Source organism: Thiomicrorhabdus cannonii (genome assembly GCF_013391695.1).
Classification (GTDB): domain Bacteria; phylum Pseudomonadota; class Gammaproteobacteria; order Thiomicrospirales; family Thiomicrospiraceae; genus Thiomicrorhabdus; species Thiomicrorhabdus cannonii.
On record NZ_JACBGH010000004.1, the window covers coordinates 1 to 56,822 of the forward strand.

Annotated in this window: 59 protein-coding genes and 1 tRNA gene (1 of these 60 running past the window's edge); 39 read left to right on the forward strand and 21 right to left on the reverse strand. The window is 53.9% G+C overall.

Features of this window, described 5'->3' with window-relative positions; genetic code table 11:
* Positions 1-94: IS3 family transposase (locus HZ297_RS05750; RefSeq protein ID WP_178862052.1), on the forward strand; the 94-nt coding region annotated here is incomplete at its 5' end.
* Between the two features lie 63 nt (positions 95-157).
* Here HZ297_RS05750 and HZ297_RS05755 read toward each other — a convergent pair.
* Positions 158-736: a hypothetical protein gene (locus HZ297_RS05755; protein ID WP_178862053.1), complete on the reverse strand. Its 579-nt coding sequence runs from the start codon at positions 734-736 to the stop codon at positions 158-160.
* Positions 737-961: 225 nt separating this feature from the next.
* Between HZ297_RS05755 and HZ297_RS05760 the strand changes: the two genes are divergently transcribed.
* The 4 genes from HZ297_RS05760 (at position 962) to HZ297_RS05775 (ending at position 6,695) form a co-directional block, all read left to right on the forward strand.
* On the forward strand, positions 962-2,008 hold the full coding sequence (locus tag HZ297_RS05760) for a GGDEF domain-containing protein (protein WP_178862054.1): 1,047 nt from the start codon (positions 962-964) through the stop codon (positions 2,006-2,008).
* A complete protein-coding gene (locus HZ297_RS05765; RefSeq protein ID WP_178862055.1) occupies positions 2,008-3,054 on the forward strand; it encodes a CobW family GTP-binding protein in 1,047 nt (348 codons plus the stop codon). The genes HZ297_RS05760 and HZ297_RS05765 overlap by 1 nt, the downstream gene beginning before the upstream one ends.
* A gap of 449 nt (positions 3,055-3,503) precedes the next feature.
* Positions 3,504-5,771: a class 1a ribonucleoside-diphosphate reductase subunit alpha gene (nrdA, locus tag HZ297_RS05770; RefSeq protein ID WP_178862056.1), complete on the forward strand. Its 2,268-nt coding sequence runs from the start codon at positions 3,504-3,506 to the stop codon at positions 5,769-5,771.
* Between the two features lie 87 nt (positions 5,772-5,858).
* Positions 5,859-6,695, forward strand: coding sequence for an HDOD domain-containing protein (locus HZ297_RS05775; protein ID WP_178862057.1), 837 nt, complete (start codon positions 5,859-5,861; stop codon positions 6,693-6,695).
* Between the two features lie 21 nt (positions 6,696-6,716).
* Here HZ297_RS05775 and cysQ read toward each other — a convergent pair whose 3' ends face one another.
* Complete coding sequence (gene cysQ / locus HZ297_RS05780; protein WP_246261683.1) at positions 6,717-7,577, reverse strand: 3'(2'),5'-bisphosphate nucleotidase CysQ; 861 nt, start codon at positions 7,575-7,577, stop codon at positions 6,717-6,719.
* Complete coding sequence (nudE, locus tag HZ297_RS05785; RefSeq protein ID WP_178862058.1) at positions 7,577-8,158, reverse strand: ADP compounds hydrolase NudE; 582 nt, start codon at positions 8,156-8,158, stop codon at positions 7,577-7,579. Before nudE ends, cysQ begins: the two co-directional genes overlap by 1 nt.
* A 35-nt stretch (positions 8,159-8,193) precedes the next feature.
* On the opposite strand from nudE, the gene yrfG reads away from it, so the two are divergent.
* Positions 8,194-8,856, forward strand: coding sequence for a GMP/IMP nucleotidase (yrfG, locus tag HZ297_RS05790; protein WP_178862059.1), 663 nt, complete (start codon positions 8,194-8,196; stop codon positions 8,854-8,856).
* Positions 8,857-8,877: 21 nt separating this feature from the next.
* Here the strand turns inward: yrfG and HZ297_RS05795 are convergent, their stop codons facing one another.
* Complete coding sequence (locus tag HZ297_RS05795; protein ID WP_178862060.1) at positions 8,878-9,510, reverse strand: thiopurine S-methyltransferase; 633 nt, start codon at positions 9,508-9,510, stop codon at positions 8,878-8,880.
* Positions 9,511-9,602: 92 nt separating this feature from the next.
* Here HZ297_RS05795 and HZ297_RS05800 point away from each other — a divergent pair, with 92 nt between their 5' ends.
* From HZ297_RS05800 to HZ297_RS05835, 8 genes are all read left to right on the forward strand, one after another.
* The gene (locus tag HZ297_RS05800; RefSeq protein WP_178862061.1) at positions 9,603-10,151 is read left to right on the forward strand and encodes a protein disulfide oxidoreductase; all 549 of its coding nucleotides are present in this window, start codon (positions 9,603-9,605) and stop codon (positions 10,149-10,151) included.
* A gap of 4 nt (positions 10,152-10,155) precedes the next feature.
* On the forward strand, positions 10,156-10,860 hold the full coding sequence (locus tag HZ297_RS05805; protein ID WP_178862062.1) for a fused MFS/spermidine synthase: 705 nt from the start codon (positions 10,156-10,158) through the stop codon (positions 10,858-10,860).
* A 51-nt stretch (positions 10,861-10,911) separates the two neighbouring features.
* A complete protein-coding gene (gene uup, locus HZ297_RS05810; RefSeq protein ID WP_178862063.1) occupies positions 10,912-12,840 on the forward strand; it encodes an ATP-binding cassette ATPase Uup in 1,929 nt (642 codons plus the stop codon).
* A 133-nt stretch (positions 12,841-12,973) separates the two neighbouring features.
* The gene (nrdB, locus tag HZ297_RS05815; protein ID WP_178862064.1) at positions 12,974-14,107 is read left to right on the forward strand and encodes a class Ia ribonucleoside-diphosphate reductase subunit beta; all 1,134 of its coding nucleotides are present in this window, start codon (positions 12,974-12,976) and stop codon (positions 14,105-14,107) included.
* A gap of 222 nt (positions 14,108-14,329) precedes the next feature.
* Positions 14,330-14,611: an amphi-Trp domain-containing protein gene (locus HZ297_RS05820; RefSeq protein WP_178862065.1), complete on the forward strand. Its 282-nt coding sequence runs from the start codon at positions 14,330-14,332 to the stop codon at positions 14,609-14,611.
* A 17-nt stretch (positions 14,612-14,628) separates the two neighbouring features.
* Complete coding sequence (locus HZ297_RS05825) at positions 14,629-16,281, forward strand: aminoglycoside phosphotransferase family protein (RefSeq protein WP_178862066.1); 1,653 nt, start codon at positions 14,629-14,631, stop codon at positions 16,279-16,281.
* Complete coding sequence (locus HZ297_RS05830; RefSeq protein WP_178862067.1) at positions 16,274-17,170, forward strand: GAK system ATP-grasp enzyme; 897 nt, start codon at positions 16,274-16,276, stop codon at positions 17,168-17,170. The genes HZ297_RS05825 and HZ297_RS05830 overlap by 8 nt, the downstream gene beginning before the upstream one ends.
* A 2-nt stretch (positions 17,171-17,172) precedes the next feature.
* The gene (locus HZ297_RS05835) at positions 17,173-18,321 is read left to right on the forward strand and encodes an HprK-related kinase B (RefSeq protein ID WP_178862068.1); all 1,149 of its coding nucleotides are present in this window, start codon (positions 17,173-17,175) and stop codon (positions 18,319-18,321) included.
* Here HZ297_RS05835 and HZ297_RS05840 read toward each other — a convergent pair.
* Positions 18,318-19,244 carry a histone deacetylase family protein gene (locus HZ297_RS05840; protein ID WP_178862069.1) on the reverse strand — a complete coding sequence of 309 codons (927 nt, stop codon included), beginning with the start codon at positions 19,242-19,244 and terminating at the stop codon, positions 18,318-18,320. The two genes, HZ297_RS05835 and HZ297_RS05840, sit on opposite strands and share 4 nt — an antisense overlap.
* A 47-nt stretch (positions 19,245-19,291) precedes the next feature.
* On the opposite strand from HZ297_RS05840, the gene HZ297_RS05845 reads away from it, so the two are divergent.
* Positions 19,292-21,994 (forward strand): bifunctional acetate--CoA ligase family protein/GNAT family N-acetyltransferase, encoded by a 2,703-nt coding sequence (locus HZ297_RS05845; RefSeq protein WP_178862070.1) that lies wholly within the window; start codon positions 19,292-19,294, stop codon positions 21,992-21,994.
* 50 nt (positions 21,995-22,044) lie between these two features.
* Here the strand turns inward: HZ297_RS05845 and HZ297_RS05850 are convergent, their stop codons facing one another.
* The 5 genes from HZ297_RS05850 to HZ297_RS05870 all read right to left on the reverse strand — a co-directional run bounded on the left by HZ297_RS05850 (position 22,045) and on the right by HZ297_RS05870 (position 26,985).
* On the reverse strand, positions 22,045-22,866 hold the full coding sequence (locus tag HZ297_RS05850; RefSeq protein ID WP_178862071.1) for an ATP-binding cassette domain-containing protein: 822 nt from the start codon (positions 22,864-22,866) through the stop codon (positions 22,045-22,047).
* A gap of 2 nt (positions 22,867-22,868) precedes the next feature.
* Positions 22,869-23,840 (reverse strand): FecCD family ABC transporter permease, encoded by a 972-nt coding sequence (locus HZ297_RS05855; protein WP_343034769.1) that lies wholly within the window; start codon positions 23,838-23,840, stop codon positions 22,869-22,871.
* A gap of 14 nt (positions 23,841-23,854) precedes the next feature.
* A complete protein-coding gene (locus HZ297_RS05860) occupies positions 23,855-24,736 on the reverse strand; it encodes a YihY family inner membrane protein (RefSeq protein ID WP_178862072.1) in 882 nt (293 codons plus the stop codon).
* A 293-nt stretch (positions 24,737-25,029) separates the two neighbouring features.
* Positions 25,030-25,584: a DJ-1 family glyoxalase III gene (locus tag HZ297_RS05865; RefSeq protein ID WP_178862073.1), complete on the reverse strand. Its 555-nt coding sequence runs from the start codon at positions 25,582-25,584 to the stop codon at positions 25,030-25,032.
* 63 nt (positions 25,585-25,647) lie between these two features.
* Entirely contained in the window at positions 25,648-26,985 is a 1,338-nt protein-coding gene (locus HZ297_RS05870) for a S41 family peptidase (RefSeq protein ID WP_178862254.1), read from the reverse strand.
* Positions 26,986-27,198: 213 nt separating this feature from the next.
* Between HZ297_RS05870 and HZ297_RS05875 the strand changes: the two genes are divergently transcribed.
* Positions 27,199-27,510, forward strand: a complete 312-nt coding sequence (locus HZ297_RS05875) for an ArsR/SmtB family transcription factor (protein ID WP_178862074.1) — start codon at positions 27,199-27,201, stop codon at positions 27,508-27,510.
* A 67-nt stretch (positions 27,511-27,577) separates the two neighbouring features.
* On the opposite strand, the gene HZ297_RS05880 is transcribed toward HZ297_RS05875, so the two are convergent.
* A complete protein-coding gene (locus HZ297_RS05880) occupies positions 27,578-28,354 on the reverse strand; it encodes a putative metalloprotease CJM1_0395 family protein (protein ID WP_178862075.1) in 777 nt (258 codons plus the stop codon).
* Between the two features lie 217 nt (positions 28,355-28,571).
* On the opposite strand from HZ297_RS05880, the gene HZ297_RS05885 reads away from it, so the two are divergent.
* The 15 genes from HZ297_RS05885 to HZ297_RS05955 all read left to right on the forward strand — a co-directional run bounded on the left by HZ297_RS05885 (position 28,572) and on the right by HZ297_RS05955 (position 39,741).
* Positions 28,572-29,432 carry an HDOD domain-containing protein gene (locus tag HZ297_RS05885; protein WP_178862076.1) on the forward strand — a complete coding sequence of 287 codons (861 nt, stop codon included), beginning with the start codon at positions 28,572-28,574 and terminating at the stop codon, positions 29,430-29,432.
* Positions 29,433-29,435: 3 nt separating this feature from the next.
* Positions 29,436-30,149, forward strand: a complete 714-nt coding sequence (locus HZ297_RS05890) for a hypothetical protein (RefSeq protein WP_178862077.1) — start codon at positions 29,436-29,438, stop codon at positions 30,147-30,149.
* 289 nt (positions 30,150-30,438) lie between these two features.
* Complete coding sequence (locus HZ297_RS05895) at positions 30,439-31,755, forward strand: tyrosine-type recombinase/integrase (protein ID WP_178862078.1); 1,317 nt, start codon at positions 30,439-30,441, stop codon at positions 31,753-31,755.
* A 120-nt stretch (positions 31,756-31,875) separates the two neighbouring features.
* Positions 31,876-32,169, forward strand: coding sequence for a hypothetical protein (locus HZ297_RS05900; RefSeq protein ID WP_178862079.1), 294 nt, complete (start codon positions 31,876-31,878; stop codon positions 32,167-32,169).
* Positions 32,170-32,276: 107 nt separating this feature from the next.
* On the forward strand, positions 32,277-33,224 hold the full coding sequence (locus HZ297_RS05905) for a hypothetical protein (protein ID WP_178862080.1): 948 nt from the start codon (positions 32,277-32,279) through the stop codon (positions 33,222-33,224).
* A 126-nt stretch (positions 33,225-33,350) separates the two neighbouring features.
* Entirely contained in the window at positions 33,351-33,560 is a 210-nt protein-coding gene (locus HZ297_RS05910) for a helix-turn-helix domain-containing protein (protein WP_218644557.1), read from the forward strand.
* A complete protein-coding gene (locus HZ297_RS05915) occupies positions 33,557-34,480 on the forward strand; it encodes a toprim domain-containing protein (protein WP_178862082.1) in 924 nt (307 codons plus the stop codon). The genes HZ297_RS05910 and HZ297_RS05915 overlap by 4 nt, the downstream gene beginning before the upstream one ends.
* The gene (locus tag HZ297_RS05920; RefSeq protein WP_178862083.1) at positions 34,464-35,789 is read left to right on the forward strand and encodes a DUF3631 domain-containing protein; all 1,326 of its coding nucleotides are present in this window, start codon (positions 34,464-34,466) and stop codon (positions 35,787-35,789) included. The genes HZ297_RS05915 and HZ297_RS05920 overlap by 17 nt, the downstream gene beginning before the upstream one ends.
* 182 nt (positions 35,790-35,971) lie before the next feature.
* Positions 35,972-36,502: a single stranded DNA-binding domain-containing protein gene (locus HZ297_RS05925; protein ID WP_178862084.1), complete on the forward strand. Its 531-nt coding sequence runs from the start codon at positions 35,972-35,974 to the stop codon at positions 36,500-36,502.
* A gap of 11 nt (positions 36,503-36,513) precedes the next feature.
* Complete coding sequence (locus tag HZ297_RS05930; protein WP_178862085.1) at positions 36,514-36,702, forward strand: hypothetical protein; 189 nt, start codon at positions 36,514-36,516, stop codon at positions 36,700-36,702.
* Complete coding sequence (locus HZ297_RS05935; protein ID WP_178862086.1) at positions 36,677-36,928, forward strand: hypothetical protein; 252 nt, start codon at positions 36,677-36,679, stop codon at positions 36,926-36,928. Before HZ297_RS05930 ends, HZ297_RS05935 begins: the two co-directional genes overlap by 26 nt.
* Positions 36,925-37,626: a hypothetical protein gene (locus HZ297_RS05940; protein ID WP_178862087.1), complete on the forward strand. Its 702-nt coding sequence runs from the start codon at positions 36,925-36,927 to the stop codon at positions 37,624-37,626. Before HZ297_RS05935 ends, HZ297_RS05940 begins: the two co-directional genes overlap by 4 nt.
* Positions 37,623-38,144 (forward strand): siphovirus Gp157 family protein, encoded by a 522-nt coding sequence (locus tag HZ297_RS05945; RefSeq protein ID WP_178862088.1) that lies wholly within the window; start codon positions 37,623-37,625, stop codon positions 38,142-38,144. The genes HZ297_RS05940 and HZ297_RS05945 overlap by 4 nt, the downstream gene beginning before the upstream one ends.
* Positions 38,144-38,509: a RusA family crossover junction endodeoxyribonuclease gene (locus HZ297_RS05950; RefSeq protein ID WP_178862089.1), complete on the forward strand. Its 366-nt coding sequence runs from the start codon at positions 38,144-38,146 to the stop codon at positions 38,507-38,509. The genes HZ297_RS05945 and HZ297_RS05950 overlap by 1 nt, the downstream gene beginning before the upstream one ends.
* A 731-nt stretch (positions 38,510-39,240) precedes the next feature.
* A complete protein-coding gene (locus HZ297_RS05955) occupies positions 39,241-39,741 on the forward strand; it encodes a hypothetical protein (protein WP_178862090.1) in 501 nt (166 codons plus the stop codon).
* A gap of 159 nt (positions 39,742-39,900) precedes the next feature.
* Here HZ297_RS05955 and HZ297_RS05960 read toward each other — a convergent pair.
* From HZ297_RS05960 to rpsU, 5 genes are all read right to left on the reverse strand, one after another.
* Positions 39,901-39,977, reverse strand: a tRNA-Ile gene (locus HZ297_RS05960).
* Between the two features lie 164 nt (positions 39,978-40,141).
* A complete protein-coding gene (gene rpoD / locus HZ297_RS05965) occupies positions 40,142-41,926 on the reverse strand; it encodes an RNA polymerase sigma factor RpoD (protein ID WP_178862091.1) in 1,785 nt (594 codons plus the stop codon).
* Positions 41,927-42,101: 175 nt separating this feature from the next.
* Entirely contained in the window at positions 42,102-43,886 is a 1,785-nt protein-coding gene (gene dnaG / locus HZ297_RS05970; protein ID WP_178862092.1) for a DNA primase, read from the reverse strand.
* Between the two features lie 112 nt (positions 43,887-43,998).
* Positions 43,999-44,448: a GatB/YqeY domain-containing protein gene (locus tag HZ297_RS05975; protein ID WP_178862093.1), complete on the reverse strand. Its 450-nt coding sequence runs from the start codon at positions 44,446-44,448 to the stop codon at positions 43,999-44,001.
* Between the two features lie 14 nt (positions 44,449-44,462).
* Positions 44,463-44,678, reverse strand: coding sequence for a 30S ribosomal protein S21 (gene rpsU, locus HZ297_RS05980; protein ID WP_178862094.1), 216 nt, complete (start codon positions 44,676-44,678; stop codon positions 44,463-44,465).
* A 192-nt stretch (positions 44,679-44,870) separates the two neighbouring features.
* Between rpsU and tsaD the strand changes: the two genes are divergently transcribed.
* Entirely contained in the window at positions 44,871-45,935 is a 1,065-nt protein-coding gene (gene tsaD / locus HZ297_RS05985; protein WP_178862095.1) for a tRNA (adenosine(37)-N6)-threonylcarbamoyltransferase complex transferase subunit TsaD, read from the forward strand.
* Positions 45,936-46,028: 93 nt separating this feature from the next.
* Here the strand turns inward: tsaD and HZ297_RS05990 are convergent, their stop codons facing one another.
* The gene (locus HZ297_RS05990; RefSeq protein WP_178862096.1) at positions 46,029-46,253 is read right to left on the reverse strand and encodes a hypothetical protein; all 225 of its coding nucleotides are present in this window, start codon (positions 46,251-46,253) and stop codon (positions 46,029-46,031) included.
* 118 nt (positions 46,254-46,371) lie between these two features.
* On the opposite strand from HZ297_RS05990, the gene HZ297_RS05995 reads away from it, so the two are divergent.
* From HZ297_RS05995 to HZ297_RS06005, 3 genes are read left to right on the forward strand one after another with little or no spacing between them, the layout of a single operon-like run.
* Positions 46,372-47,322 carry a phosphate/phosphite/phosphonate ABC transporter substrate-binding protein gene (locus tag HZ297_RS05995; RefSeq protein WP_178862097.1) on the forward strand — a complete coding sequence of 317 codons (951 nt, stop codon included), beginning with the start codon at positions 46,372-46,374 and terminating at the stop codon, positions 47,320-47,322.
* Complete coding sequence (locus HZ297_RS06000) at positions 47,319-49,640, forward strand: ATP-binding protein (protein ID WP_178862098.1); 2,322 nt, start codon at positions 47,319-47,321, stop codon at positions 49,638-49,640. The genes HZ297_RS05995 and HZ297_RS06000 overlap by 4 nt, the downstream gene beginning before the upstream one ends.
* Positions 49,637-50,692: a response regulator gene (locus tag HZ297_RS06005; RefSeq protein WP_218644558.1), complete on the forward strand. Its 1,056-nt coding sequence runs from the start codon at positions 49,637-49,639 to the stop codon at positions 50,690-50,692. Before HZ297_RS06000 ends, HZ297_RS06005 begins: the two co-directional genes overlap by 4 nt.
* 92 nt (positions 50,693-50,784) lie before the next feature.
* On the opposite strand, the gene plsY is transcribed toward HZ297_RS06005, so the two are convergent.
* The gene (gene plsY, locus HZ297_RS06010) at positions 50,785-51,378 is read right to left on the reverse strand and encodes a glycerol-3-phosphate 1-O-acyltransferase PlsY (RefSeq protein ID WP_218644564.1); all 594 of its coding nucleotides are present in this window, start codon (positions 51,376-51,378) and stop codon (positions 50,785-50,787) included.
* A gap of 120 nt (positions 51,379-51,498) precedes the next feature.
* On the opposite strand from plsY, the gene folB reads away from it, so the two are divergent.
* On the forward strand, positions 51,499-51,870 hold the full coding sequence (gene folB, locus HZ297_RS06015; RefSeq protein WP_178862100.1) for a dihydroneopterin aldolase: 372 nt from the start codon (positions 51,499-51,501) through the stop codon (positions 51,868-51,870).
* Between the two features lie 14 nt (positions 51,871-51,884).
* Here folB and HZ297_RS06020 read toward each other — a convergent pair whose 3' ends face one another.
* Both HZ297_RS06020 and HZ297_RS06025 read right to left on the reverse strand, forming a co-directional pair.
* Positions 51,885-52,358, reverse strand: a complete 474-nt coding sequence (locus HZ297_RS06020) for a FliG C-terminal domain-containing protein (protein WP_178862101.1) — start codon at positions 52,356-52,358, stop codon at positions 51,885-51,887.
* A gap of 20 nt (positions 52,359-52,378) precedes the next feature.
* A complete protein-coding gene (locus HZ297_RS06025) occupies positions 52,379-52,843 on the reverse strand; it encodes a FliG C-terminal domain-containing protein (RefSeq protein ID WP_178862102.1) in 465 nt (154 codons plus the stop codon).
* A 261-nt stretch (positions 52,844-53,104) separates the two neighbouring features.
* On the opposite strand from HZ297_RS06025, the gene HZ297_RS06030 reads away from it, so the two are divergent.
* The 3 genes from HZ297_RS06030 to HZ297_RS06040 are packed head-to-tail and all read left to right on the forward strand — an operon-like array spanning position 53,105 to position 56,587.
* The gene (locus tag HZ297_RS06030; RefSeq protein WP_178862103.1) at positions 53,105-54,295 is read left to right on the forward strand and encodes a class I SAM-dependent methyltransferase; all 1,191 of its coding nucleotides are present in this window, start codon (positions 53,105-53,107) and stop codon (positions 54,293-54,295) included.
* Between the two features lie 31 nt (positions 54,296-54,326).
* Complete coding sequence (locus HZ297_RS06035; protein WP_178862104.1) at positions 54,327-55,094, forward strand: undecaprenyl-diphosphate phosphatase; 768 nt, start codon at positions 54,327-54,329, stop codon at positions 55,092-55,094.
* Positions 55,095-55,117: 23 nt separating this feature from the next.
* Positions 55,118-56,587 carry an NAD(P)H-hydrate dehydratase gene (locus HZ297_RS06040; protein ID WP_178862105.1) on the forward strand — a complete coding sequence of 490 codons (1,470 nt, stop codon included), beginning with the start codon at positions 55,118-55,120 and terminating at the stop codon, positions 56,585-56,587.
* Positions 56,588-56,661: 74 nt separating this feature from the next.
* Here the strand turns inward: HZ297_RS06040 and HZ297_RS06045 are convergent, their stop codons facing one another.
* Positions 56,662-56,822 carry the 3' portion of a 5-(carboxyamino)imidazole ribonucleotide synthase gene (locus HZ297_RS06045; RefSeq protein WP_178862106.1) on the reverse strand. 952 nt of this gene lie beyond the right edge of the window, so the window shows 161 of its 1,113 coding nt (coding positions 953-1,113); the start codon falls outside the window, past its right edge; its stop codon occupies positions 56,662-56,664.

Here is a 56,822-nt window from a genome sequence, read left to right on the forward strand (position 1 = left end):
CTATATTGAGTACTATAATCACAAACGCATCAAGCAGAAACTCAAAGGCCTGAGTCCGATAGAGTATCGAAATCAGGCCTTGGGTACCGCTTAACTAAAATGTCCAAGTTTTTGGGGTCACTTCACATTGCCCGGTTTTTTATACAGATCGCAGCGATTACTTCATCGCGTGAACAGCCTTGAATTTGGCGATCAACGCTTCAGGACGTTTTTTCTTCGTCTCTTTCGTCAACGCATAAACAACCGTCTCGCCCTTAGGACCCGCACCAATATCCGTCAAACGATAAGGCACCTCGCCGTGCTGCATAAAATCCTTAAACAACGCCCAGTCGTCAAACACGTTGATACGGCCATCCGCCACAATCTCGCCATAGAAATTTTCAGCCGGCGCCAAACGCCCTTCCATCATATCGATTGACGGGATGCCGCTGGCCTTCTTCTTATCATCCTTGGTCAGACCGTAAACCAGGGTTTCACCTTTGGGACCTGCGCCAATGAACGTTTTACGGAATGCGGTTTCACCCACCGCCATGAATTCCATATACAGCGTCGCATCATAGAAAACATTCAAGCGCCCGTCGTGATAAACAACGTATAGATCATCATTATTCAATTCCTGCTTCACTTCTGCCGTCTGCGCCGGTACCGTCACAGGTGCCGCCTCTTTGGCTTCCATCCCCGAACAACCGGCCAGCGTACCCGCCGCCAACAACATCGCCACAAAACGTTTTTTCATATGCATTTCCTACTCTATTAAAACGGATTAAAGTTAACCGCCCATAGACTAGAAAAACCATGTAACAATGACGTGACCGTTTTATGACAAAAACATAACAATCTCAAAAAAGCCGCCACTTAAAAAAACCGGCGAGTTTCTTTGCGAAATAATCCAATGCAAACTAAAATGTTTTTTATAAAAATAAAAACACCCACACCCAATTAGTCAGCGAGACGCAATTTTATGGGCAGCCAATCGACTTCGGTTTTACATCGTTACCAAGCCAACCCTGATCAATCCAAGCAACTAAAAGATCAATGCATCCGCAAGATCGAAGAATTCAATCTAAGCTGCAACCCAATCCACTTCACGCTGGTGTATGAATGGCTCAGTGAAGTCGACCCCTATCTCAGCGAAGAGCTGGATCGCGTTTTCAAGCTGGCGCAATACGATGATGAAACGGCCGAAAACCTCTTTATCAAACTCATCGCACAGCTGCTCTACAAATCGCTGCCCGCCGAGAAAACCGGCGCCATCCTCAATCAACTGCTTTTCAGTCTTGACCGCTGGATGACCAATACCCAACAAAAACAGCAGTTGATCCAAAACGAAATCGAACTGATGCAGTCCAATCCAATGGACGACAACAGCTTTGCGCGACCTTTCGACCGCATTAGCTGCACCCTGCAGGAACTGGTTGAAAACACCCAATCGCTGCACCAGCAGGTCAACGACTCAACGCAGGAGATCCGCCTGCTCAAAGAAGAGTTGGAACGCACCACCACCATCGCCAAAACCGATGAACTCACCAATATCCCCAACCGCCGCGGCTTCAATGAAATCATTGAACTGCTCAGCCGGCAGGCTCTGGATAAAGGCTCTACCTTCGCGATTGTATTGCTGGATATCGACCACTTCAAAAGCATCAACGATACGTTTGGACACCTGATCGGTGACAGCGTGCTGCGCTATCTGGCCAAACTGCTGCATCGGGAAACCAAAGGACAGGACAGCATTGCGCGATTCGGCGGCGAAGAATTCGCCATCCTGCTGCCCGACACCGGGTACTCAGACGCCATCAACGTCGCCAACAATATCCGCAAAAAAATCGCCGCCCGCCCGCTGCAAGTGCGCTCCAGCAACCAACCCCTGCAAATCACCGTCTCTGCCGGCGTTGCCATGTATCAATTGGGCGAAGAGATCGAAACCCTGCTGACCCGCGTGGACGAATGCCTCTACAAAGCCAAAGGCAAAGGGCGCAACCGCATCGTCGGTGAAAGCGATTATTGATGCCCGGCCCCGTTCAGGTCAATCTGATTTGCGGCCCGCTGGGATCAGGCAAAACCAGTCTGATCCGCCATTTGCTCACACAAAAACCCGCCAACGAAAACTGGACCCTGCTGGTGAATGAATTTGGCGCCGCCGGCATCGACGGCGCCATTTTCGACTGCCACCCTTCCACCCAGGTTTTTGAACTGCCGGGCGGCTGCATCTGCTGTAGCGCGCAAGGCGAATTGAAGAACACCCTCCACTACATACTGACCCAAACCAACACACAGCGCCTGCTGATCGAACCCACCGGATTGGGCGAACCCGACAGCATCGTCGACCTGCTGCGCAGTCTTGACCAGCAGCAACAACTTCAACTGCAGACGCTCTTTAGCGTGTTCGACGCCGCTTTTCTGAAACTCGACGAAGTCGCACGCTATACCGTTCTGCAAAATCTGATGAACATGGCCGATGTGATCGTCCTCAACAAACAAGACCTGGCGAACGCAACACAATTAGAAGCGCTAAGCGACTATTGCCGCACGCTTTACCCTCCCAAAAAGGCGGTCGTCATTACCCGACAAGGCGAAATTGACGCCAGCGCCCTGCTTGATCATGTCCACCATCATCACGCGGACCACACAAACTCATCCCACAGACACCATCACGCTCATGCACTCAGCCGGCACCACGACCCCTCTCTGCCCCATCTCCTACCTTTCAAAGGAATCGATTTCGGCACACAGGTCACACGCAAATACAAATTCGAACTGGGTGTTCACGCGCTCGGCTACATCTTCGCGCCGGAATACGTTTTTGACTGGAAAAAAGTCCTGACGCTTTTTCAGGATTTTACAAACTCAACAGGCCGGGTAGGCATTAAACGCGCCAAAGGCGTTTTCAGAGTCGGCAACCCGTGGATGCTGTTTCAATGGAGCAATGGCCAAGTCAGTCGCGAGTACATCGCCTACCGACGCGATTCGCGCATTGAACTACTCATTGAAAAAGACCAACCTTTCGATTTCACCGGTTTTGAAACCGCTCTGCAGACTTGCCTAAAACCATAACGCACCCCAAATCCGGCGTTTATCAAATTTCGTTCCAATTCACCCCAAAGCCTCCGCAAAATTGCGATAGTAATTTTTAACCCCGGATAGAAAATTTTATTATTCTTTTTTCACATTTTTCACAAAGTTATCCACAGCACCTTAAAGACTGATTTTTAAAGCCTTAGCCCAACTTGTCCACAGGTTTTGAAATGCATTTTTGCACGTTCAGCACCTCAAACAGCCCTCTTAGGAGTCTTGCCTCATGCCTAGAAATCCACTATATTTTGCATTAAAACTCGTTTCACCAACTATATATAGTAGAAAATACTCGGAAAGGCACAACTCGTTAGCATCGTCAATTCGAGTAGGCTTTTGCCTTTCTTTTCTAAGTTTCTGAATTTGCTTGAAAAACCAAATTTCACTAAAAAACGCATTGCCACTTTTTTATACACAGGTGTAAATCGCTCATGACAAACCAGAACATCCAGGTTACTAAACGCAACGGCAGCAAAGAAGCTATCGACTTGGAGAAAATCCATCGCGTCATCACTTGGGCCGCCGAAGGCCTGGAAAACGTCTCCGTTTCAGAAGTAGAACTGCGTTCGCACATCCAGTTCTACGACGGCATCACGACGTCTGACATTCATGAAACCATTATCAAATCCGCCGCCGACCTGATTTCCGAAAAAGCGCCGGATTACCAGCATCTCTCCGCACGCCTGGCTATTTTCCACCTGCGTAAAAAAGCCTTTGACCGTTTCACGCCGCCGACGCTGTTTGAACACATCAACAAAATGGTGCGCATCGGCATGTACGACAAAGCCATTCTGGAAGACTACAGCAAACAGGAAATCGACGAGCTCGACAGCTACATCCAGCATGACCGCGACCTGAACTTCAGTTACGCAGCCGTCAAGCAGCTCGAAGGTAAATACCTGGTGCAGAACCGCGTGACCGGTAAAATCTACGAAAGCCCGCAGTTCATCTATATGCTGATTCCGATGTGCCTGTTCTCGCACTATCCTGCGGACACGCGTTTGCAATACGTCAAAGACTTTTACGATGCGGCCTCCCTGTTCAAACTGTCGCTGCCTACCCCGATCATGTCGGGCGTGCGTACACCAACGCGCCAGTTCAGCTCGTGCGTACTGATTGAATGCGGCGACTCGCTGGATTCCATCAACGCCACCTCGTCGTCCATCGTCAAATACGTGTCACAACGCGCCGGCATCGGTGTCAATGTCGGCCGCATCCGCGCTTTGGGCAGTGAAATCCGCGGCGGCGAAGCCTACCACACCGGCATGATCCCGTTTATCAAACACTTCCAGACGGCGGTTAAATCCTGCTCGCAGGGCGGTGTGCGCGGCGGTGCGGCGACCCTGTTCTACCCTATCTGGCACTTGGAAGTCGAATCGCTCATCGTACTTAAGAACAACCGCGGCGTGGAAGAGAACCGTGCCCGCCACCTCGACTACGGCGTGCAGATCAACAAACTGATGTACCAGCGCATGATCGAAGGCGGCGAAATCACCCTGTTCAGCCCGTCGGACGTACCGGGGCTGTACGACGCTTTCTTTGCCGACCAGGCCGAGTTTGAACGCCTCTACAAAATCTACGAGGCCGACGACAGCATCCGCAAGAAGAAACTGAAAGCGCTGGACCTGTTCACGCAGATCGCGCAGGAACGCGCGCAGACAGGCCGTATCTATATCCAGAACGTTGACCACTGCAACACCCACAGCCCGTTTGATCCGCAAAAGGCGCCTATTCACCAGTCCAACCTCTGTCTGGAAATCGCCCTGCCGACCAAACCGCTGAACTCGGTGGAAGACCCTAACGGTGAAATCGCGCTGTGTACCCTGTCGGCTTTCAACCTGGGCGCGCTGGATAACCTGGAAGAACTGGAATCCCTTTCCGAACTGATTGTGCGTGCGCTCGACAGCCTGTTGGACTATCAGGACTATCCGGTGGAAGCGGCGCGTCACGCCAGCATGGGACGCCGTACCCTCGGCATTGGGGTGACCAACCTGGCCTACTATCTGGCCAAAAACTACACCAAATATTCGGACGGTTCGGCCAACGGCCTGATTCACCGTACGTTTGAAGCGATTCAGTACTACCTGCTCAAGGCGTCCAATAAACTGGCCAAAGAACAGGGCAAGTGCGACTATTTCGCCGACACCACCTATGCGCAAGGCGTGCTGCCGATCGACACCTACAAGCGTGATTTGGATGAAGTCTGCAACGAGCCGTTGCATCTGGACTGGGAAAGCCTGCGTGAAGCCATTAAAACCCACGGCCTGCGCAACTCGACTCTGACGGCTTTGATGCCTTGCGAAACCTCTTCGCAAATCACCAACTCCACCAACGGTATCGAACCGCCGCGTGGTTATGTCTCGGTCAAAGCCTCTAAAGACGGCATTCTCAAGCAAGTGGTGCCGGGCTTCAAAGAGTTCCGCAACCAGTACGAACTGCTGTGGCACATCCCCAACAACCGCGGTTACATCCAGTTGGTGGGCATTATGCAGAAATTTGTGGACCAGGCGATTTCGGCCAACACCAACTACGATCCGTCAAAGTTCGACGAAGACAAGGTGCCGGTCAAAGTCATTCTGCAAGACCTGCTCTACGCTTATAAGATGGGGCTTAAAACCCTCTACTATCACAACACCCGTGACGGTGCGGATGATGCGCATGAAGATGACGGCTGCGCAGGTGGCGCTTGCAAACTCTAATCAACCGGCCTTAATATACTGGCCTGTTGAATTTTCAAAACCCTCGAAAGAGGGTTTTTTTACAGTCCCTAAAGCAGAATCCATAAGATGCGTCTAACCGACCAGATTGATGTGGCCAACCAATTGCTGGCCAAAATAGACATCCCCATGCTGCCCAAAGAAGCGATGCAGCTGCAAAAACTCTTCAACGACAAAGAGATACCCAATCCGCAGGAGGTCAAACGCCTGGTGGCGCTCAACCCGGTTCTGGCGGGCGAGTTGATCAGTCTGGCCAACATCCTCTCCACCGCGCATCAAAACGCCGCCCCCATCACCGATCTCGACACCGCCATCTATCGGCTCGGCTACAACCAGCTCAAACACTTCCTGTTTTCGATGTGCATCAAAAAACAACTCGATAACAGTCAGATTCAAGGCTTGAGCGTACATAGCCAAAACATTGCAATCATCGCCTCGGAAATCGCTCGTCTCACCCCCTTTGCCACGGTGGGCGAAGCCTTCCTGCTGGGGCTGATTCACGACATCGGCGCCTTTGCGCTGATGCGCATCGATTCCAATTTTGCCCAAACCTTTATCGGCAAACAGGTTGACTACTACTCCTCTCCGCGTCAGGAATATGCGCATTACGGCACCACGCACAGCGCTTTCGGCTATGCCATCGCCACCAAATGGGAGTTGCCGGTGCGTTTCTGTCGGGCGATTCTGCTGCAGCACGAAGCCAGTCCGGAACGCATCAAAGAAGAGAAATTGCGCAGTTGGGTGGCGCTGATCGGCATGGCGCACGCCCTGCTGTTTGAACTGCGCCACAAACCCTATCTCAAGGAAGAGTACGAACGCCTGCTCAAAAACAGCCAGGCGGTATTGAAGATTGACGACGAGAAACTCAAAGCGGTGCGCGTTCGCGTCAGCGACATGCTTCACTGAGCACGCCCACAAAACCGTTTTCTAGGATTTCGCGCTTGGAAAGGCCGGCCAGTCAAACTCCCTATCACCGGCCACCATAAAGTGCGGATTCAGCAAGGATTCGGACTGTTCATAACGTAACGCTTTGCCATGACGATCCACCAACTTGCCGCCGGCCTCCTCGACCACGCATTGCGCTGCCGCCGTATCCCATAAAGAAGTCGGGCCAAAGCGCGGATAGACATCCGCCGCGCCTTCCGCCACCAGACAGGATTTGATGGCCGAGCCCATTTTGACCGTTTGCGTGGCCCCTAGAGCGGCCATAAACGCCTTGGTGGAACTGCCATGCCGACGGCTCACCGCCACCCTGACAGGGACACCCGGTTGAAGCGGATGCACCTGAATACGTTGCTTTTCATCCAAGCAAGCCTGCCATTCACGCCCTGAAACGTTATGCGGAATGACCTGCTTATAGGCACCCTCGCCGCTGACCGCACAATACAGCATCCGCGTTACCGGCACATACACCACGCCCAACACGGTTTTACCTTGTTCAACCAAGGCAATATTCACGCTGAACTCACCGGTGCGCTCAATGAATTCCTTGGTACCGTCCAACGGATCAACCAACCAGAAAGTCTGCCAATCCTTGCGCGTGGCAAACGGCACCTCCGCCACGCTCTCCTCCGTCACCAGCGGAATAGCCGGCGTCAGACGGCTCAAGGCCTCGCAGATGAGGGCATCGGCGCGTTTGTCCGCCAGCGTTACCGGGGTGCCATCGCCCTTGTGTTCAATCTGGGCATCGTCATAATGATCGTAGACCTCCACAATCACATCGCCCGCCGCTACCGCAATACGGCACACTTCCGGCAGCAGTTCAACCAAATTCATGAGCACAGCCATCAAATCCGCCCCGTCTCTTTCAATACCAGCATCAAGGCCGCATAGGCGCGCCCCTCGCTAAAATCGGGCTGCGCCAACAGTTCGCGCCACGCATCCAGCTTCCACGGCACCACTTCCAGCGGCTCAGGCTCATCCCCCGGTTCCGGCTCGGGCGTCAAGCCGGTCGCCAACACGATATGGGTATGGTGCGTCATATAACCCGCCGCCATGCTCACCGAATCGAGCAGTTTGACGTTGGCGGGCTTATACCCCACCTCTTCCTGACTTTCGCGGATGCAGGCCTGCTCCCAGGTTTCGCCCGGATCGACCTTGCCTTTGGGAAAGCCCAGTTCGTAGCGCCCCACGCCGATGCAAAATTCACGAATCAGTAACATCGTATTCTCGTCCAGCATCGGTATAATCAACACAGCGCCTTGGGCCGAGCCCAACAGACGCTCATACACCACCTGATTGCCATTGGAAAACTCCAGCGCCTGCGCCTGCACCGTAAACAGACGCGACTGCGCCACAATCTCTTCGGAAAGCACAAGAGGAGTGGTTTTTTTTGAAAGGGAATGGGATTGCTGAGTGACTTTTTTCATAATTCACATAATACGATAAGGGAAACGGATTGCCAATGAATGCCAAGCTAGACTGGTCAAAAATCGATACGGTATTGCTCGATATGGACGGCACCCTGCTCGACCTCCATTTTGACTGGCACTTCTGGATGGAATATCTGCCCGAAGTTTACGCCGCGCGCAACAACCTGACGCCGGCGGAAGCCAACGCGCTGATTCACGCCAAAATCCACAGCCAGCAAGGCACGCTTAACTGGTACTGCCTGGACTACTGGAGCGAAACGCTGAACCTGCCAATCGCCGAACTCAAGCGCGAGCTCAAGCACCTGATTCAGGCGCATCCCGACGTCATAGAGTTTCTCGCCAAACTCAAGCAGATGGGCAAACACGTTATTATGGTCACCAACGCGCACCGCGACAGCCTGGCGATCAAACTGGAAATGACTGAAATCGGCGACCACTTCGACCATCTGATTTCCGCCCACGACTTCGGCATCCCCAAAGAGGACATCCGCATCTGGTCCGAAATCCAGACCGTACACCCTTACGACCCGGCGCATACCCTGTTGGTGGACGACAACCTGCACGCCCTAAGAACCGCCAGACAATACGGCATTCAGCACCTGCTGTGTGCAACCCATGTCAGCCCCAAACTCGACAAGATCGACCCGCAGGAGTTCGACCATTTCGAGAACTTTAACGAGATCATGCCGCTTTAAAGGCCATTATAAGAGCGGCGGTTAAAATTCGATCAGAAACACCTTTTCCTGCGCCGCCACCCCCTTGCGTTGCAGGCTCTGTTGCGCCACGACGTCGATGCGGGCGCAATCGGCAAACAGCGTGCAGATTTCGCTTTCCGGCACCGAAAACGGCGGCCCGTTCAACAGGCTCTGGTCATATTCCAGATTCACCAGCAACAGCTTGGTGCCGGCCGGCAAAATCGCCTGCAAATGCGCCGCGTACTGCTTGCGCATTTCCGGCGGCAACGCCACAATCGCCGCACGGTCGTACACAGCCCCGACCTCCTCGCAATCGGCGGCGCTCAAATGGAAAAAGTCGCCGCATAACAAGGTCATCGCACTCAACCGATAGCCGCAGAAATGGGCATGCACCAGCGGCGCGACAGAACGCAATTTGTTTTCATCCAAAAACTCGTCCAGCGCCTTCTGGCTCAACTCCACGCCCAGCACCTTATGCCCCTGTTCGCCCAGCCACAGCATATCCAGCGACTTGCCGCACAGCGGCACCAGCACGGTTTCGTCGCCCTGCAAACCCAAGCGCTGCCAATGCTGCTGCAAATAACCGTTGATCTCGGTCTGTTGAAAACCCACCACGCCGCTTTCCCACATCGCATGCCAAAAATCCGCCTGCATGGTCATTACTCCAAATACTCTCTATAATGGGCGCCATCTTAACAAGCACAGCCTGGCGCGCCAAGCGCCAAACCAAACAAGAGTCGCCAATCATGACAACGCCGAAAAATCCGCCCGAAAAAACTCAACAGGCCGGGTCTGCCCCGCTCTGGCAACGCAACTGGTTCAAAAACACCTTGACCGTACTGGTATTCGTCATCGCCTACCTGAGCCTGCGCCCGTTTATGCAGGGCGAAGTGATTCACGGCCAGGTGCCCGCCCTCACTCTGCAAACATTGGAAGGCCAAACGCTTGATTTGAGCCAGATTCAGGAACCGACGCTGATTCACCTCTGGGCGACCTGGTGCCCCATCTGCAAAATGACGCGCGGCAGCGTCGAGTCGGTCGCTCAAGATTACCCGGTTATCAATATCGCCAGCCAGTCGGGCGATGATGAACAGCTGCGCGACTACGCCGCCCAAAACGGCATGAATCCGGCGATTATCGTCAACGATCTCGACGGCCAGCTCATGCAGACCTTCGGCGCCAAAGCGGTGCCCGCCGATTTCATTATCGCGCCCGGCGGCGAGATCGCTTTTGTGGAGGTTGGCTTCACCACCGAAATCGGCCTGCGCCTGCGCCTCTGGTGGGCGGGACTATAATCTCATGAGCCATTACGCCGGTTTTTGTATCCACCGCAGCGAAGACGAATTCGGCGTCATTGAAGTCGTCGACCACCGCTCGCTTCGCAAACTGCACTTCGGCAGCCCGGTGGAGCAGAGCAGCTTCTACCTCAACGCGCCTTTGCGACTGGTGTTCGAGTATCAGCAGAAAATCATCGACCTCGTCGAAGCCTTTGCCAACGGCCAACCCCATCTGCGCATTCTCATGCTCGGCCTCGGCGGCGGACGCATGGCCACCCACCTCAATATGCTCTATCCCGACTGGCAGATCACCGCCGTGGAACTGCGTCAGGCGGTCATCGACATCGCCTACCGCTACTTTCAGCTGCCCGAGGTGGCGGAAATTGAAACCCTGCAGGAAGACGCGCTGACCTTTGTGGCCGAAAACGCCTATCCGTTCGATATCGTCATTGTCGACCTGTTCGACAGCGAAGGCATTCCCGACGCCTTCAGTTCGGCCGATTTTCTGCAACAACTGCAAGACCAGCTCAAACCCGCCGGATTATTGGTTTTCAACCTGTGGAACCGCCCGCAAAGCGACCCGCAGCAAAAGCCCCAGCCTTGCCCCGCCAGCGGCCAGATTCTCAACCACTGGCAAAATGTCGTCGCCCGTTCAGCGAAAATGCGTCTGAACCGCTATAATATCGCCTCCAGCGAAAACCTGATTTTGGCGATCGAACAAAACTGAACAGGCCGGGTATCCCGGCCAATAACTCCAAATAATCAAAGACCTGAATTTATGGCCCTGCTTTTCTTACGCGATCTTACCCTCAGCTTCGGCGCCGCGCCCTTGCTTGACCACGCCAACCTGCAAATCGAGCCTAACGAACGGCTCTGTATCGTCGGCCGTAACGGTGAGGGCAAGTCCACGCTGCTCAAAGTCATCGAAGGCGAAATCCTGCCCGACAGCGGTTCGCGTATCGTGCAGGACGGCGTCAAGATCGCCAAGCTGCAACAGGAAGTGCCGCACGACACCACCGGCAGCGTCTTTCGCGTGATTTCCGACGGCCTCGGCGAGGCCGGCACCCTGCTGGAACAGTTCCATCACATCAGCCACAAAATGCAGACGGATACCTCCGACGAGACATTGGCCGAGTTCAGCCGTTTGCAGCAGCTGGTCGATACCCACAACGCCTGGGATCTGAACCAGCAGGTCGAAACCATTATCTCCAAACTCGGCCTGCCGGGCGAGGCCGAGTTCTCCAAGCTGTCCGGCGGGATGAAACGCCGCGTACTGCTTGCCAGAGCGCTGGTGCAACAACCCGATATCCTGCTGCTCGACGAACCGACCAACCATTTGGACATCCCGTCGATTCAGTGGCTCGAAGGCTTTTTGAAAAGCATCCGCTGCGCGCTGGTGTTTATCACCCACGACCGCGCCTTTTTGCAGGCGCTGGCCACGCGCATTGTCGAACTCGACCGCGGCCGCCTCTCCAACTGGGAGTGCGACTACCACACCTATCTGCAACGCAAGGCGGAATGGCTGGAGGCCGAAGCCAAACAGAATGCCGAATTCGACAAGAAACTCGCACAGGAAGAGACCTGGATTCGCCAGGGCATCAAGGCGCGCCGCACCCGTAACGAAGGCCGCGTGCGCGCTTTGGAAAAACTGCGTCTGGAACATCAGGCGCGCCGCAGCCAGCAGGGCAAGGCCAATCTGCAGTTGAACACCACGGCCTTGTCGGGCAAGCAGGTCATTGAAATCGAACACCTCAGCTTCAGCTTCGACAACCGCATTATCGTCACCGATTTCTCCGGCGTCATCATGCGCGGCGACAAGGTCGGCATTATCGGTGAGAACGGCTGCGGTAAATCGACCTTTCTGAACCTGATTCTCGGCAAACTGCAGCCGACCTCCGGCAAGGTCAAACTCGGCACCAATCTGGATATCGCCTATTTCGACCAGCACCGTGCGCAGCTCGACGAAAACCGCACCGTCGCCGAAAGCGTCATCGAAGAGAGCGATTATGTGGAAATCGGCGGGCAGCGTAAACACATTATCGGCTATCTGGGCGACTTCCTGTTCTCGCCCGACCGTGCCCGCCAGCCGGTCAAGGCGTTGTCGGGCGGCGAACGCAACCGCCTGCTGTTGGCACGCGTGTTCGCCAAACCCTCCAACCTGCTGGTGCTCGACGAACCCACCAACGACCTGGATGTCGAAACCCTCGAGCTGCTCGAAGAACTGCTGCTGGACTACAAAGGCACGGTGCTGATCGTCAGCCACGACCGCGCCTTCCTGAACAACGTGGTCACCAGCTCCATCGTGTTCGACGCGCCCGGTATCGTCAACGAATACGTCGGCGGCTACGATGACTGGCTGCGCCAGCGCCCGGATTTCAGTATTGAAAAACAGCCCAAGAAAGAGAGCAAGCCGGCGGAAAAACCCGCTGAAAACAAGGCGGCGGAAACGCCGGCGAATATCTCGGCTAACAAGGGCAAAAAACTCAGCTACAAAGACCAGCGCGAATACGACGCCCTACCCGGCCTGATCGAAACCCTGGAGCAGCAACTGGAAGCCTTGAGCGCACAGGTCAACGATCCCGCGTTTTACCAGCAGGACGAAGCCCGCGTGCAGGCCGGCCTGAAAGCCCTGTCAGACAAGGAAGCGGAACTCGAAGCGGCGTTTGAGCGTTGGGAAGTGCTCGAAGCGATGGTCATGGGGCTGTAACGCGCTGTTTGCCACCCGGCCTGTTGAGTTTTCACAAGCCGTCGCAAAGCAATTTGAGAATCGCTTTCATTTGTGGCAAATATGTATAAAATAGACTCTCTTATAATTTGTATAAATCAGGATTCGGATAACGATGAGTTGCAAAGACCAACACACCTACTCAACCTTCTGTCGCTCGCAAAACAACGCGTTGAAAGAGCCGATGTTCTTCGGCCAAAACGTCAATGTGGCACGTTACGACCAGCAGAAGTATCCGTTTTTTGAAAAGCTGATCGAAAAGCAGCTGAGCTTTTTCTGGCGTCCGGAAGAGGTCGATCTGTCGTCCGACCGTACCGACTATGCCGATTTGCCCGCCAACGAACAGCATATCTTTATCAGCAACCTCAAATACCAGACCTTGCTGGATTCGGTACAAGGCCGCTCGCCTAACGTCGCGCTGCTGCCGTTGGTTTCCATCCCCGAACTGGAAACCTGGATTGAAACCTGGGCGTTCTCCGAGACCATCCACAGCCGTTCGTACACCCACATTATCCGCAATATCGTCACCAATCCGTCGCTGGTGTTCGACGACATCGTCACCAACGAAGAGATCACCAAACGCGCCATCAGCGTGACCGAATACTACGACGAACTGATTGCGCTGACCAACCACATGTACGCCAACCAGATCGACCTGGCAACCGATCATGCCTTCCGCAAAAAGATCAAAACCTCGCTTTATCTGACGGTGGTGTCGGTGAATGTGCTGGAAGCGATCCGTTTCTACGTCTCGTTTGCGTGCAGCTTCTCGTTTGCGGAACGCTCCTTGATGGAAGGCAACGCCAAGATCATCAAGCTGATCGCCCGCGACGAAGCGCTGCATCTGTCCGGCACCCAGAACATGATTATTCTGATGGCCGAGGGGCAGGACGATCCGGAAATGGCGGAGATCGCCCGCGAGCAGCAGGAAAACGTCTACAACATCTTCCGTCAGGCCGCCGAGCAGGAAAAACAGTGGGCCGACTATCTGTTCAAAGACGGTTCGATGATCGGTCTGAACGCCAGCATTCTGAAAGACTATGTGGACTACATCACCAATGTGCGTCTGAAGGCGCTGAAGCTGGAACCGATCTTCAACAGCAAAGGCAATCCGCTGCCGTGGATGAACAACTGGCTGGTCAGCGACAACGTGCAGGTCGCGCCGCAGGAATCGGAAATCAGCTCCTATCTGGTCGGCCAGGTCGATTCCAAGGTCAATACCGAAGATTTCAGCGACTTTTCGTTGTAAAGCGGTCAGCAAACAACCCATCAAAAGGGAGCTTCGGCTCCTTTTTTTATCCGTTTTTTGGGCGTTTCAAAAACTCAACAGGCCGGGTATTCGCGTGCCTTGCCGATGTGCTTGTCATAAAACAGTCACCAAAACATGCTAAAGTTTCCGCAACGGTTTGACTGCTGAATTTCAACGAAGAAATGCAGCCTCCAAATAACCCAACCGGTGAGTTCCGCAAGCATGGCCAAAAAAACCAATCTGTTTGAACACGAGTCCTTGCAGGATAAGGACGCGATTGTGCAATACCTCAAAGCCCTGACCGAAGGTATCGAAAAGGGGGAAGTTTTGCTTTCCGACGATGACGAGAAGGTGACACTCAATCCCACGCCCTTCGGCCGCTTCAAACTCAAGGCGACCCGCAGCAAAAAAGTTCAGGAGCTGCGTCTTAAAATCAGCTGGATTGGCCATGAAGACGATGGCGAGCGCGCCCAGCCACTGCATATTCAACCGTCATCCGCCTGATGCGCAACCGATAATCCATGAGAATCCTTCCGCCTCTCTATGAAACCCTGCGCTTTCTGCTGTTAGACCTGCAAAAACAGCTGCAGCTGCTGTCTGACGCCCTGGAAAATCAGGAACCGGGATTGCTCGACAAAAGCCTCGGCCGCGTCGATTATATCGACAATGCCCATTTGACCCTGCTGGAACGCGCCGGCCGCCAGTATGGCCGTCGCACCAATGAGCACAGCGATGCCCAGCAACGCATCGTCATTCAAAGCTACGAACATATCGCCCACAGTCTCAAGGCGCTCTCCGGACAGCTGCAACAGATGGCGCACCAGCTCAAGCATATCGGTTCGCTCAAACTGATCCGCAAAAAGAACGTCTTCAGCGCGCTGCAAGACCTCAACAAAGGGCTGTCGCTGATTACCGCGGCGATTGAAAGCGACAGCCTGACATTAGCGGTCGACATCTGCCGCCTGCAACTGCGCATCGACAAAGCCTGCTCGGCACAGCTCGACAAATACAAAAAACGCCTGCGCCAGGGCATCTCCCCCCCCCAGAGCGACGCCCTGCTGCAAGCCTGCTTTATCCTCAAAGACATCGACCTGATGGGCGATGCGCTGCTGCGCGTCGGCGAAGGCATTATGTCGGCCAACCTCGGCCAGTTCATCCAGATCGACCGTTTCCGCGCGCTCGAAGAGAGCCTGAGCGTGCTCGACGGCATCCGCCGGCAGGATCTCAACATCCACTCGATGGGCGAAACCAAATCCGGCTGCACCATTTCCGGCGTCAGCGCCTCCAGCGAAAGCGAAGACCGCATACTGGCTATTTTCAAACAGGGCAAGAAAACCAAACTGCAGGAAGAGAAAGCCCGTATTGAAAAATGGCACCAGAAATATCCGGGCATAGCGCCGGAGGTTTACGCCTACCAGAAACAGGGCGACAAAGCCGCCCTGCTGTATGAATACCTGACCGGCCAGACCTTCAATAAACTGTTGCTGGCAAAACAGAGCAAACCCCTCAAAAAAGGGCTCGATGCCCTGTTCGCCACACTCAACAAAATCTGGGAACAGACTGCCATTGACGAAGTGCATCCGGCACACTTTATGAAGCAGCTGCAAAGACGTCTGCCGCAGGTTTACGAAGTCCACCCCGATTTCCAGCTCAAGGGCCTGAAAATCGGCAATGTCAAACAGGTTTCGCTGGAAACCTTGGTGGAAGAGGCGCAAAAATTTGAAAAGCGCCTGCAGGTGCCCAAGGCCGTCTATATTCACGGCGATTTCAACACCGACAATATCCTCTACGATCCGCTGGAAGAGCAGATCAGCTTTATCGACCTGCACCGTTCCGAATACCTCGATTACGTGCAGGATTTATCGGTGTTGATGGTCTCTTTCTACCGCATCGCCAATTTCGATCCGACGGTACGCAAACGCATCGTCCAGGCCATGCAAGCCAGTTATGCGTTTGCCACCGAATATGCCGCGAAAATCGACGACCGCGACGTTGAACTGCGTCTGGCATTGGGCCTGGCGCGCTCGCTGATCACCTCGACGCGTTTCGTGCTCGATAAAGAACATGCCAAATCGATGCACTTCAAAGGCCGTCTGCTGATCGAACAGTTACTGCAGCTCTCGGACGACGAGCTTCACCACTATAAGATTCCCAAGGAACTCTTCCATGACTAAGCTCAAAATCGGGGTGGTCGGCATTCCCGGCAAATGGTCCACCGAGGTGCTTGCCGACGAGATCGAACAGCGCACCGGTTTCCGTCTGGTCATCGACATCGAACAGGTCGTCGCCGACCTCAGCAAACCCGAAGTGCTCTACCGGGGACAATGCCTGTGCAAGCTGGACGCGATTGTCATCAAGAAAATCTCCCAGACCTATAGCCCGGCGGTATTGGACAGGCTGGAAATATTGCGTTTTGTGGAATGCTGCGGCGTCAGAATCTTCTCCAACCCGGCGGAAATCATGCGCCTGGTGGACCGCATGAGCTGCACCGTGTCGCTCGCCAAAGCAGGCATTCCGATGCCCGCCACCCTGATTACCGAAAACCACCAGGCCGCTTATGAGGCCGTGCAACGTTTTGGCGAAGCCATTCTCAAACCGCTTTTTTCCACCAAGGCGCGCGGCATGCAGGTGCTTTCCAGCACTCTGCCCGAAAAGAAACTCAAGGCGCTGCTGCAGGCCTACCGCCAGCAACACGGTTTCTACTATGTACAGCAACGCCTCAAATTGCCGGGACAGGATATGGGCCTGATTTTCCTGGGCGGAGAATACCAGGGCGCCTATGCGCGCGTCGGCAACGGCGAAAGCTGGAACACCACCACTGAATCGGGCGGCAAATACGCCAAAGTCACCCCAAGTGACGACATCATCGCCCTGGCACACAAAGCGCAAGCCCAATTCAATTTAAGCTATACTACTGTGGATATTGCCGAAACCGAACAGGGCCCCGTCTGCTTTGAAGTCTCCGCATTCGGGGGATTCAAGGGCGCTCATGAAGGCTTGGGAACCAATATGGCGAGCCGCTATGCGGACTATGTGATTCAACAATTACTAGCCGGAAAATAACTATGTCACTGCTCAAACAGATGCTACTGCTGGAAAAAAGCATGGCCCTGCTGCCCTCGGCCATAGAGCTGAACCTGAGCGCCTATCCTTTGCGTATCTATACCAATTCCCCCGCTCTGATCAACTTTCTCAAAGACTATTTCAGAGGGTGGATCACCAAGGTCAACCGTGACGAACCCTGGCCGAAAGAGCAGAGCATCAAAATCTACCATTCCGACAGCCTCAACGATCTGATTGATGAAGCCGCCTGGACCGACTGGCAGCGGGATGGCGGTAAAACGGGCCGCAAAGAGGCAATATTGGACAGCGTCCTGCCGCAACAGGCGGTGCGCCTGCTTTACAAATACAGAACCGGTCTGGTCTTTTTGCAACCCGCGCCGCAAGCCAGACCCGAAAATGCACAATACAGCCCGCTCGCTTTCGGCGAAATCGAGGCGAACTTTAACCAGGTCATCAACTTTATCCTTACCCAGTACGCCAACCGCAATCTGCGCCATGATTGGCAGCTTATGCACGCCTCGGCAGTGCAGGTCCAGAATAAAGGCATTGCCTTTGCCGGCTTCTCCGGCGGCGGCAAATCGACGCTGATGCTGCAGCTGCTCGAACACGGCCAGCACTTTATCAGCAACGATCGGGTTTTTATCAAACCCAATCCGGAAGGCCGTCTGCTGATGCGCGGTTTGCCCAAACAGCCGCGCGTCAATCCCGGCACGCTTGTCAATAACCGCCATTTAATCAATTTGATCGGTGAGGAAGCCCGCCGCCACTACCTGGCGCTGCCGCAGGAAACGCTGCGCATCCTCGAACAAAAATACGACGTGCCGGTCAATGCACTGTTTGGTGCGGATTGCTATGCGCCAGAAAGCCCGTTGCACGCCCTGTTTGTACTGAACTGGCAGCATGGCAACACCCAGCCGATCCGTATCAATCCAGTCGAGCTGTCGGAGCGTCCCGATCTGCTGCAAGCCATCATGAAATCTCCGGGGCCTTTGTATGCCGAACCGGGCATAGGCTTTTTGCCGAACGGTTACCAGCCTCAACCGGAGCCTTATCTGAAGGCGCTGCATCGTTGCAAGGTGTTCGAGATTGTCGGGCGGGTGGATTTTGGCGCGGCAGAACACGCCATTCTCAAGCTGATTCCCGGCCTTTAATCCCCAAGTTCAAATAACGCCTTGATATGCTCGCGGGCGCTGAGGCTCAAGGCGGTCAGATCATAACCGCCCTCCAAAACCGACAGGATTCTGCCCTGTGCATGGCGTTCGGCAATGGCAACCAATTGTCGGGTAATCCAGCCATAATCACTCTCATGCAGGCGCAGATTGGCCAACGGGTCCATGGAATGGCCGTCAAAACCGGCGGAAACCAGAATGATTTGCGGCGCAAAAGCCTCCAAAGCGGGAAAGCCCTGCTCCGACCAGGCCTGTTGAAAAACCTCGCTGTTACTGTATTTTTGCAGCGGAATCTTCACCATATTCGGCAGGTCGGATTCGGGATCGGTATAGGGATAGAATGGGAATTCAAAACTCGAACCGAACCAGACGCGCGGTTCGCGGCGCACATAATCTTCCGTGCCGTTACCGTGATGCACGTCGAAATCGACAATCGCGATGCGCTCGTAACCATAGTGCTGCAACGCATAGGCCGCACCGATGGCAATGTTATTGAACAGACAGAACCCCATCGCCCGCTTGTATTCGGCGTGATGCCCCGGCGGTCGCACATTGCAGAACACCCGTTTGGCACGACCATGATGCAGCGCATCAATACCGTCCAATACCGCGCCGACCGCATGCCGCGCCGCCTCCAGACTGTGCGCACACAGATAAACGTCTTCGTCAAACCCGACAATGCCCTTTTCCGGCAAGGCGGCTTCGATAGACTGCAACAGGTCGGGATGATGCACCAGACAGAGTTCCTCGTCGCTGGCGGCACGCGCCTCGGCGTGCATAAACCAATCGAACAGGCCGGCGCTGATGAGTTGGTCCTGAATGCGTCCCAAACGTTCGGCTCTTTCGGGATGATAAACACCATTGTCATGCAAACGACACGCTGAATGCGTAATATAAAGATTCATTGCGTTTATCTCCGCTTCTCTAACGACCATCACAGGAGTTTCGAACCATGGGGCCGCACTATCTATCCAAACTCTTCAATCCGGCCAGCATCGCCGTGTTCGGCGCCAGCGACCGGCCCGATTCCGTGGGTGCCAACGCGCTGCAGAATTTGCTGAAGGGCGGCTATCAAGGCCAACTCTACCCCATCAATCCTAAACACCGCAAAGTACAAAAGCAAGACTGCTATCCTACTCTGTGCGCTCTGCCCGAAGTGCCCGAACTCGCAATCATCGCCACGCCCGCCGCCACCATTCCAGCGATTATCCAGGCTTGCGGCCAAAGAGGCGTGGCCAACGCGATTATCCTCTCCGCCGGTTTTGAAGACGAAAACGGCAAACGCATCCAACAGCAGATGACCGCCAGCGCCCACGCTTACGGCATGCGCCTGCTCGGCCCCAACTCGCTAGGCATTTTGCGTCCCAAAATCGGACTCAACGCCACCTTCAGCAAAAATCAGGCGCGTCCCGGCCATCTCGCATTGATCTCGCAGTCAGGCGCACTGTGCACCGCCGTACTCGACTGGGCGGAAGCCAACGATGTCGGCTTCTCGCTGGTCGTGTCCAGCGGTGACGCCGCCGATCTCGATTTCGGCGAAATCCTCGATTTTCTCGCCACCGACAACCAGACCCACAGCATTCTGCTCTATATCGAAGGCATTGCCGATGCACGCCGCTTTATGAGCGGGCTGAAAACCGCCGCACGCATGAAGCCGGTCATACTGCTTAAATCCGGGCGTTTGCCTGCGGGCAGCCGCGCCGCGCTATCGCACAGCGGCGCGCTGATCGGTTCCGACGATGTCTTCAACAGCGCCATCGAACGCGCCGGCGCCATCCGCGCCTTCACCATTTTCCAGCTGTTCGCAGCAGCCAAAACGCTTTCCAACGGCATCCATCTCAAAAGCAACCGCCTGGCCATTGTCACCAACGGCGGCGGGCCGGGCGTAATGGCCACCGACCGCGCCGCCGAACTCGGCATCGAACTGCCGCAGCCGACGCCGCAAACTCTTGAGAAACTGAACGCGACCCTGCCCAAACACTGGTCGCACGGCAATCCGGTCGATGTGCTCGGCGATGCCTCTTCCGAGCGCTATCTGAGCGCTGTTGAAGCCTGCCAGAACGACCCGCAGTTCGATGCGATTCTGGTGCTGCTCACGCCGCAGGCCATGACCCATCCGTTAACAGTGGCGCAGGCGCTGGCCGATTTTGTGCAAAACACGCCGCACTGCAAACCTATTTTCACCGCCTGGCTCGGCGAGAGCCTGGTGGCCAAGGCACGCGCCTATTTCAGCGCCCATAAAATACCCACCTTCCATACGCCCGAAGCGGCGGTGGAAGCCTTTGCCTTCCTGTCGGCCTATCATCAAAACCAGCAGCTGTTGATGCAGGTGCCCGCCACCGGCGAGCAACCCTGCATTCAAGCGGATATTGCAGGCGCACGCACGCTGATTCAAAGTGCCATCGGCGAACAGCGTGCGTTTTTAAGCAGCACCGAAACGCGGGCGGTACTGCACGCCTTTGGCATCCCCATCACCCCGTCCATTGAAGCCAGCAACGCCCAGCAGGCCATGGTGGCGGCCGAATCGCTCGGCTTTCCGGTCAGCATCAAAATCAACTCGCCCAACCTCACCCACAAGTCGGACGTCGGCGGCGTGCGCCTTAACCTCAACAGCGTGCAGGAGGTCCGCCAGGCGTTCACCCAGATGGTCGGCCATGTCCAGCAGATACAGCCGGAGGCCAAAATTCTCGGCGTCACCGTCGAACCCATGTACCACGCCCCTTTTGCGCGCGAACTGCTGGTGGGCGTGGCGCGTGACCCGGTCTTCGGCCCGGCGATCACCTTCGGCAGCGGCGGAACCGAGGTAGAGGTGCTGCAAGACCGCAGTATCGCCCTGCCGCCACTGAACGATTTCATTGCACGCCGCATGATCGCCCGCACCAAAGTCGCGAAGATGCTCGGTAATTTCCGCGGCCGCCCGGCGGTGAATGAAGATGCAATTGTCGAAGTGCTGCTGCGCATTTCCGATATGGTGGCGCAACTGCCGGAGATTACCGAGCTTGACATCAACCCGCTGTTTGCCGACGAGCACGGCGTCATGGCGGTCGATGCACGTATCCGCGTGCAGATGCCCGACATTCGCGCCCTGCCCTATCAGCACATGGCCATCCACCCTTACCCGGCGGAATTGCGCAAGCAAGTACAGACCAAAACCGGCTTGGCGATCACCATCCGTCCGATCCGCCCGGAAGACGCCAAGATGGAGATGGATTTCATTGCCAACCTGTCGGAGCGCAGCCGTTATCTGCGTTTTATGAACCATCTGCAAACCCTCACGCCGCAGATGCTGTCGCGCTTCACGCAGATCGACTACGACCGCGAAATGGCGTTTATCGCCACCACCGAGGATGCCAACCAGCAGACCATTGAAATCGCGGTGACGCGCTACACCACCAACCCCGACGGTGTCTCCTGCGAAATGGCGATTGTGGTGCGCGACGACTACCAGCATCAGGGCGTGGCGGCTTTGCTGCTGCAAAGCCTGATCAGCCATGCCAAATCCAAGGGGTTAAGACGCATGGAGGGCGAGGTGCTCAGTGAGAATGTGGAAATGCTGAGTCTGGCGAGAAGCTTCGGCTTCAAGCTGACGCCTTTGGAGGATGATCCGCAGATCACCGCCATCAGCCTGCCGCTCATTCCGAGTCACCCGGGTTAATCTCATTTGGCGGCCTGCAGACCCGGCCTGTTGAGTTTTTTTGGCGGTTTTTAATGGGAATGACGCGCCGGGAAGATCAAGAGAGGTGTACTGCCGCTCGCCGGTAAAATGGCCACCTCAACATCCATTACCGTCAGCAGATTGGCTTGCGTCAACATGGCCTGGGTGTCGCCCTGCGCCATGACTTCACCCTGTTTGAGCAGCAGCACCTCGTCGGCCCACTGCGCCACCTGATTGAGGTCGTGCAAAATCATGACCACGCCGAGGCCTTTGGCGGCCAGCTGTTTGAGCAGACAGCCGATCTGCACCTGATGCTTCAGATCCAGACCGTCCGACCACTCGTCCAGAAACAGCCACTTTCCGGCAAACGCCGCATCATTCTGCCAATCGTCCGGCCAGATCTGCGCCAACACGCGTGCCAGCTGCGCCCGCTTCTGCTCGCCGCCGGACAAGGTCAAAATATTGCGCTGCGCCAGCGCCTGCAAATCGCACAACTCCAGCAGCACCTGCAAACGTGACTGCCGCTGTTCAAAACGGCCGCCGGCCACTTCCAGCCCCAATTCAATCAGCTGGGTCACGCTAAAGGAAAATGCCAGTTCCTGCTGCTGGGAGAGCACCGCGCGGCGTTGCGCCAGTTCGGCAAACGACCAATCCCGCAAAGCACGCTGCTGCAGACTGATCTGCCCCGCTTGCGGCGTCAACTCCTTGCTCAGGCAACGCAACAAGGTGGTTTTGCCCGCACCGTTCTGGCCGACGATTGCATGGATACATCCGCCGCTAAACTCGCCGCATACGCCTTTGAGCAGCGACTGGCCTTGCGCTTCAAAAACGACATGGTCAAAACGCAGTGTACTGGGAACGCGGCTCGTCATCTTCACGCTCCGCGACGCTTCAGCAACAGGCTTAAAAAGAAAGGCCCGCCGATCAGCGCCATCAACAGACCGATCGGCAGTTCGGCCGGTGCCATCCAACTGCGTGCCAGCCAATCGGCCAAGACCAGCAACAGCGCGCCGCCCAAGGCGCTCAACGGAATCAGCTGGCGATGATCCGGCCCGAGCCACAGTCGCACCATATGCGGCACCATCAACCCCACAAAACCGATCACGCCGACCCACGCCACCGCCGAACCGACCAGCAACGCGCTTAAGCCCATGATCTGCCACTTCAACGGCTGCACCGCATAACCCATTTGCAGACAGGCCGCCTCGCCAAGCAACAGGGCGTTCATGGAACGCCGCAGCCACACCAGCCGCGCCATCACCAACAGCGCCGCACCGCCCAGCCACAAGACCGCCGTCCAGGACGCGGCGGAAAACGAGCCCATCATCCAGAACATCACCGAACGCAGCTGCGCATCGGTGGAAATCGTAATCAACAGGCCGGTCAAGGCACCGGCCACCGCATTCAGCGCCACCCCTGCCAACAACATCAGCGCCACATCGGTATGGCCGTTGCGCGTGGCAATCAGGTAGATCAGCAAGGTGGCGATGGCTGCGGCGACAAACGCCGCCAGACTCATCTGCCAACCGCTGACACTGCCCCACAAAAGTCCGCCCAACACAATCACCATGACCGCACCCAGCGCGGCGCTGCTGGAAACGCCTATCAATCCCGGCTCGGCCAAAGGGTTGCGGAACAGCGCCTGCAAGGCCACGCCCGACACCGCCAAACCGGCACCGACCAGCGCCGTCATCAGCAGACGCGGCAGGCGGATTTCCCACAACACCAGACTCTGCTGGGCATTCAAACCCTGCCACCAATCGCTGATGCCAATCGCCAGACTGCCCGACTGCAGGCTCAAAAACATCGCGGTCAGCAACGCCGCTGCCAGTAGCGTAAAGGGCACGCGCAAACGCCGCGTCAAACCGCAGCCCCCTGCTTTTTAGCCAGATAGCGCGGATTCAGCACCGAGACGACCACCCCGTTCCATATCACCACAAACCACAGCACATAAAGCCACAGCAGAAACAGCGGCACTGCCGCAAACGCGCCGTAAATAAGGTTGTAGGACGGGAACCACTGCACGTAGAAACCGAAGCCGCTTTTGAGCAGTTCGAGCTGAATGGTCGCCATCAACCCGCCAATCAGAGCGGCTTTGCTGCTCACCGGATGCGCCGGCACAAATTTATACAGTGCGGCAAAACCGAGTAATGAAAAGGCAAACGGCAAAATGCGCACGCCAAAGGTCAATTGCTCCAGAAACGGAAAGGCCTCGCTCAACAGCGGCAACGCCAGCAGATAGGAACTGGTCAGCAGACTCAGCCCCAGCAGAATCGGCCCGAGCAGACTCACCCCCAGATAGTGCAACAGGCTCACCCACCAGCGACGACGACGTCCTTCAGGCCAAAGATCATTAAGTTTCTGATCCACTTTCCACAGCAACATCACCGTGGTGAACAGCATCACCGCCAGCCCCGGCCCTTGCAAATTGACCGCCTGTTGCGAAAACGTCATCAAATAGGATTCGATAATCGGATGGGACGACGGCATCAGATTGTGCACCACCTGATCCATCACCAGCGCCTCGAAATCGGCAAACCACGGCGAAACCGAAAACAGACTGAGCATCACCGCCAGCATCGGCACAATCCCCAGCAGGGAGGTATAGGCGAGAATGCCGACCGCATCGGTGCCCTGACGCTGCTGGAAACGCACAATCACGCGTTTCCAGAAAGTCCAGTGCCAAACCGGAGAGTCGCTCCATTCGCTCTGTGTGGGGGAAACCTGCGTCTCGTTTGTCATAGTCCTCTCTGCACAAAACCGGGTTGAAACATCGCGCCGCGACAACGGCAATCAAAGGGCAATCAAAGGGTATGAGTCGTGCCCATCGCGCTTTATAATACCCGATTGATGGCGGTTTCGCCCGGCAAGCAAACCGCGAATAGACTAGAATGTGGATTTTTTCCAAGCGGCGTGATGCCGGTTACGGCAAACCCTAAGTTTTCCGCAAAAAAAATCGTTTTCAAAAACTGAACAGGCCGGGTAAGAAGCCTCCTACCCGGCCTGTTGAGTTTTTAAAACCCGGTTTTGAGCAATTACGATCGCTGCAAGCCCTGCTCCACCTGCTGGCGCACGCCGCTTCCCTTGAGTTTTTCAATCAAGGTCAAGGCAAAGTCCATTGCCGTTCCCGGCCCTTTGGAGGTGATAATCCTGTCGTCCACCACCACCGCCTGGTTCAGGTAGGTCATGCCTTCCGCCGGCGCACGGTCGATCACGCCGGGGTAACTGGTCGCCTGGCGGTTATCGAGCAAACCGGCCGTGACCAGCACTTGTGGCGCCGCACAAATCGCGCCCACATAACCACCCGCGGCGGCGGTTGTTTGCAGTAACCGGATAATGCGCTCGTCCTCTTGCAAATAATCCGCCCCCGGCAAACCGCCGGGCAGTACCACCAGATCAAAAGCCTGATTGAGCACCGCATCCAAGGTGGTTTGCGCCACCAACTGCACGCCGCGACTGGCGGTAATGACGCGCTCGCTATCCAAACTGGCAGTCACGACCTCAATGCCGGCACGCACCAGCAGGTCGATAATGGTGACCGCCTCCAGTTCTTCGCAACCCTGCGCCAAAGGAACCAATACTTTTGCCATCTTGCACCTCACAAAATCTAAACAAAAAAGCCACTGTGAAGTGGCTTTGAAAAGGTTTGCAAATTACTTTTGCATCTGCTGGGTCAGCGCCATGGTTTTGAGGACACGGAACGCTTCGTTCAGCTCGTAATCTTTTTCCAGCAGCTTGGCAATGTCTTCATCGGCGGAGGCTTGTTTGGATTCGCCGTTTTTATCCGCCTTGTCTTTACCGTTGCCGTTGCCGTTTTCCAAGTGGCCGGAGAGGTCTTTCTCTTTGACATTCATAAAGTCGGAGGTATCGACCTTTTCAATCTTGGCCAAATCCACCTGAATGTCCGGCTTGATGCCTTCGGCCTGAATGGAGCGTCCTAGCGGCGTGTAATAACGCGCCGTGGTAACCTTAATAGCCGCGCCGTTATTCAGCGGCAACAAGGTCTGCACCGAACCTTTACCGAAACTGGTGCGTCCGACAATAATGGCGCGTTTCTGATCCTGCAAGGCGCCGGAAACGATTTCGGATGCCGAAGCGGAGCCTTCGTTAATCAATACCACCATCGGCTTGCCTTCCAAAACGTCGCCCTTTTCGGCTTCAAAACGCATTTTGGAGTTTTTGATGCGTCCTTCGGTGTAAACAATCAAACCGTCGTTCAAGAAGGCATCCGAAACCTGTACGGCCGCCGTCAAGACCCCGCCGGGGTTATTACGCAAATCCAAAACTAGACCGTTAATCGGGGCTTTGTTAAGCTCGTCCAGTTTCTGGATGGCCTCAAGCAAATCCTGGCCGGTACGCACCTGGAACTGGCTGATACGCACATAGCCGATGCCGTCTTTCAACATCTTCTGTTTGACGCTCTTGACCTTGATGACCGCGCGCGTAATCGTCAGGTTGATGGGGGCATCCGCGCCCTTGCGCACAATCGTCAATTTCAACTTGGTGCCCGGCTTGCCGCGCATAATATCGACCGCTTCGCTCAGGGTTTTGCCTTTGACCGGCTCATCCCCCAGCTTGATAATCAAGTCGCCGGCTTTGACCCCGGCTTTTTCGGCCGGGGTGTCGTCGATCGGGGAGATGACTTTGACAAAACCGTCTTCCATGCCGACTTCCATCCCCAAACCGCCAAACTCGCCTTTGGTATGCTCTTCCATCTCTTCGAAACTTTTAGGCGGCAGGTACGCCGAATGCGGGTCCAGGCTCGACAACATGCCGCTGATGGCGCCTTCCAGCAGCTTCTTGTCGTCGACCTCTTCCACATAATCGCTGGAAACACGCTCGAACACTTCGGCAAAGGCACGCAACTCCTGCAACGGCAAGGAGACTTTTTCCTGCGCAGCCGGCTCAGGAGTCTGTTCCTGAACACCTTTATCGGCCATCACTGTCGAGGCCAGGACCACCAGCGCACCCAAAAATGCGCCGCTTACCATCCATGTTGCTTTGCTATATGCCGTTTTACTCACCTGTGACTCCTGTACGGTTTTTTTCATGTTTCTAACATGAAAGCGGGACAAACGCCAGGTTTATCCCCATAATAATTTAGGCCATTATAAATGAACTTTACGTGACATAGTCTGCGCTTTTCATTAAAATCAACGCATTAACCCTACAGAATATAGTTATAAAATGAAATGGTGAAATTAATGCCGGACGCCAAACCCTATGAGATGAAAGAAGAGAACATCAACAAAGCCTCTAAAGCACTCAAAGCCATGGGACATCCGCTGAGACTGAAAATCTTGTGTGTTATCGGCGAGCAGGAACTGCCGGTGATGGACATCGTTTCCAAAGTCGGTACGACGCAGAGCAATATCTCGCAACATATCGACATTCTGCGCGAAAAAGAGATTATTACCTCGCGTCGTGAGGGCAGTAAAATTCTCTGTAAAGTGCGCGACCCCAATATCTTGAAACTGATGGAGGCCATGCAGGCCACCTTCTGTCCGGTCAACTAAAACGACTCTCCATCGTCTTCAATGAAAACAGCCGGCGTTTGCCGGCTGTTTTATTTTCGTTACTGGGCTAACCCTGCAGATTCAACCTTAAATCAAACTGCGAGCGTGCCGCTTGCAACACACCCAAGGCATTTTCGCTGTCCGCGTTTACCGCGATGCTTCGGGAACGGTCGCTGCCGTCGTCTATGCCATCCAGCGCACCCTGCGTTTGCACCCCGTTCTGTTCTGCTGAATTCTCCGTCGCTGTGGTTTGGCCCGTTTGAGCGCTTTCGCGGTTTTGCTGCGCGATTTCGATGCGCGCCTGCGCTGCCATCTGCATGGCCAACCCGGCCACCTTCAAGTCTTGCGAAGAGGGTTCGGCGGGCGCCAAAGCCGCCCTTTGAATAATCATCGCCTTTTGCAAAGTCGCTTGCGGATCGCCGGGCACGGCGGAAGTGTCGATACCGACCTCGCCGCCAATCGCGTAACGCTTACCGTCGGGGCCGGTTTGGTAGACAAAAGAAGCGCCGCTGGTGGCAAATCCGCCGGCCGCCGCCAAATGCGCCATTTCATGCGCTTTGACTTCGCTATCGCGCGCCTTTAACTGATTGATAACCTGCTGAACCTGGGCATCATCCTGCTGAGCTTGCTGTTTGGACGGCTGGCGATCCTGGGACGCTTCCTGGAACGCTTCCTGAGAGGGCTTTTGTGGCGTTGAAGTGGATGCTACCTCGGCCGGTTTTCCCTGCGCCGGGATTATGACCGGCCGCGCGGCCTGAGTTTCCAAAGAGACAGCGTCGCGCCCGGCCGGTTGCACGGCCGTCGGCAAATGCACAGTGGGAAGGGAGGATGCAATCGACAACATCAATATGCCTCAAACAATCAAAAAAGGACTGATTCAATAATAATTAAATTCTATCACACCTAAAAAAGTCTTCTAATTCATAAAATTAGAACACACATAAGTCATTATTATGCCAACGGCATCGCTCCATCGGCTCAACTTTTTTAGTGGTTTTATCTATTTCATTGCTAAAATCGGATAGGCCCCCATTTTAAAGCACCCAACTGGCAAAAAGGCGATGCAGGCAAAACTCAACCAAGCCGTTAAAATATTCAACGAAACCAAGGTACCCAGCCTGCCCGAAGAAGTGCTCCTTCTTCAGGAAGAGCTTCATAAAAAGTACCCTAACACCGTTACCATCGCCAATTTGATCGCACATAACGCGGAGTTACTTGGGGATTTCCTGACACTGGTCAACACCAACGTGACCAGTGAAAAAAGCGAAATCAAGGACGCCAAGGCCGCCGTCAACGTACTGGGACTTGACGAAATATACAACCTCTTTGTTTCCAGCTGCCTGACCCGCCTACTCTCGCAAAACAGCAGCGAAAAATCCGTTGTGCTGCATGGTGCCCAGGCAGGCTTGGCGGCGGCGGAATTGGCATTCTGGGTGTATGATGTTTCGCGCTCCGAGGCCTATATGGCGGGACTCATGCAGAACGTGGGGGCCATCTATCTGGCGCGTTTCTTCAATCAGGATTACGAAGAGGTATTTGAACGATTCCTTGCCAATCCCATTTCGACACTCGACAAGGAAGAGAAGCGCTTCGGCACCTCGCATGTGTATTTGGGCACTTACATTTCAAAAAAATGGAATTTCAATCCCGATGTTTACAAAGCGATTCTGCTGCACCACGACACCGCTTTCCTGCTCAAAACGGTACAGGACCAGAAGGTACGCCATCTAACGGCGCTGATTATGGTCGCCAATTTTGTGGTCGCCCAGGCAAACGGCGAACAGTATCTGACACAAGAGTTAAAGGAGTATCGCGACCTAGGCCTGAAGGCGCTTGACCTGCCTGAGAATGCCATCAAAGCCGCAACGGCGGCCGTTTCCAAATGGGGAAGTTCATTAGGTGCTGCACCCGGAGGACACTAAGCCATGCGAAAATTCAATCACCTCACCGCGCTGCAGCACCTCCTGAGCCTGGATACGACCATCTTCAAAGAAGAATTGTATTATCCGTGGTATATCCAGACGCATTACATCAAGATTATCACGGCTTCATGGTCTGTATTGGCCACTGCCGTCGGCGCCACCCTGTGGCTGACAACCAAACTGAACGCTCTTTCCATCTGCATGGCTATCGCCGCCATCAGCCTGCTACTGGGCGCCTTGTTTTTTGCCACCGTCAAACAACTGCGGAGTTCGGCGCGCAATCAGGCCGTATCCGCCATGATGAGACTCGAGAAGAAAGAGTTCATGCGCCATTTGGAACCTTTTGTACCGGATGACCGCAAACACATTGCCCAGCGCATTGTCACCGACCTTGACTTCACTCCCAAGGAATATATCTCCGTCACCGTCGCCACGCAAAACCGCATCCTGCATAACACCGACTCTTTTATCAAAGACATCGAACGCATGTTCAAGGAGAAACAGCTGTCGCTGTTTGAGTTTGATGACATGGCCTTCAGCGATACCGTTTTCGCCGTGACCCCCAAGGCGCGCGAGAAATATGCAAAGCTCAAAAACGCCTCCACATTCCATGATGATTTTTCAATTTCCGAACAAACCAAAACCGCGATTATGATGAAAATAAAAGAAGCCGCAAACCGCGCTGCATTGGGGCGTGAAGGCATGAAGCTCAAATAGCGGAAACCGCTCTGTTGGCATAATCAAAGCCAGCCGGAGCAAATGCAACTGCCAAAGAACCGTAGTGTTTTCTTTAATTTGATAATGGTGGGCCCTCACGGACTTGAACCGTGGACCTAACGATTATGAGTTTCTTTTTTAACTAATCCATACACCCCAGAAGCTACGCGTAAAAACATCACTACCCATTGAATTTAAAGCGTTTTCATTACTTTAACGCAGATATACCAATATAGATTGAAATGTATTAAAATGCTTTTAATCTGGTACATAGGCGGTACATAAAAAAATGGAAGGCGAAAACAAGTTCAGTTTCACCATCAAACGATTGGACGAAATCACCAAGAAGGGAACCTATTACGACACCCATAGGGATGCCAACGGCCTTGCATACTTTTTGCAGACCGAAGGAGGTAAAGGCTCTTTTATCGTTCGCAGCCGGATCAACAATAACCGGGTAAACATCACTATTGGAAAATTCCCGAATGTCACGATTGAGCAGGCAAGAAAAGCAGCACGCCAAATTCAGACAGACCTCTCCAATGGAATAAATCCAAACGACAAAAAGCGATTCGAGCGCACCAAGCAATCAACACTTGCCCAAATGTATGAACGCTACCTGACTATTCGCAAGCTGAAGCCAACCACTGTATCCGGTTATCACCAATCATTCAGAAACGTACTCGCACCACTGGCCGACATTGAAATGACAGCCATCACCTACGACAAGGTTTTGCGAACTCACCAGGATTACACCAAGCGCAGCCCGGCAGAAGCCGACCGAGCCATGCGATTGCTCAAAGCTATATTCAACGTGGCCATGGACGAAATACGCGATCTAGACGGCCGCCCCCTGATCTTGGAAAATCCGGTAAAGAAGCTGGGTAAGAACAAACACTTCACCACGCTGGAGCGCAAGACGCGAAAACTGGAATCAGACCAGCTGCGCCCGTTCCTTGAGACCGTCGAAGCCATGACCAAGGATAAGCGCCGCGTGTACCAGACTGGCGCCGATCTGCTCTTGGTTCTGCTCTATCACGGCACACGTTTCACCGAAACCGCGTCAATCAAATGGGACCAGGTAGAAATGAAGTACAAGCGCTTCTACCTGACCGAAACAAAGAACGGCCGCCGGCTGTGGCTCCCCATGACAACGGAAACCGAGAAGGTATTCAAACGCAGAAAGGCATTATCCACCGGGAGCGAGTACGTGTTCCCGAGCGCCACCGACGATAGCAGGCGTATTTCTGACGTTAAGAAGGCGCTCAAATACCTACTCGAAGAAACCGGCATTCTTATCACCCCCCATGACCTGCGCCGTACCTTCAACGCTACTGGTACGGGGCTTGGCATATCCCCCTACATTCTCAAACAGCTGGTAAACCATGCCCAAAGCAAAACGGACGTAACCGAGGGATACAACACACTTAACGCCGACGACCTGCGAGAGCATAGCCAGCGAATCACCGATGCCATTTTGCAGAAGGCCGGAAGAAGCGTATCCAATAGCGACGACGCCCTGCTCCAACTGATCGGCCAGTTAAGCGATGACGAAAAGCGCCGCCTGATCTTCAAGCTAAGCAACCAGTCAGCAAGCAATGGGTAAATCACAACACAACCGCCACCATTGTTTGAAAATTAAAAAATAAACATAGAGCAAAAACCAAAAACGCAGGGATGCTACCCACGTAAACCACCTTAAAGTCCATAAAATGGAGAATGAACCATGAAAGCAGAAATCAAAGAATCAATCGTGTTAAACCGCAATACTCGCGTTTATGAAGTAACAACTGATAAATATTATCCAGATATCCGACTAGGTAACCGCATAGTAGTCAATGAGAGCATTCTCCCAAAAGAATTAGACGTGATTTTATTCAAAAATCATAATGGCGCGTTTGAATTTATCGACTATGAAAACCTTAGCTCAAAAAGCCAAAATAAGGAATTTGTCGGCGTAATTGAAGCCATCTATTTCCCGCACGCTTCGTGCGCACCTACCGCAACCCATACAATTTGATCCAAACAGAACCGGCACCGCCTATCCCGACGGGGAGAAAAGCGGATTATCCACCCGCCTGACGGTGCCGCCCCCATTTAATTGTGGATAAGACGGGAGTCTTATTTATGAACCTTGATACCCCAATACCTCCAGGGGAGGTGTCTTTAGAGTTTCTGGCATACCGCTGGAACATACCAATACATTTGGCCCCAGAATCATTTTGCCAGTACATTCATTACGGGTTAAAGGTAAGCGCGTTTTTTGAGGATTTCGCCATCAATGAAGAAGTTATCAGACATGAAGTTCCATCAGGAGGACGTTATTATTTTGGTGTTAATACTAAAGATCTGGACTGCCTATTTAATTATGAAACCTTAATGTGGGAATCCCAATTACTTGGAGACGATTACTCCGATGATCACAAAAAATTTGCGAACCTGATTTCATTACCCCAGTACTGGAATGATCGTGCTGTACGAATTCTAGACTGCAAACCAGCACAAGACAAAGACGGAAACTATGGACTATCAGTTTCAAGGATAGGAATTTTCATACAGCCGCCACATCAAATTGAAGACTATGGCCCACCAGATCATATCCACGAGTTTGTTATTGTTGAACCCGAAACGACCGATAGATTAATCCCTAGTAGCGAAAACGAAGCCATCTATTACAAGGTCAAGAACACTTTCTATCCGATCAAAAAACTGTTCGTTTCAGAGAGCAAACTACTGGAATTTGAAAAATGGTATTTCAATCTAGATCATTGCCATAATGATGACACTCATGAAACAGCGATCACAATCCATGATCTATACCCTAGCATTCCAACAACACAAACAGATGGCGTCGCCTACATCGTGCCCATACTGGACAAGTTCATTCATGACAACCAAGCAGAGCCAAAGCCTTCACAGCTATGGCGCTACCTGGTAGATCACATCCAAAAAACAGGTGACTTCAAAATAGCAGGAAAAGGAAAAGACGAGTCCATAATGCATTTTGGCAGCGCAAGACAATACACGAAAAAGAATCTTGATGACGCAATTAGAAGATGGAAAAAACCGAAATAATCCCGTAAAAAAGCCGTTTTAAACCGCTTTATTCGTTTTTACCGGCAAATTCAAAACCACCCCCTAAAGTTATTTCCAAGCATTGCAGATGCTTCTATTTAGATGCAATTACTTGGAGATAACACCATGACGCAACAAAACACACTAATCCCCCCTGACGAAACCGCAAAGCAACTGGGCGTAACCATTGGCACCCTTGCCACTTGGCGCAACACCGGCCGCAATAATCTGCCTTTCGTGAAGATCGGCCGCAAGGTGATGTATCGCCAATCCGACATTGAAAGCTGGATTGCCAAGCACACGTTTAATCACACCAACCAGGCTGTAGCGCAATGATGACCCATCAAGAACACATGCAGGCCAATGGCTTCGACCAAGCGCCAGCACTTCGCGGTGGAAAATGGACACGCTTCCCGGCTCCGGGCAAATCTTCCAGCAACCGGTCAGCCTGGGCGATTATGTCAGGCGATGGCGTCGTCAACTATGGCGACTGGACAACAGGAGAGCAATACACCTACTTCCCTGAAAACAGCGCGCCAATGACCGCTGCTGAAAAACGCCAACTGGACGCAAAAATAAAGGAAGAACGCGCCAAGGCCGAACACGAAAAACTCAAACGCGAACAAACCGCCGCCAAGCGTGCGCAAGCGATCTACACAGGTAAGCAGTTAAGACCGGCAACAATTAGCCATCCCTACCTGCAAAGCCGAGCCATTAAATCCCATAACACGCTATGCGGTTCGGTAATGGATTTCGACAACGCACTGGTACTGCCGATCTATGGCTCTACGCATCCATTCATGGGGGTGATTCAGTCGTTACAGTTCATCCAGCCTGACGGCTCCAAGTGGTTTATGTCAGGCGGACGCAAGGCTGGCGGGTATTGCATGATTGAGGCGCGATCTATCGACCACTGGGTTATCTGTGAGGGCTTCGCCACAGGTGCAACCTTGGCAGAGAATTACACACCGGACGCCAGCGTGATCTGCGCCTTTGATGCTGGAAACCTTCTAGCGGTCGCCAAGTTCCTGCGCAACACCTACCCCCATGCCCACATCGTTATAGCCGGTGACAACGATCACCAGACCGAAAAGGAAAAAGGCATTAACGCCGGGCGCGACAAAGCCATTGCGGCTGCTCAAGCCGTGGACGGAGTGGTATCCATTCCCGCGTTTTCAGAGGATGAAGACGGCAGCGATTGGAACGACCGCTATCGGCTTGACCATAACGAGGTAGCACATGGACGAAACACCTAACAATAAACCAAAAGCCGGCAGCGTTGTGGACGCAAAGGCGCAATTTGAGAAGGCCACCAAACGCCCGCCGGAAAACGATGAGCAAATTTTGAAACGCCTGGCCGCACTATCCGATCTGGATTATGAGCGTTGCCGAGACGCCGAGGCCGAAAAGCTTGGCGTGCGCGTATCGATGCTTGACAAGATGGTTAAGGCAGAACGCTACGGCGGCAATGAAGTTACCGTTGTGGAATCACTGGAGCCTTGGCACGAGGCCGTTGATCTAAATATGGTTCTAACGTCGCTGGAAGGTGAAATCACCAGGTACGCCATCCTTCCAACCGGTGCAGCCACGGCGATTGCCTTGTGGATTGCCGGTGCCTATGCCATTAACGAGTTCCGAATTTTTCCGAAGCTGATCGTCCATAGCCCGGAGAAACGCTGCGGCAAATCGACGGTACTCGATCTGGTGGAGTCATTCAGTCCACGCGCCCTGTTTGCTTCAAGCATTTCACAGGCGGCAATCTACCGGACGATAGAAGCCTACCAGCCGACACTGATTATCGATGAAGCCGACACCTTTGTGGCAAACCGAAACGACGAAATGATCGGCATTATCAACAGTGGCCACGCGAAGAACCGCGCCTTTGTGGTGCGTTCGGAAGGCGACAACAACACGCCGACCAAGTTCAGTACATGGGCGCCTATGGTACTTGCATCGATTAAGCAGCTACAAGGAACCATTATGGACCGTGGCGTGTGTGTGGAACTACGTCGCAAGATGAACCACGAAACCACCCAGCGGGTGCCGGCGAATCTAGCGGAACTGCATAAGGCTTACCGGCAGATGCTGGCGCGGTGGAGTGAAGACAACAAGCAAGCGGTAAGGGATAACCAGATGGAACCGCCGCACGCTGGCAATGATCGAGCGGTGGATAACTGGATACCCCTTTTTACGATGGCATACCGAGCCGGTGGAGATTGGCCAAGTAAGGTGCAGACAGCCTACACATTATTAACCAATCAGGAAGAAGAACCAACCCCGCAGATCATGCTGCTATCGGATATTCGGACGATATTCAAAACCCACAAGGGCGAAAAGATACCGTCTAAAGAGCTGGTGGACGAGCTTCTTAAACTGGAAGAGCGGCCTTGGCGCGAATGGAGAAAGGGCAACCCCATGACGCAGAACAGCCTGGCTAAGTTATTGGGTGCCTTCAAGATCAACTCAAAGGACATTCGGTATTTCAGCAACGTATGCAAAGGGTACGAGAAACACGCCTTTGGCGATGCCTTTAATAGATACCTTCCTCCTGATACCGATATTTAAAGCGCTACACCGCTACAACCCGCGCCAACAAAGGGATAGAGCCATTTTAAAGCCGCAACACCAAGGGGCAACAGTTGCGTTTCAAAACTGGCTGAAACCCGCATGAATAAAGGCGTGTAGCGGTGTAGCGGTTCAAAACACACTATCCGCAAACGGATACATATAGATAAGGAAAATGAGCTATGGCATGGATTACCACCAAAGCAACCTTGGCCAAAGCGCCAAATCAGATTCAAACCAAGACCGGCACACCAATGGTCACAGGCTTTTGTTTTGCCAGACTGGGGGGCGACTGCTCGGACCTGCCGCTGGCGATTGTGGCGTTCGGAAGTATCGCCGAGGAACTGCTGCAATATGACAAGGGTCAGACCGTGCAGATCAGCGGCGACTTGAAGATACACACCTACACCAATAACCAGCAGCAACCGGTGGAGCAGATACAGGTCACACTCGACACACTGGCCGGTGGCAAGAACTCAAAGCCGGTACGTCATGGTGAAAGCCAACAACGCCGCCAGCAATCAAGCAACGGCCAAGCAAATAACGGCAGTTCGTCAGCACATCAAGGACAGCACCAGGCTCCAGCAATCAGCAATGCACAAAACCAATATCAAGGCGATATGGGATTCCAGCAGCGCCCTAATCAACCCGCGCCACAAATCGGTCAACCAATGGGCGCTGGCCACTTTACCGACGACGACATTAACTTCTAACGGTGGACGATATGGACTTAAACGACATGGACAACCGCATGGCCAACGATGCGCTCTGGAATGACGAACAAGGCTCAAAGCAAAACGCGCAGGCCAGATATGACGACGAACAGGATTACGGCGATTGGCTCTACCACCAGCGCAAAGAAGACGAACTGACAAAGGAGCATGACGATGACAGCACAGCAGCCGCGAACTGAACCAATGATGCAGCAGGAACGCAACAACCCCATGCAAGGCACCGTCGCCGCGATCAGCCCGTCCATCCGCCTAAAGGTGCGTCAGATGCTCAAGCGCGAACCGTGGATAGCAGCGATTGTCTGCGAGAGACTGGCAATACCATGCAACGACGATACCGAAGACGCAGCACGCTTTACCAGTCTGAAAACCCTGATCGATACCGAACTTGAGGCAACCGCACCATGACAGAGAGAACGCACCAACAAGCACCGACGCCGGACACCATGGCGATCTGGAGCAAAGTACAAAAGACGGACCCGGCACATACCCACCAGGTGAACCAGCGCGGCGGGTACACGGCCATCGACCCAACCTATCAGCTGCGGGAAGCCACCAAACTCTGGGGGCCATACGGCAGCAACTGGGGATTGCGCAATATCGAATACGACTATGGCCTGATTGATAGGCAGCTTGGCTTGGTACTGGTTCACGCCGAGTTCCACTTCCCTGGCGGCAGCTTCCCGATCAGCAATGCCATATCGCCGACGATGGGCAAGAGTGGCGCGGCTGACGCAGACTTTGCCAAGAAGCTGGAAACCAACACCTTGAGCAAGGCGCTGTCAAAGCTTGGCTTTAACGCCGACGTATTCATGGGCCAGTTTGAAGATACCGAGTACCTACAACACCGGCAGCAGGAAGCGGCACTCGACAAGGCCGTTAACCGTACTGAGGAAGAGGCCAAGCAGCAGCAAGCCTATGAAACCGAAATGCAGACCATTTTGAAGCAGATGCGTGAATCCATATCCGAATCGATGCTCAAAGGGCTATTCACTTCGGCGGTGCGCAAAGCCCAGTACCGCAAGGACGACAAGATGATGATTCAGCTAACTAAGATCAAAGACCAACGCAAAGCAGAACTCGAACAGATGGAGAACGCACAATGACCGCACTATATGAAATGACCGGCGACATGCTGGAGCTTCAAAACCTTATGGACGCTATCGAACAAACCGAAGACGGCGGCGGCGACGAAAGCACCATGCTAGCAATCCGCGACACACTCGAAGGCATGGCCCTGCAATTCAATGACAAGGCCGTGGCTATCGTGAAGTTTGCCCAGGCACTCGACGGCGACACGAGTGCAATCGACGCGGAAATCAAGCGTCTGCAAGAGCGCAAACGAATCATCAATAACCGCCGCGACAACCTGCGCGAGTACCTGCGTTACAACATGGAAGCCAGCGGCATTACCAAGATCGACTGCCCGCTCTTCTCGATTACCTTGGCCAAGGGGGTGGACCGCGTGCAGATCGACGACGAAGCTGCACTGCCGGACGAATACGTGAGAGTGAAGACCGATATCGCACCGGACAAAACAGCCATCGCCAAGGCGCTAAAGAACGGTCAAGCGGTGCCCGGTGCGCAGCTGGTCAAAGGCCCTTTAAGTCTGCGGGTGAAATGATGCTGGCCAGTTATCAGATCACACTGCCATGGGCGCCGTCGGCAAACACCTACTACCGACGCGCCGGCCAGCATATCCACCTAAGCCTAAAAGGCCGCCAGTTCAAAGCAGCGGTCGCCCAAGTCTTGCAGGCTCAAGGATTGCACCGGGAGAGGATTAGCCACCGCCTGCGGGTGCGCATTGAGCTCTACCCTCCCAACCGGCGTAAGTTCGACATCGACAACCGGATAAAGCCGCTACTCGATGCACTGCAACACGGCGGGCTATTCGTGGACGACGAGCAGATCGACCGGCTGGCCGTGGCACGCGGCGACATAGACCCGGAACGTGCCGGCTACTGCTTGGTGTCGATTGACGGATACTGATTTCTGATTCTACTGGTGATAGGCGTTGAACCTGTCACCAACACCATTAAAATCAATAACTTACAAACCATTCACCACAAAATCGCCACACTCAAAAAATTCAATTTTCATACCAATTACACGTTGTTTTATTGCAACAAAACGCTATATCAATACTCGCAATGTTCGCCGCCTGGCGCCTTAACTCCAGTTACAGCAAGACACCATACCCAAGGGGTGGGTCGAAAGTTGGCACGATTCTTTTCCTAGACCACATCCCCCCCAACGTAGACTCGCCGGCCAAATTTTTAGGGGGGGGTATACCTAGAAACGGTATGAAAAAATATCCCAGACCATTTTTTTTAAAGGGGGAGGGTAATATCGAAGGGTCCTTTCAAAATAATCCGATCGCATACGGGCACAAAGGGCGCGGGTTATGTGTAGATGTAATTTCCAATAGGGGGTTGTGGTAATGTTTTGAATTCTTGTACCGTTCGTACCACTCCCGTACCGTTTGCTAAAATCCCTGAAAGCCGTCCACGCCGTGGGGCGTTGTTGTTTTTGGGTGTAGTGCTGCGCTTATAGTCGCCTGTAATTCCCTACCGACTAGGCTGCAATTAGCTCGGCTTCGATGGTGCTGTTAATTTGTTACCGTCGGTACAGAAATTAGCGGCGCTTATAGTGGTCGGTAATTGCATACCGATCAGCCAGATTTATAATGGCGTTTCAAAATCTCCATTCAGGTGCAAGATATGACGACTGACCACGCCTTTTCAAGAAAGACAGAGTCCGTTTTAAATCGAATCAATGTCACAGCAATCAACGTGCTAAAAGAAGCATCTAGCACCGGCCGGCAAGATCAACTTAGCAGGCACCAGCTAGGCGGATATTTTGCCAACATGGATAAAGCCGCCTACTTGTTACTTATGATCTGGAACCAAACGGCGCAGCCTAAAGACCTTCAAGAGTTCAAACACCATCTAATCATTGATGTCATCGCCACCATGGAGTGGTTTAAAGAAGCTAACTATATCCATAAAGAAAAATACAGAAATGCAGTGAACGGATTAATTGAAATAGCTATTCGCCATATCACCAAGGCCAAGCGCCTGACCAAAATCAAACAAGCCGAAATGACTGGCATTAACAAAAGCACATACTATAAAACGTGGGAACCGCGACTCTTGGCGATAGAAACATACCTGCACCAGTTGCTATTCCAAGCCGGACAGCAGGTACATCGCAATATATAGGTTTCATCGAAGCCGAAATCAACCAATTCTTACTGACGAAGCTACACTGAGATGCATCAAAATTAACGCACAGCGGTACATATACGGTACATAAAACTTTTTAAGGAAAGCCACCAGCCAATAATGTGCTAGCAACTGCATGATTTTAAAGAGTTTAAATGGTGGGCCCTCACGGACTTGAACCGTGGACCTAACGATTATGAGTCGTGTGCTCTAACCAACTGAGCTAAGGGCCCTTAAGGAAGGAATAAAGCGAAGAAATCGCTTTTGATTGCGTAAAAACGCGGGATGTATTATAGCGACTGAAACGCCATTAGGGAATGCCGTAAACGGCGCTTTTGGGAAATAACCCGGCCTGTTGAGTTTCAAAATCTCAACAGGCCGGCTTTACGCAGCCCGATTAATCCAGGAAGCTCTTCAGCTTCTCGGCACGGCTTGGATGACGCAATTTGCGCAACGCCTTGGCCTCAATCTGACGAATACGCTCACGCGTCACATCAAACTGTTTGCCGACCTCTTCCAGAGTATGGTCGGTGTTCATGCTCAGACCGAAACGCATACGCAATACCTTGGCTTCGCGCGGTGTCAGCGTATTCAACATCTCGCGCACCGTTTCGCTCATGCCTTCGGCATCCGCGGCATCCTGCGGCGACAGAATGTTGGAATCTTCGATAAAATCGCCCAGTGAAGAGTCTTCGTCATCACCGATCGGCGTTTCCATGGAAATCGGCTCTTTGGCGATTTTCATGACCTTGCGAATCTTGTCTTCCGGCATCTCCATCTCGGCCGCCAGCTCTTCCGGCGTCGGTTCACGCCCCATCTTCTGCAGCAGTTGACGCTGGATGCGGTTCAACTTGTTGATGGTTTCGATCATATGTACCGGAATACGGATGGTACGCGCCTGGTCGGCGATTGAACGGGTAATGGCCTGACGGATCCACCAGGTTGCGTAGGTCGAGAACTTGTAACCGCGACGGTATTCGAACTTGTCCACCGCCTTCATCAGACCGATATTCCCTTCCTGGATCAGATCGAGGAACTGCAAACCGCGGTTGGTGTACTTCTTGGCAATCGAAATAACCAGACGCAGGTTGGCCTCGATCATCTCGCGCTTGGCATTACGCGCCTGGTTTTCCGCCTTGCTCAAATCCTTGTAAATCGACTTATACAACGAAATCGGCATTTTTTCGGCTTTGGCGATCATCGACAGACGCTTCTGCGCACGCTTGATGTCAGCACGCGCCTCTTCCAGCTTGTCGGCGTGGCTGGCGGACAGTTCGATCAGACGGTCAATCAACGTATAATCCGTTTCCTTGCCGACAAACTGCTCCAGGAACAACGCGCGCGGCACTTTGATCTCGCGCATGATCTTGTCGACAATCACGCGCTCCTGCTCGCGGATCGCGGTAATTTTGTTTTTGATGTGCTTGATCAAGCCGTTGGAGAACAGTGGCGTGATCTTGATGGTTTGCAGATGCTCCACCAATTTGGAACGTTCGGTGTTTGCTTGCGGCGACTCAAAACCGTGCTCTTTGGAGGCTGCCAAAGTGGCAGAGTGCAATGCCTGCAGAGTTTCCAGGAAAGCAGCCAGTTCTTCAGGATCGATGGTATCGTCCTTCACTTCCTGATTGTCGCTGTCGGGTGACAGCTCTTCCACCGGCACATCCACCAAATCGCCCGGACGCACAAAGCCTTGCACCACATCCGCCAGCTTGCCTTCGCCGTCATCCATCTTGCTGAAGGTTTTCAAAATCTCTTCGCTGAAAATCGGATAGATCGCCAGCGCGTCCAACATCTCACGGATGCCGCTTTCAATACGTTTGGCGATCTCGATTTCACCATGTCGCGTCAACAGTTCCACCGAACCCATTTCACGCATGTACATGCGCACCGGATCGGTGGTGCGGCCGAATTCGGAATCCACTTCGGACAGCGCGGCAATCGCCGCTTCGGCGGCCGCATCATCAAACACTTCACCGTCTTTGGTCAGCAGCTCGTCATCTTCCGGCGCGGTATCAAACAGTTGAATCCCGAAGTCTTTCAAAATGGTCAGCACCTGACCCAGCTGGTCTTCTTCGATATCGTCCGGCAACACGTCGTTTACGTCGGCATAAGTCAGGTAACCCAACTCTTTAGCACGATCGATCAAATCAATTAACTGCTGTTTTCTTTCAACTTTTGTCATGTCTGCCTCGATACCTTTATGACTCGAACCGTTAAACGCTTTTGACGTCACGGAAAAAACGGAACCCGTAATTATATCTAAAATTACGCTAAATTTGTTAACAAATTATCACAAACCCACATTCAAAAACCGTTTGAAATGAGCGTGTTAGCCGCATCATTGCCGCCGTAAAACCCTATTTTTCGCGCGCCAAAACCTGCAGGCGGATCATCTCGGTCAGATTCCACCCGGCCTGTCCCAACTTAGCCTCATCCAATGCGGCCGCCAGCGCGACAATCGCCACGTCAAACTCCGCCTTCAAAAAGGCGTCGTCGTCCGGCAATTCGGACTGCTGAATCAACTGCAACTCCGCCGTAAAACCTTTTTGCTGCAGCCACTGCACGGCCGCCTCATGCAAAAACCCGTGACCAGACAAAGCGGCAATCGCACCACCCAGTACTTGATAGTCACGCTGCTGGCTTTTTAAAAGGTCTTGCGCAAAATTTTCCGGAAAAAACTCCGCCCAGGAAGGACGTTTTAACAAGATGCGTACCAGCTTTAACGGCAGCGTCACCACTCTATTGATTTTTATGTCCGCTTTTTGCGGGGCATTGGACGTGTTTTGCGGCGTTTTCTTAAAGGCGGCGAACCCGGAATGCACATTCATCTGCTTTTCCAGCCGCCAGGCCGGCAAGCCCACCAGCTCGGAAAGACGCTCCACCAGCAGATATTGATACAAGCCCTGCGCCTGCTGTATAAAGCTTTGCGCAAAGGAAACCAGCTGCTGGCGTCCTTCGATGCTGCTTAACGGAAAACTCAATCGCCCCTGCAAACCCTGAAACAGAAAATCCGACAGCGTCAGGGCGTTGCGTATGCGTGTCTGAAAGTTCTGCAAGCCCTCTTTGCGCACCATCGAATCGGGATCTTCGCCCTGCGGCAGAAACAGAAACCTCACCGAGCGTTCCTTTTCCATCAACGGCAACGCCAGCTCCAACGCCTTCCACGCCGCTTTGGTGCCCGCCTGATCGCCATCAAAACAGAATACGATTTCGTTTACCTGACGGAACAGCATGTGCAGATGATCGATGGTCGTCGCCGTACCGAGTGTGGCCACCGCATTGCGCAGCCCGAATTGCGCGAGCGCGACCACATCCATATAACCCTCGACCACCAGAATGTGATCAAATTTCTCGCGCGTCTGGCGCATTTCATACAGACCGTAAAGCGCATAGCTTTTGTGAAAAATCGGGGTTTCCGGCGAATTGAGATACTTGGGCTGATCATCCCCCAGTACGCGCCCCCCGAACGCCACCACGCGTCCGCGTCCGTCGCGGATCGGAAACATAATGCGCTGGCGGAAACGGTCGTACAGTTTTCCGTCGTCTTTACGGATCAGCATGCCGGTGTCCACCAGTTGCTGCTGCAGCTGCGCATCGGCCTGCAGCCCTTTCACCAGCGTATCCCAACCCGCAGGAGCAAAACCGATTACATAGGTCTTGGCAATCTCCGGACTCAGTCCACGGTGCTTGAGGTAGGCTTTGGCCTGCTCGGATTGCGGATGATCGCGCAACTGATGGCGGTAGAACTTGGCGACCAGATGCATCACATCATACAGGTCACGCTGTTTTTCCTGTTTGGCCTGCTGCTGCGCCTGCTGCTTGGGGGAGAGTTTTTCGCGCGGCACTTCCATGCCGTACTGTGCGGCGAGCGATTCGACCGCCTCGACAAACGAAAGGCCGTCGTACTCCATCAGAAACTTGATGGCATCTCCGCTCGCCCCGCAACCAAAGCAGTGATAAAACTGTTTTTGCGGATTGACGTTAAAGGAGGGGGTTTTCTCGTCGTGAAACGGACAGCACGCCTTATAGGTGGCGCCCGCCTTTTTCAAAGGCACACGCTGATTAATGACTTGCACCAGATCGGCACGAGCCAACAGATTTTCAATAAATGAACGCGGGATACTGCCGGTTTGATTTACCAAAATTCACACCTTATCCACAGAAAATTCACAGCCCCTGAAACGCAAAAAACCCGTCAGCCAATGGTTGACGGGTTCTTGCTTTGCGTGACTCGATGGTCTAGCGACAGGTGAATCAGCCCAACTTCGCCTTAATCAGCTTGCTGACCTCGCCCATATCGGCGCGACCCTGCATCTGCGGCTTGAGCAGCGCCATCACTTTACCCATGTCCTGCATGGCGCTGGCGCCTGTTTCGGCCATGGCCTGCTCAATCAAGCTATTAATCTCATCTTCTGTCAGCGCTTGCGGCATAAAATCCTGAATGACGGTAATCTCAAACGCCTCGATTTCGGCCAGATCTTGACGATCGGCATCGAGATATTGCTTTTGAGCGTCACGGCGTTGCTTGATGGCTTTATCCAAAACAGCCAAAACGCCGGCATCGTCCAATTCAGTCTGATTATCGATTTCAACTTGCTTAATCGCCGCAAGCATAGAGCGAATAACAGTCAGACGCTCTTTTTCTTTCGCTTTCATCGCGTCCTTCATGGCCGCGGTGAGTTGCGCCTTCATCTCACTAGACACGAATCACTCCGCTCTTAGTACAGACGGTTAGTACGGCGGTTTTCGCGAGACAAACGCTTAGCCAGACGCTTGGCAGCCGCCGCTTTCATGCGCTTCTTAGCCCAGGTTGGCTTCTCATAAAATTCACGCTTGCGAGACTCGGTCAATACACCGGCTTTTTCACAAGCACGTTTAAAACGACGCAATGCTACGTCAAATGGTTCTGTATCACGGATTTTTACGCTTGGCATAATTCTACCTATTCAAAATTTGGAATTCTGTTTCTACCCGGCCTTTTAAACCCTCGGTCAAAAGACAGGTAGCGGAAAGCCAGGAATTATAAATTTCTCTGTGCACTTTTGCAAACCCTTTTACAAGAAAACTTCCAATAAAAGGCGATTATTTTGTTAAAATTCAGCCACTTTGACTAACAGGAAAGCGCCATGTCCACCGCCGAATCGACCTCTTCACGCCAATCACTGCTGGTTTTGGGCATTGAAAGCTCCTGTGATGAAACCGCCGTCGCGCTTTACGACACCCAAAAAGGGCTTTTGGCGCACAACCTCTACTCACAGGTGGAACTGCACGCCCAATACGGCGGCGTGGTGCCCGAACTGGCCTCGCGCGACCATATTCAAAAACTGACGCCGTTGATTCTGCAGACCATGCAGGAAGCCAACATCGAAAGCAAGGATATTCAGGGCATCGCCTACACCGCCGGCCCCGGATTGATGGGCGCACTGCTGACCGGCGCCTCGGTGGCGCGCAGTCTCGCCTACGCCTGGCGGATTCCGGCGATTGGCGTCCACCACATGGAAGGTCACCTGCTCGCCCCCATGCTCGAAGACCCCAAACCGCAATTTCCGTTTATCTGCCTTTTAGTGTCCGGCGGGCATAGCATGATTATCCGCGTGGACGGCATCGGCCGCTACAAACTGCTGGGCGATACGCTCGACGACGCGGCTGGCGAAGCCTTCGACAAAACCGCCAAACTGCTCGACCTCGGCTATCCGGGCGGCCCTAAAGTCTCCAACCTCGCTTTACAGGGCGATGCCGAGCGCTACCACTTTCCGCGGCCGATGATCGACCGTCCGGGATTGGATATGAGTTTCAGCGGCCTGAAAACCTACACACTCAACACCTGGCAGGACGCCATTGCCAAAAACGATGCGACCGAACAGACCAAAGCCGACATCTGCCGCGCGTTTGAACTGGCGGTGGCCGATACCTTAGCCATCAAGTGCAAACGCGCTTTGGAACAGGAGGGATTGAATCGTCTGGTGGTGTCCGGCGGCGTCAGCGCCAACCGCGAAATCCGCGCCAAGCTCAACACCTTGATGCAAAAACGCCGCGGCGAAGCCTTTTACCCGAGACTGGAATTCTGCACCGATAACGGTGCGATGATCGCCTATGCCGGCGCACAACGCCTGTTGGCCGGCGAACATCAGGACCTAAGCTTTGCCACCACGCCCCGATGGCCGCTGGAAGCACTGACGCCAATCGCCTGAAACGCCTTTTAGAGAGCTTTGCACAAGTGGGGCGCGAACCGAAGAACTCGGCTGTAGAGCCGAGAAAGAAAAATGAGGAAAAAATTGGCTGATTCAGGCGGAAAACGCAGCTAATAGCCAGCTATTAGCAAGTTTTTCAACAAACAAAGAACTCGACGCCCGCAGGGGTAAGTCGAGAAAAATCAGGCGATTTTTAACCATTTTTATTCGTGCAGCCATCTCGTGCAAAGCTCTCTTTAAAACCCAACAGGCCGGGTAAACGCCTGCATACCCGGCCTGTTGAGAATTTTTACGCGCTTTTAAATCGCTTTTCTCCACCTCCATTTTGGATGACAAAAGTCCCAACTTGGTGTAAAAAGTTGTTATTTATGAAAAAGAGCACAATTTATATTTGTGTTATATTTGTGTGTATTTCTCTCGGTTGAATAGGTAAAAAATGTTTATCAAATCCGCCAAGCGCCTATTTCTTCAACCATCTCTCCGATTGATTGCCCCGCTGCTGCTCGCTTTGGCGTTTTTCCCGCTATCCGGCTGCGAAAAGGAAGCATCCGGCTATGAGGCGCAATATAGCAACAGCACGCCTCCCAAACAGCCGGTCTATCTGTTTGGCGTCCACCCGCTGCACAACCCCAAACATCTGTTTGAAGTCTATGGCCCGCTGGTACAGTACATCAATGCCCGACTCGACAACGCCCAGCTGAAGCTCGAAGCCTCCCGCAACTACGCCGCTTACGACAGCAAGCTGTTTAACCGCCATTTCGATTTCGCCCTGCCCAATCCCTACCAAACGGTCACCGCCGTCGATTACGGCTACCACATCTTCGGCAAAATGGGCGACGATGACAATTTCCGCGGCATTATTCTGGTACGCAAAGACAGCGGCATCGAAAGCGTCGCCGACCTCAAAGGCAAAACCGTCAGCTATCCGGCCGAAACGGCCTTGGCGGCCACCATGATGCCGCAGTGGTATCTTCACACCCACGGACTGGATATCAACCGCGATATCACCAACCTGTATGTCGGCTCACAGGAATCTTCCATCATGAACGTCTATCTCGGCAAGGTCGCCGCTGCGGCCACCTGGCCGCCGCCTTGGAAGGCTTTTATCAAACAACGTCCGCAAGTCGCTGAAGATGTCGAAGTGAAATGGCAGACCGACCCACTGCCCAACAACGGACTCGTGGCCAGAAACGACATGCCTGCATCGCTGGTGAAACAGGTGGCCGGCATTCTTTTCAGCCTGCATGAATCGCCCGAAGGCCGGGCCATTCTGGCGCGCATGGAACTCAGCCGCTTCGAGCCGGCGGATGATGCGACCTACGCTCCGGTGCGCGACTTTCTCAGCCAATTTGAACAACAGGTTCGCCCCACGCGGAGTACTCAGTGAAAGCCCAATTACTCGCCATCTGGAATCACAGCATCCGTGATCAACTGGTCATCGGCATCGGCCTGATCCTGACGCTGCTGGTCACCTTATTCACCTACAGCATCACCCAGCAAAACGGTGCATTTCTGCACGAACAGTCGATTAAACAGGCCAAAAACCGCGCCATGATGCTCTCGACCACCAGCCGCGTCTGGGTCATGGCCAACGACTACGAAGGCCTGGAGCAGACCGTGCAGGATTTTCTGATTTATGAAAACCTGACCTACGCGGCCGTCATGGACATGCAAGGCAAAGTCATTGCGCATACCGATCCGAGCCAGGTGGGTCGCTACGTGATCGATGCCACACGCCAGAACTATCTGCGCCAACTGCAAGGCGAGCAGGATCACCGGCATGCCGTGACGATCCTCGCCGATACCGACGACTACATCGATGTCGCTTACATTATCGAACAGGAACATCAGGACTTGGGTTGGGTGAACATCCGCATCGACCAAAAAGACCGGCAGGCCAATGCCGCCGCCAATATTGAGCAGGCGGTGCTCTTCTCGATCATCGCCCTGTTCATCGCCTACCTGACCTCTTTCCTGACCGCCAAAGGACTCACCGCGCAGCTGCACGGTCTGATCAATACCATGTCGCAAATCCGCGCCGGCTCCGAAAAGGTGCGCGCCAACGAAAACGGCGTCGGCGAAGTCAGCCGCCTATCGAGCGAATTCAACCGGATGCTGGACACCCTGCAGGAAAAGGAAAACGAACTCAAACAGACGCAGCACGCCTTAAAAGAAGACATCCGCAAACGTCAGGAAGTCGAAAACAACATCCGCCACCTCAACGAGAACCTCGAAGAGATCGTCAAACAGCGCACCGAGGAACTGACCGTCGCCAAAGACAAAGCCGAAGCCGCCAACCGCGCCAAGAGCCTCTTTCTGGCCAACATGAGCCATGAACTGCGTACCCCGCTCAACGCCATTCTGGGTTTCTCGCAACTGCTTTACGAAAACCCCAGTACCCCCGATTCACAGCGCGATACGCTGCGCATCATCAACCGTTCCGGCGAGCACCTCCTTAACCTGATCAACGATGTGCTCGACATGTCCAAAATCGAGGCCGGCCGCGCCCAGCTCGACAAAGAGGACTTTGACCTGGGGCAACTGATTCTGGATGTCACCGACATGATGAAAGTGCGCGCCGACGACAAGGGGATTTCGCTGCTGATCGACCAGAGTTCTCACTTTCCGCGTTTTGTGCATGGGGATTCGGCCAAGCTGCGCCAAATCCTCATCAATCTGATCGGTAATGCCATCAAGTTCACCGATGTGGGCGGCGTGACGCTGCGCCTGGATGCGCATCAGAAACCGCAAGACAACCAATGCCTCACGCTGCGCATCGAGGTCGAAGACAGCGGTTCGGGCATCCAGCCGGAGGATCTGGAAAGAATCTTCCTGCCGTTCGAGCAGCTTGCCAATGCCGCCGCGCAGAAAGGCACCGGCCTGGGCCTGACCATCACCCGCCAATTCGTCCACATGATGAAGGGCGAGATCCATGCACAAAGCACCCCCGGCAAAGGCAGCCTTTTCTATCTGACGATCGAACTGGAACGCGCAACGGGCACACAGATTACCAACGAACAGCCGGTGCATCGCCATGTGGTCAAACTCCTGCCCGGCCAACCCGCCTGGCGGGTTCTGATTGTAGAAGACCAGACAGAAAACCAACTCCTGCTGCAAAACATCCTGACCAACGCCGGCTTTGAGGTCAACATAGCCGAAAACGGCCAAAAGGCGATCGAGCTTTTCCAAAGCTGGCACCCCCACTTTATCTGGATGGACAGACGCATGCCCGTCATGGACGGTCTGGTCGCCACCCGCGAAATCCGCAAGCTGCCGGGCGGCAAGGATGTCAAAATTGCCGCCTTGACGGCCTCCGTATTCCAGGAGCAACGCCAAGAGCTGTTGGATGCCGGTGCCGATGATTTTCTGCGCAAACCTTACCGCCCCAACGAAATATTTGCCTGTATGGCCAAACATCTTGACCTACAATACCAATATGACGATGAAACACCGGCTCCCGTGGCGAACGAGCAACTCACCCTGGAAGCCGAAGCCATGCAGCACATCGCGCCAGCGCTTCGTCAGCAACTGCACCTTAACGCCAAACTGGGCAACCCCAGGGAAATCATGGACACTATCGGTGCCATCGCGCAAACGGATGCCAAACTGGCGCAGATATTGGAACGCCTCACAGATGAATACCGTTTTGACCTCATCGCCAACCTCAGCGCTGACACAACGGAATTGAACGGGAAAACCGCGTGAATCACCTTTTGAATAACAGCCGCTATGAGATCCTCGTCGTCGACGACATGATTGCCAATGTCAAACTCTTAACGAGCGTACTGGAAAAACAAGGCTATCAGGTACGTGCCGCCATCAACGGCGAAATGGCGCTGCAGTCGGTGCATTTAAAGACGCCCGACCTGATCCTGCTGGACATCAAAATGCCCAATATGAACGGCTTTGAGGTTTGCCAGCAGCTCAAAGCCGACCCGAGCACGGAAAGCATCCCCGTGATTTTCATCAGTGCGATGGGCGAAACCGAGGACAAGGTGACCGCCTTCCGTTCCGGCGGCGTGGACTACATTACCAAACCCTTTGCCAACGAAGAGGTGCTGGCGCGCGTCAACACCCATCTGCAACTGCACGACTACCAGACCCAGCTTGAAGAGCGCGTCAGACTGGCGGTGCTCGAAATCCAAAACCTCAACCATGAATTGGAAGTCACGCAGGGCGAAGTGATTTCGATGATGGGTGCGACCATTGAAGAACGCTCCCATGAAACCGGCCTGCACGTGCAGCGCGTTGCCGCCTACTGCCATCTACTGGCCAAGCTGTATGGCGTCGAAGAGCACAAATGCGACCTGATTTTCAAGGCCGCACCGCTGCACGATATCGGCAAGGTGGCCATCCCGGACAATATCCTCCACAAACCCGGCCGCCTCACCGATGAAGAGATGGCCATCATGCGCAGTCACGCGCAAAAGGGTTACGACATTTTCAAATCCTCTCAAAGCGCGTTACTGCAAATGGCAGCGCTGATTGCCCATCAGCACCATGAAAAATATGACGGCAACGGTTACCCGCAAGGACTCAAAGGGGAAGAGATTGATATCGCCGGGAGAATCTGCGCGGTGGCCGATGTTTTCGACGCCCTCGGCCATGACCGCGTCTACAAGAAAGCCTGGCCTTTGCAGGAGATACTGGATTACTTCAAAGCGGAAAGCGGCAAGAGTTTCGAGCCGAAACTGGTGGAGCTTCTGCTGAATAATTTAAATGATTTCCTGGCCATCAAGGAGCGCCTGCATAAATAAGGCACGTGCTTCAAAACAGGCCTCCTAAAACTGAACAGGCCGGGTACACCCGGCCTGTTCAGTTTTTAAATGAGACTTTCAAACCAAGACTATCACCCTTTTTTAATCTTGCCCTCTTCACCTTTCAACAGGCGTTCGATATTGCCCTTATGACGCCAGAACAGCATCAGCGTCATCAGCGCGGTCAGCCACACCCAGCTCATCTCACCGGATAAGAAATAAATATACAGCGGCGCCAGAGCCGTCGCCACCAAGGCCGACGCCGACGAAATCTTCAACACCTTGGCGACAAACAACCAGGTGCCGCCAACCGCCAGGCCGATCGGCAACGACAGGCCGAACATCACGCCCAACATGGTCGCCACCCCTTTTCCGCCTTTAAAGCCGAAAAAGACCGGGTAAAGATGGCCGATAAACGCCGCGAAACCAACCCACATGACCCAGTCGGCCGACAAGCCTGCCGCCTGCGCGGCGACCACGGGCAAAACGCCTTTAAGCATATCGCCTAGCAGCGTAATCGCCGCCGGCTTGTTGCCATACAAACGCTTGACGTTGGTGGCGCCCGGATTGCCCGAACCGCCCTGACGCGGGTCTTCGTATCCCATTAATTTGCACACCACAATCGCCGACGAGATTGAGCCGAGCAGATAGGCTCCCACAACCCATAAAACAGGCATCCATTCCATCATTTCACAGTCCTTTTAACTCACGTTGGTATTTTTTGAATTTGCATGATTTTACTAGAAGCGGATAATAGGTGTGCAGATAAATCCGGCTAGATAGAACGACAAAACAGGACAAAGCGTGTGACTGACATTATTTTTATTGAAGGGCTGAAAACCCAGGCCATTATCGGCATCTATGATTGGGAGCGCGAGGCACGCCAGCCGCTGATTTTCGATATCGAACTGGCCATGCCCGACCATTTTTTCAGCCACGCGGCGCAAAGCGATGCGATTGGCGATACGGTGGATTACAAACAGGTGTCAGATGAGGTGATCGCACTGGTGGAAGGCAGCCGCCATGAGCTGCTGGAAACCTTAGTGGAAGAGGTTTGCGCGCACATTTTCAAACATCATGCCGCCGTGCAGGGCATCCGTCTTAAAATCAGCAAACCGCAAGCCGTTGCCGAAACCGACACGGTCGGCCTGATTGTGCGCCGCCAACGCGCGCGTTAATCGGCCAACCGCCACTACTCGCCGCGCTCGATGGCTTCGTGCAACGCCTTCTGTTGCTGGGCGACTTTTTTGATCAGCGGCACCAGCTGCTCCATATAAAGACACGCCTGATGCACGGTAATCTTATTGAACGTGGCGTAATCCTCTTCAAACTGGCGGCGATTCTGTTTGGACAGATTGCGGAGCACTTTTTCACGCAACACGTCCCCCTCCGCCAGACGCACAATCGTCACCAGCTGTTCGGGCGTGACCTGTGGTGCAAAGGTTTGCACAATGCGGTCATCCACCTCGGACATCTTGGTCGCCAAGGCTTTATAGGCCGCCAGCTTTTTCTGCAGTTCCTGCTGTTCTTTCTCGTCCGACTGGTTAAGGCGCTGGTCAATCACCTCGGTCAACGCTTTAATCGCGGCACTGGGCAGCGTCAAGGTCACAGGGCCCAGTTCCAGCAGGTATTCGCCATCATGATCACGTTTGGCACTAATTTCCATTTATCAGCCTCTCACATCATTTAGATATATTGGGTATCGCCGCGCACAAACTCGATTTTGCCGGCCGCTTCCAGTTCAAACATCTTTTCCACCAGATGCTTGATGGCCGCCTTGGCTTCCTCCGCATTCGGCATTTTGGCCAACTGCAAATCCGCCTGCAACTGTTTGGACATGATACCGCCAACATTCTTGAGCGCCCGCTCGGTAAAATCGGGACGATTGGCGAGCAACAGCAGATCCAGCAGCGCCTTGCTGTCGACCTCACCCAGAATTTTCTGCAACGACAAATCATCCAGCTCGTTGAGCTTTAGCCCCAGTTTCACATAACTTTGCAGGGTGGAATGCTGCTGACCGCTTTCCAACGCCGCCAGATGCTCCAGGGTGATTTGCAACAATGCCAACGTAAAACGATCAATTTTGACTGACGCACAACCGATATGGATTTGCCATTCGTTTTCATGCAGTTTTTTAATGCCAACTTTCATCTCTGCCTTCCGTTTTATTTGCCAATGCTTACCAACGCCAGCCCCTCACAGGCCGGTCGGTCATTAAGAGAATTTTGCACAAGCGCGGCGCAAAGTTCTCATTAAGCAACTTTGCCAAGCAATTGTCCAGCCAAAAACGCATTTGGAGGTAACCCGTCTTTAAGGTCATGCCGGACAGCAATGGTTTACGCAATGGTTTACAATAAGTTGCTGCATAATATCATGCAACAATCTGTCCTTTAAAATACAACGACACGCATCATGAACAAAGCCCATACCAGCCTACCGGAACCCAGCAGCGACGCCAAATTGCACAGCGAACAGCTCAGCCAGAAAATTCTGCGCACCCTGCGCCGCCATCCGCACATGACTTTTGCGCAATATATGGAAATGGCGCTCTACACCCCCGGACTGGGCTACTATGCCAGCGGCCTGCCTAAAATCGGCGCCCAGGGCGACTTTATCACCGCGCCCGAAGTCTCGCCGCTGTTCTCGCGCTGCCTTGCCAGACAGACGGCGCAGATATTGCCGCAGCTGAGCGAACCCAACATCCTCGAATTCGGCGCCGGCCAAGGCACCATGGCCAAAGACATTCTGCTGGAACTCGATGCGCTGGGCGAACCGCTTGCCCACTATTACATTCTGGAACTCAGTGCCGACCTGCGCGAACGCCAGCGCTTCACCCTCAAGGAGAACCTGCCGGATGCGCTCTTCCAAAAAGTCGTCTGGCTCGACCGTTTGCCGGAAAAAGCCATCAGCGCCGTGGTTCTCGCCAACGAAGTCTTGGACGCCATGCCGTTCGAGCGCCTGCGCATTGAGCCGCATCAGGCGCTGCAGGCCTATGTGCGCTACGACGAGGCAAGCGGCCAGTTCGACTGGGATTACCAGAAAATCACCGCCAAACCGTTGCAGCAATTTGCCAATCAGCTCATCGACTTTTTGGGGAACGTCTCCGACCTCGGCTACGAAACCGAAATCAACCTCAATATCAGCCCGTGGCTCAAAGCCCTGGGCGAGAGCGTCGGACAAGGCATGGTGATTTTGATTGATTACGGCTATACCCGTCAGGAATACTATCAGCCGGCGCGCGTCATGGGGACGCTGCGTTGCCACTACCAGCATCGCGCCCACAGCAACCCGTTTTTCTATCCGGGCCTGCAGGACATCACCGCCCACGTGGACTTTACCGCCGTGGCCGAGGCCGCTTACGACAGCGGCTTCAAAGTCACCGGCTTCACCACCCAGGCGCATTTCCTGATGGGAGCCGGCCTGCTGGAAATGTCTGCGCAAGCCGACGCGCCCATGACCGAACAGCTGCGCATCGCCCAGCAGATCAAAACCTTGACCCTGCCGAACGAAATGGGGGAGACATTTAAAGTGATTGCGTTGAGCAAACAGCTTGATCTGAAGCTCATCGGCTTTAATCTGCGCGATTTGCGCCACCAACTGTAACCTTTTTGCCACCCCGGATTGAGAGCCGCACATGGAAATCTATCAAGCGATTATTTTAGGCATTATCGAAGGCATTACCGAGTTTCTGCCGATCTCCTCCACCGGTCATCTGATTGTGGTCAGCGACTGGCTCGGACTGGAACAGACCGACCAAAACACCGCCTTTGAGGTGATCATTCAGCTCGCGGCGATTTTTGCGGTCATCTTCAATTACAAACAGCATTTCCGCCTGAGCCAGTGGCCGCTGTGGAGCAAGGTGGCGCTGGCGTTTGTGCCTATCGGCGCCATCGGTTTCCTGCTTAGCGACGTCATCAAAAGCCTGTTCAGCGTCGAAGTGGTCGCCTGGGGCTTCATTGTCGGCGGGATCATTTTCCTGCTGCTGGAGCGCTTCTACCGCGAGGACAAACACAAAACCGCCCAATTGGAACAGATCAGTTATAAGCAGGCGCTCGGCATCGGCGTCGCCCAGGTATTCGCCCTGATTCCGGGCACCAGCCGCGCCGGCGCCAGCATTGTCGGCGGCATGCTGGCGGGCTTAAGCCGCAAAACCAGCGCCGAATTCTCCTTTCTGCTGGCGCTGCCGGTGCTCGCCGCCGCGTCCGGTTACGACCTGCTGAAACACTACCAGGCATTTGCCGACAGCAGCTTCACCCCGCTGCTGGTCGGTTTTGTCGTCTCCTTTGTGGTCGCCTACGCCACCATCAAACTCTTTCTGGCGTTCCTGACGCGTTTCACTTTCAACGCCTTCGGGATTTACCGCATCGCCTTTGGTATAGTGTTACTGCTGTTTTTTGTCTAATCCCCAAACAGGGAGCGCGCGACATGGCGATTGAATTTTACAGTGCCGCACAGAGCCGGGCGATCGACCGCTTTGCCATTGAACAACACGGCCTGCCCGGTTTGCTGCTGATGAAACGGGCCGGCCTGTTCGCTTTTGAAACCCTGCGCCAATGCTATCCGCAGGCCCGTAAACTGCTGGTGCTGTGCGGTGCCGGCAATAACGGCGGCGACGGTTTGATTGTGGCGCAACTGGCGGCTATGGCCGGGATGAAAGTGACGCTCCACCTCACCACAGCCCCACAAAACCTGCATGGCGATGCCGCCAAAGCCTATCGCGAACTGAACGCGCTGGGCATCGACTGCCAAGCCTTTCAGCCGTCACAACTGGCGGATTGCGATGTGGTGGTCGACGCCCTGTTCGGCATCGGCCTGAACCGTCTCATCACTGGGGAAATGGCTGAACTGGTCGAACAGGTCAACGCCAGCGGCAAACCGGTGCTGGCAATCGACATCGCCAGCGGCATCCATGCCGATACCGGCTGCGTCCTCGGCCACGCCATACGCGCGCAACACACCTGCACCTTCATCACCCACAAACCCGGCCTCTACCAGTACCAAGGCGCCGATTATTGCGGCCAAATTCATTTCAGCGATCTGTTTCTGGATGACGAAATCCTGCATTCGCAAACTCAACAGGCCGCCTCCCACGGATTCGATTTCTGGCGGGCGCAACTCCCGCCAAGACCGTATAGCAGCCATAAAGGCAGCGCGGGTAGCGTCTGTTTAATCGGCGGCGACCAGTACATGATGGGCGCAATTCAGATGGCTGGCCTGGCCGCGCTCAAAGCGGGAGCCGGCCTGTTGAAAATCCTCACCCGCGAGGAACATGCTCTCATTCTGACACAGGCATTGCCGGAAGCCATGTGCTATCCGCCCGCGCAGCTCCATAAGGTCAGCGCAGCCGCCAAGGTCATCGCCATCGGCCCCGGACTGGGCGTTGCCGCCTGGGGGCAACAGCTCTACCAGCAAACGCTTGCCCTGCCGCAAGCCCACCCGGTTGTGATGGACGCCGACGCACTGAAACACCTTGCCAAATCGCCGGAGAAGCGCGACAACTGGATTCTGACCCCGCATCCGGGCGAGGCCGGCGTATTGCTGGGAAGCGACAGCCAAGAGGTGCAGCAAGACCGCTTTGCCGCCATTAAAGCACTGCAGCAGCGCTATGGTGGCGTGATTGTGCTCAAGGGCAACGGCACGCTGATTTACGATGGCGCCAACCTGGAAATGTGCCTGGAAGGCAATCCCGGCATGGCGGTCGGCGGCATGGGCGACATTTTGACGGGCATTATCGCCGGCTTGCTGGCACAGGGGCTGCCGCTCTATACGGCCGCCTGTTTGGGGGTGTATCTGCATGCCCGTGGCGGCGACATTCTCGCCAAAACCGAAGGCCGCGGACTGCTGCCCACCGAACTCGCCGCGCTCCTACCCGGCCTGTTGAGTTTGTCCGGGTGATTTTTTTGACCGGCGTAAAAACCAAAAAACCGGCAATCAAGCCGGTTTTTTGGTTCTAATCGAGCCATTAACGCTCAAGCCTGCGGCAAAAACGCCTTTAACTGGTTCACCATCGCAAACAGCTCCTCTTCGGTTTGCGCGACCAGATTGATATGCCCCAGCTTGCGTCCTTTGCGCTCGCCCTTGTCGTAGAGATGCAAAAAGGCGTTCGGCATGGTCAGCACCTGTTCCACCG

What these genes read in the sequence shown, in the direction of transcription:
- HZ297_RS06020 (WP_178862101.1), bottom strand. Translation starts at nt 52,358, where the DNA reads ATGGAAATTAGTGCCAAACGTGATCATGATGGCGAATACCTGCTGGAA.
- HZ297_RS05915 (WP_178862082.1), top strand. Translation starts at nt 33,557, where the DNA reads ATGATGACCCATCAAGAACACATGCAGGCCAATGGCTTCGACCAAGCG.
- HZ297_RS05870 (WP_178862254.1), bottom strand. Translation starts at nt 26,985, where the DNA reads ATGGTAAGCGGCGCATTTTTGGGTGCGCTGGTGGTCCTGGCCTCGACA.
- HZ297_RS05820 (WP_178862065.1), top strand. Translation starts at nt 14,330, where the DNA reads ATGGCCAAAAAAACCAATCTGTTTGAACACGAGTCCTTGCAGGATAAG.
- HZ297_RS06040 (WP_178862105.1), top strand. Translation starts at nt 55,118, where the DNA reads ATGGCGATTGAATTTTACAGTGCCGCACAGAGCCGGGCGATCGACCGC.
- nrdB (WP_178862064.1), top strand. Translation starts at nt 12,974, where the DNA reads ATGAGTTGCAAAGACCAACACACCTACTCAACCTTCTGTCGCTCGCAA.
- HZ297_RS06025 (WP_178862102.1), bottom strand. Translation starts at nt 52,843, where the DNA reads ATGAAAGTTGGCATTAAAAAACTGCATGAAAACGAATGGCAAATCCAT.
- HZ297_RS05800 (WP_178862061.1), top strand. Translation starts at nt 9,603, where the DNA reads ATGACAACGCCGAAAAATCCGCCCGAAAAAACTCAACAGGCCGGGTCT.
- HZ297_RS05890 (WP_178862077.1), top strand. Translation starts at nt 29,436, where the DNA reads ATGCGAAAATTCAATCACCTCACCGCGCTGCAGCACCTCCTGAGCCTG.
- HZ297_RS05930 (WP_178862085.1), top strand. Translation starts at nt 36,514, where the DNA reads ATGGACTTAAACGACATGGACAACCGCATGGCCAACGATGCGCTCTGG.
- nudE (WP_178862058.1), bottom strand. Translation starts at nt 8,158, where the DNA reads ATGAAAAAAGTCACTCAGCAATCCCATTCCCTTTCAAAAAAAACCACT.
- HZ297_RS05955 (WP_178862090.1), top strand. Translation starts at nt 39,241, where the DNA reads ATGACGACTGACCACGCCTTTTCAAGAAAGACAGAGTCCGTTTTAAAT.
- HZ297_RS05875 (WP_178862074.1), top strand. Translation starts at nt 27,199, where the DNA reads ATGCCGGACGCCAAACCCTATGAGATGAAAGAAGAGAACATCAACAAA.
- HZ297_RS05950 (WP_178862089.1), top strand. Translation starts at nt 38,144, where the DNA reads ATGCTGGCCAGTTATCAGATCACACTGCCATGGGCGCCGTCGGCAAAC.
- HZ297_RS05880 (WP_178862075.1), bottom strand. Translation starts at nt 28,354, where the DNA reads ATGTTGTCGATTGCATCCTCCCTTCCCACTGTGCATTTGCCGACGGCC.
- HZ297_RS05995 (WP_178862097.1), top strand. Translation starts at nt 46,372, where the DNA reads ATGTTTATCAAATCCGCCAAGCGCCTATTTCTTCAACCATCTCTCCGA.
- rpsU (WP_178862094.1), bottom strand. Translation starts at nt 44,678, where the DNA reads ATGCCAAGCGTAAAAATCCGTGATACAGAACCATTTGACGTAGCATTG.
- HZ297_RS05865 (WP_178862073.1), bottom strand. Translation starts at nt 25,584, where the DNA reads ATGGCAAAAGTATTGGTTCCTTTGGCGCAGGGTTGCGAAGAACTGGAG.
- HZ297_RS05840 (WP_178862069.1), bottom strand. Translation starts at nt 19,244, where the DNA reads ATGAATCTTTATATTACGCATTCAGCGTGTCGTTTGCATGACAATGGT.
- HZ297_RS05905 (WP_178862080.1), top strand. Translation starts at nt 32,277, where the DNA reads ATGAACCTTGATACCCCAATACCTCCAGGGGAGGTGTCTTTAGAGTTT.
- HZ297_RS05885 (WP_178862076.1), top strand. Translation starts at nt 28,572, where the DNA reads ATGCAGGCAAAACTCAACCAAGCCGTTAAAATATTCAACGAAACCAAG.
- HZ297_RS05755 (WP_178862053.1), bottom strand. Translation starts at nt 736, where the DNA reads ATGAAAAAACGTTTTGTGGCGATGTTGTTGGCGGCGGGTACGCTGGCC.
- plsY (WP_218644564.1), bottom strand. Translation starts at nt 51,378, where the DNA reads ATGGAATGGATGCCTGTTTTATGGGTTGTGGGAGCCTATCTGCTCGGC.
- HZ297_RS05795 (WP_178862060.1), bottom strand. Translation starts at nt 9,510, where the DNA reads ATGCAGGCGGATTTTTGGCATGCGATGTGGGAAAGCGGCGTGGTGGGT.
- HZ297_RS05900 (WP_178862079.1), top strand. Translation starts at nt 31,876, where the DNA reads ATGAAAGCAGAAATCAAAGAATCAATCGTGTTAAACCGCAATACTCGC.
- tsaD (WP_178862095.1), top strand. Translation starts at nt 44,871, where the DNA reads ATGTCCACCGCCGAATCGACCTCTTCACGCCAATCACTGCTGGTTTTG.
- HZ297_RS05845 (WP_178862070.1), top strand. Translation starts at nt 19,292, where the DNA reads ATGGGGCCGCACTATCTATCCAAACTCTTCAATCCGGCCAGCATCGCC.
- rpoD (WP_178862091.1), bottom strand. Translation starts at nt 41,926, where the DNA reads ATGACAAAAGTTGAAAGAAAACAGCAGTTAATTGATTTGATCGATCGT.
- HZ297_RS05945 (WP_178862088.1), top strand. Translation starts at nt 37,623, where the DNA reads ATGACCGCACTATATGAAATGACCGGCGACATGCTGGAGCTTCAAAAC.
- HZ297_RS05920 (WP_178862083.1), top strand. Translation starts at nt 34,464, where the DNA reads ATGGACGAAACACCTAACAATAAACCAAAAGCCGGCAGCGTTGTGGAC.
- HZ297_RS05925 (WP_178862084.1), top strand. Translation starts at nt 35,972, where the DNA reads ATGGCATGGATTACCACCAAAGCAACCTTGGCCAAAGCGCCAAATCAG.
- HZ297_RS05940 (WP_178862087.1), top strand. Translation starts at nt 36,925, where the DNA reads ATGACAGAGAGAACGCACCAACAAGCACCGACGCCGGACACCATGGCG.
- HZ297_RS05765 (WP_178862055.1), top strand. Translation starts at nt 2,008, where the DNA reads ATGCCCGGCCCCGTTCAGGTCAATCTGATTTGCGGCCCGCTGGGATCA.
- HZ297_RS05860 (WP_178862072.1), bottom strand. Translation starts at nt 24,736, where the DNA reads ATGACAAACGAGACGCAGGTTTCCCCCACACAGAGCGAATGGAGCGAC.
- cysQ (WP_246261683.1), bottom strand. Translation starts at nt 7,577, where the DNA reads ATGGCTGTGCTCATGAATTTGGTTGAACTGCTGCCGGAAGTGTGCCGT.
- HZ297_RS05760 (WP_178862054.1), top strand. Translation starts at nt 962, where the DNA reads ATGGGCAGCCAATCGACTTCGGTTTTACATCGTTACCAAGCCAACCCT.
- HZ297_RS05895 (WP_178862078.1), top strand. Translation starts at nt 30,439, where the DNA reads ATGGAAGGCGAAAACAAGTTCAGTTTCACCATCAAACGATTGGACGAA.
- HZ297_RS05805 (WP_178862062.1), top strand. Translation starts at nt 10,156, where the DNA reads ATGAGCCATTACGCCGGTTTTTGTATCCACCGCAGCGAAGACGAATTC.
- nrdA (WP_178862056.1), top strand. Translation starts at nt 3,504, where the DNA reads ATGACAAACCAGAACATCCAGGTTACTAAACGCAACGGCAGCAAAGAA.
- HZ297_RS05935 (WP_178862086.1), top strand. Translation starts at nt 36,677, where the DNA reads ATGACAGCACAGCAGCCGCGAACTGAACCAATGATGCAGCAGGAACGC.
- uup (WP_178862063.1), top strand. Translation starts at nt 10,912, where the DNA reads ATGGCCCTGCTTTTCTTACGCGATCTTACCCTCAGCTTCGGCGCCGCG.
- yrfG (WP_178862059.1), top strand. Translation starts at nt 8,194, where the DNA reads ATGAATGCCAAGCTAGACTGGTCAAAAATCGATACGGTATTGCTCGAT.
- HZ297_RS06030 (WP_178862103.1), top strand. Translation starts at nt 53,105, where the DNA reads ATGAACAAAGCCCATACCAGCCTACCGGAACCCAGCAGCGACGCCAAA.
- HZ297_RS05830 (WP_178862067.1), top strand. Translation starts at nt 16,274, where the DNA reads ATGACTAAGCTCAAAATCGGGGTGGTCGGCATTCCCGGCAAATGGTCC.
- HZ297_RS06035 (WP_178862104.1), top strand. Translation starts at nt 54,327, where the DNA reads ATGGAAATCTATCAAGCGATTATTTTAGGCATTATCGAAGGCATTACC.
- HZ297_RS05910 (WP_218644557.1), top strand. Translation starts at nt 33,351, where the DNA reads ATGACGCAACAAAACACACTAATCCCCCCTGACGAAACCGCAAAGCAA.
- HZ297_RS05850 (WP_178862071.1), bottom strand. Translation starts at nt 22,866, where the DNA reads ATGACGAGCCGCGTTCCCAGTACACTGCGTTTTGACCATGTCGTTTTT.
- HZ297_RS05775 (WP_178862057.1), top strand. Translation starts at nt 5,859, where the DNA reads ATGCGTCTAACCGACCAGATTGATGTGGCCAACCAATTGCTGGCCAAA.
- HZ297_RS05825 (WP_178862066.1), top strand. Translation starts at nt 14,629, where the DNA reads ATGAGAATCCTTCCGCCTCTCTATGAAACCCTGCGCTTTCTGCTGTTA.
- HZ297_RS05835 (WP_178862068.1), top strand. Translation starts at nt 17,173, where the DNA reads ATGTCACTGCTCAAACAGATGCTACTGCTGGAAAAAAGCATGGCCCTG.